The 57671-nt window shown below is 43.3% G+C and carries 47 protein-coding genes (1 of these 47 running past the window's edge); 16 read left to right on the top strand and 31 right to left on the bottom strand.

Annotated elements, in window-relative coordinates:
* A protein-coding gene (locus tag HMPREF1535_RS26310) for a contractile injection system tape measure protein (protein WP_242507825.1) crosses the window boundary here: on the bottom strand, positions 1–1516 show its 5' portion. 371 nt of this gene lie to the left of the window's left edge; 1516 of the gene's 1887 nt are visible here — the first part of the coding sequence; it begins with the start codon at positions 1514–1516; the stop codon falls past the left edge of the window.
* Complete coding sequence (locus HMPREF1535_RS26305; RefSeq protein WP_235438500.1) at positions 1509–3050, bottom strand: hypothetical protein; 1542 nt, start codon at positions 3048–3050, stop codon at positions 1509–1511. The genes HMPREF1535_RS26310 and HMPREF1535_RS26305 overlap by 8 nt, the downstream gene beginning before the upstream one ends.
* A gap of 535 nt (positions 3051–3585) precedes the next feature.
* On the opposite strand from HMPREF1535_RS26305, the gene HMPREF1535_RS26300 reads away from it, so the two are divergent.
* The 4 genes from HMPREF1535_RS26300 to HMPREF1535_RS18340 all read left to right on the top strand — a co-directional run bounded on the left by HMPREF1535_RS26300 (position 3586) and on the right by HMPREF1535_RS18340 (position 5385).
* A complete protein-coding gene (locus HMPREF1535_RS26300; protein WP_235438499.1) occupies positions 3586–4035 on the top strand; it encodes a helix-turn-helix transcriptional regulator in 450 nt (149 codons plus the stop codon).
* A gap of 196 nt (positions 4036–4231) precedes the next feature.
* Positions 4232–4636 (top strand): LytR/AlgR family response regulator transcription factor, encoded by a 405-nt coding sequence (locus HMPREF1535_RS18345; RefSeq protein ID WP_010803148.1) that lies wholly within the window; start codon positions 4232–4234, stop codon positions 4634–4636.
* 71 nt (positions 4637–4707) lie between these two features.
* A complete protein-coding gene (locus HMPREF1535_RS26005; RefSeq protein WP_007656661.1) occupies positions 4708–4845 on the top strand; it encodes a hypothetical protein in 138 nt (45 codons plus the stop codon).
* Positions 4846–4857: 12 nt separating this feature from the next.
* Positions 4858–5385 (top strand): contractile injection system tape measure protein, encoded by a 528-nt coding sequence (locus HMPREF1535_RS18340; RefSeq protein ID WP_007656660.1) that lies wholly within the window; start codon positions 4858–4860, stop codon positions 5383–5385.
* A 116-nt stretch (positions 5386–5501) separates the two neighbouring features.
* Here HMPREF1535_RS18340 and HMPREF1535_RS18335 read toward each other — a convergent pair whose 3' ends face one another.
* Positions 5502–6245, bottom strand: coding sequence for a NigD1/NigD2 family lipoprotein (locus HMPREF1535_RS18335; protein ID WP_010803150.1), 744 nt, complete (start codon positions 6243–6245; stop codon positions 5502–5504).
* Positions 6246–6859: 614 nt separating this feature from the next.
* Between HMPREF1535_RS18335 and HMPREF1535_RS18330 the strand changes: the two genes are divergently transcribed.
* The 7 genes from HMPREF1535_RS18330 (at position 6860) to HMPREF1535_RS18300 (ending at position 14286) form a co-directional block, all read left to right on the top strand.
* The gene (locus HMPREF1535_RS18330) at positions 6860–9283 is read left to right on the top strand and encodes a DUF4906 domain-containing protein (RefSeq protein WP_222861288.1); all 2424 of its coding nucleotides are present in this window, start codon (positions 6860–6862) and stop codon (positions 9281–9283) included.
* Between the two features lie 67 nt (positions 9284–9350).
* Positions 9351–10121, top strand: a complete 771-nt coding sequence (locus tag HMPREF1535_RS18325) for a DNA-binding domain-containing protein (protein WP_046147089.1) — start codon at positions 9351–9353, stop codon at positions 10119–10121.
* A 291-nt stretch (positions 10122–10412) separates the two neighbouring features.
* Entirely contained in the window at positions 10413–11987 is a 1575-nt protein-coding gene (locus tag HMPREF1535_RS18320; RefSeq protein WP_046147088.1) for an ATP-binding protein, read from the top strand.
* Positions 11988–12083: 96 nt separating this feature from the next.
* Entirely contained in the window at positions 12084–12869 is a 786-nt protein-coding gene (locus HMPREF1535_RS18315; protein ID WP_046147087.1) for a fimbrillin family protein, read from the top strand.
* An 18-nt stretch (positions 12870–12887) separates the two neighbouring features.
* Positions 12888–13718 carry a hypothetical protein gene (locus HMPREF1535_RS26000; protein ID WP_046147086.1) on the top strand — a complete coding sequence of 277 codons (831 nt, stop codon included), beginning with the start codon at positions 12888–12890 and terminating at the stop codon, positions 13716–13718.
* On the top strand, positions 13651–13989 hold the full coding sequence (locus HMPREF1535_RS18305) for a DUF4906 domain-containing protein (RefSeq protein ID WP_052716747.1): 339 nt from the start codon (positions 13651–13653) through the stop codon (positions 13987–13989). The genes HMPREF1535_RS26000 and HMPREF1535_RS18305 overlap by 68 nt, the downstream gene beginning before the upstream one ends.
* A 3-nt stretch (positions 13990–13992) precedes the next feature.
* A complete protein-coding gene (locus tag HMPREF1535_RS18300; RefSeq protein WP_046147085.1) occupies positions 13993–14286 on the top strand; it encodes an HU family DNA-binding protein in 294 nt (97 codons plus the stop codon).
* Positions 14287–14408: 122 nt separating this feature from the next.
* On the opposite strand, the gene HMPREF1535_RS18295 is transcribed toward HMPREF1535_RS18300, so the two are convergent.
* The gene (locus tag HMPREF1535_RS18295) at positions 14409–15533 is read right to left on the bottom strand and encodes a tyrosine-type recombinase/integrase (protein WP_235438507.1); all 1125 of its coding nucleotides are present in this window, start codon (positions 15531–15533) and stop codon (positions 14409–14411) included.
* A 143-nt stretch (positions 15534–15676) separates the two neighbouring features.
* Complete coding sequence (locus tag HMPREF1535_RS18290; RefSeq protein WP_007656636.1) at positions 15677–16273, bottom strand: MarC family protein; 597 nt, start codon at positions 16271–16273, stop codon at positions 15677–15679.
* 90 nt (positions 16274–16363) lie between these two features.
* Here HMPREF1535_RS18290 and coaW point away from each other — a divergent pair, with 90 nt between their 5' ends.
* Entirely contained in the window at positions 16364–17206 is an 843-nt protein-coding gene (gene coaW / locus HMPREF1535_RS18285) for a type II pantothenate kinase (RefSeq protein ID WP_010803157.1), read from the top strand.
* A 59-nt stretch (positions 17207–17265) separates the two neighbouring features.
* Here coaW and HMPREF1535_RS18280 read toward each other — a convergent pair whose 3' ends face one another.
* Entirely contained in the window at positions 17266–17490 is a 225-nt protein-coding gene (locus tag HMPREF1535_RS18280) for a winged helix-turn-helix domain-containing protein (protein WP_007656634.1), read from the bottom strand.
* Positions 17491–17676: 186 nt separating this feature from the next.
* Here HMPREF1535_RS18280 and HMPREF1535_RS18275 point away from each other — a divergent pair, with 186 nt between their 5' ends.
* Positions 17677–18555, top strand: a complete 879-nt coding sequence (locus HMPREF1535_RS18275; protein WP_007656633.1) for a helix-turn-helix domain-containing protein — start codon at positions 17677–17679, stop codon at positions 18553–18555.
* Between the two features lie 13 nt (positions 18556–18568).
* Here the strand turns inward: HMPREF1535_RS18275 and HMPREF1535_RS18270 are convergent, their stop codons facing one another.
* From HMPREF1535_RS18270 to HMPREF1535_RS18260, 3 genes are all read right to left on the bottom strand, one after another.
* On the bottom strand, positions 18569–19330 hold the full coding sequence (locus HMPREF1535_RS18270) for a LytR/AlgR family response regulator transcription factor (RefSeq protein ID WP_007656631.1): 762 nt from the start codon (positions 19328–19330) through the stop codon (positions 18569–18571).
* Between the two features lie 124 nt (positions 19331–19454).
* Complete coding sequence (locus tag HMPREF1535_RS18265; RefSeq protein WP_046147084.1) at positions 19455–23315, bottom strand: TIM-barrel domain-containing protein; 3861 nt, start codon at positions 23313–23315, stop codon at positions 19455–19457.
* Between the two features lie 107 nt (positions 23316–23422).
* A complete protein-coding gene (locus HMPREF1535_RS18260; RefSeq protein ID WP_046147083.1) occupies positions 23423–25120 on the bottom strand; it encodes a tetratricopeptide repeat-containing sensor histidine kinase in 1698 nt (565 codons plus the stop codon).
* A 153-nt stretch (positions 25121–25273) separates the two neighbouring features.
* Between HMPREF1535_RS18260 and HMPREF1535_RS18255 the strand changes: the two genes are divergently transcribed.
* The gene (locus HMPREF1535_RS18255; RefSeq protein ID WP_046147082.1) at positions 25274–26455 is read left to right on the top strand and encodes a vWA domain-containing protein; all 1182 of its coding nucleotides are present in this window, start codon (positions 25274–25276) and stop codon (positions 26453–26455) included.
* 573 nt (positions 26456–27028) lie between these two features.
* Here HMPREF1535_RS18255 and htpG read toward each other — a convergent pair.
* Together htpG and HMPREF1535_RS18245 are read right to left on the bottom strand one after the other, a co-directional pair.
* Positions 27029–29080, bottom strand: coding sequence for a molecular chaperone HtpG (gene htpG / locus HMPREF1535_RS18250; RefSeq protein WP_046147081.1), 2052 nt, complete (start codon positions 29078–29080; stop codon positions 27029–27031).
* Between the two features lie 111 nt (positions 29081–29191).
* Positions 29192–31753, bottom strand: a complete 2562-nt coding sequence (locus HMPREF1535_RS18245; RefSeq protein WP_046147080.1) for an ATP-dependent Clp protease ATP-binding subunit — start codon at positions 31751–31753, stop codon at positions 29192–29194.
* A gap of 221 nt (positions 31754–31974) precedes the next feature.
* Here HMPREF1535_RS18245 and gyrA point away from each other — a divergent pair, with 221 nt between their 5' ends.
* Positions 31975–34551 carry a DNA gyrase subunit A gene (gene gyrA, locus HMPREF1535_RS18240; protein ID WP_007656618.1) on the top strand — a complete coding sequence of 859 codons (2577 nt, stop codon included), beginning with the start codon at positions 31975–31977 and terminating at the stop codon, positions 34549–34551.
* Between the two features lie 40 nt (positions 34552–34591).
* Entirely contained in the window at positions 34592–35812 is a 1221-nt protein-coding gene (locus HMPREF1535_RS18235) for a tetratricopeptide repeat protein (RefSeq protein WP_007656617.1), read from the top strand.
* Positions 35813–35914: 102 nt separating this feature from the next.
* On the opposite strand, the gene HMPREF1535_RS18230 is transcribed toward HMPREF1535_RS18235, so the two are convergent.
* From HMPREF1535_RS18230 to HMPREF1535_RS18140, 20 genes are all read right to left on the bottom strand, one after another.
* Entirely contained in the window at positions 35915–37129 is a 1215-nt protein-coding gene (locus HMPREF1535_RS18230; protein WP_007656615.1) for a sodium ion-translocating decarboxylase subunit beta, read from the bottom strand.
* Between the two features lie 8 nt (positions 37130–37137).
* Positions 37138–37581 (bottom strand): hypothetical protein, encoded by a 444-nt coding sequence (locus HMPREF1535_RS18225; protein WP_007656613.1) that lies wholly within the window; start codon positions 37579–37581, stop codon positions 37138–37140.
* 1029 nt (positions 37582–38610) lie between these two features.
* A complete protein-coding gene (locus HMPREF1535_RS25995) occupies positions 38611–38766 on the bottom strand; it encodes a hypothetical protein (RefSeq protein ID WP_007656609.1) in 156 nt (51 codons plus the stop codon).
* A gap of 100 nt (positions 38767–38866) precedes the next feature.
* Positions 38867–39028 (bottom strand): hypothetical protein, encoded by a 162-nt coding sequence (locus HMPREF1535_RS25990; RefSeq protein WP_007656601.1) that lies wholly within the window; start codon positions 39026–39028, stop codon positions 38867–38869.
* 150 nt (positions 39029–39178) lie between these two features.
* Positions 39179–39352: a hypothetical protein gene (locus HMPREF1535_RS18215; RefSeq protein WP_007656600.1), complete on the bottom strand. Its 174-nt coding sequence runs from the start codon at positions 39350–39352 to the stop codon at positions 39179–39181.
* 135 nt (positions 39353–39487) lie between these two features.
* Complete coding sequence (locus HMPREF1535_RS18210; protein ID WP_007656599.1) at positions 39488–39763, bottom strand: HU family DNA-binding protein; 276 nt, start codon at positions 39761–39763, stop codon at positions 39488–39490.
* Between the two features lie 23 nt (positions 39764–39786).
* A complete protein-coding gene (locus HMPREF1535_RS18205) occupies positions 39787–40977 on the bottom strand; it encodes a DUF4906 domain-containing protein (protein WP_010803163.1) in 1191 nt (396 codons plus the stop codon).
* A 15-nt stretch (positions 40978–40992) separates the two neighbouring features.
* The gene (locus HMPREF1535_RS18200) at positions 40993–42000 is read right to left on the bottom strand and encodes a fimbrillin family protein (protein WP_046147079.1); all 1008 of its coding nucleotides are present in this window, start codon (positions 41998–42000) and stop codon (positions 40993–40995) included.
* A gap of 17 nt (positions 42001–42017) precedes the next feature.
* Complete coding sequence (locus tag HMPREF1535_RS18195; RefSeq protein ID WP_046147078.1) at positions 42018–42989, bottom strand: fimbrillin family protein; 972 nt, start codon at positions 42987–42989, stop codon at positions 42018–42020.
* A 13-nt stretch (positions 42990–43002) separates the two neighbouring features.
* Positions 43003–43851: a hypothetical protein gene (locus HMPREF1535_RS18190; RefSeq protein WP_046147077.1), complete on the bottom strand. Its 849-nt coding sequence runs from the start codon at positions 43849–43851 to the stop codon at positions 43003–43005.
* A gap of 13 nt (positions 43852–43864) precedes the next feature.
* The gene (locus HMPREF1535_RS18185; protein ID WP_244275656.1) at positions 43865–44731 is read right to left on the bottom strand and encodes a fimbrillin family protein; all 867 of its coding nucleotides are present in this window, start codon (positions 44729–44731) and stop codon (positions 43865–43867) included.
* Positions 44732–44747: 16 nt separating this feature from the next.
* Entirely contained in the window at positions 44748–45914 is a 1167-nt protein-coding gene (locus HMPREF1535_RS18180) for a fimbrillin family protein (protein WP_046147075.1), read from the bottom strand.
* A 39-nt stretch (positions 45915–45953) separates the two neighbouring features.
* Positions 45954–47027: a fimbrillin family protein gene (locus tag HMPREF1535_RS18175; protein ID WP_046147074.1), complete on the bottom strand. Its 1074-nt coding sequence runs from the start codon at positions 47025–47027 to the stop codon at positions 45954–45956.
* A 168-nt stretch (positions 47028–47195) separates the two neighbouring features.
* Positions 47196–48341 (bottom strand): fimbrillin family protein, encoded by a 1146-nt coding sequence (locus HMPREF1535_RS18170; protein ID WP_046147073.1) that lies wholly within the window; start codon positions 48339–48341, stop codon positions 47196–47198.
* A gap of 35 nt (positions 48342–48376) precedes the next feature.
* Positions 48377–49333, bottom strand: coding sequence for a fimbrillin family protein (locus HMPREF1535_RS18165; protein WP_046147072.1), 957 nt, complete (start codon positions 49331–49333; stop codon positions 48377–48379).
* 26 nt (positions 49334–49359) lie between these two features.
* Positions 49360–50382 (bottom strand): fimbrillin family protein, encoded by a 1023-nt coding sequence (locus HMPREF1535_RS18160; protein WP_046147071.1) that lies wholly within the window; start codon positions 50380–50382, stop codon positions 49360–49362.
* Between the two features lie 48 nt (positions 50383–50430).
* A complete protein-coding gene (locus tag HMPREF1535_RS18155; protein WP_046147070.1) occupies positions 50431–52197 on the bottom strand; it encodes a fimbrillin family protein in 1767 nt (588 codons plus the stop codon).
* 549 nt (positions 52198–52746) lie between these two features.
* Positions 52747–54321: an ATP-binding protein gene (locus HMPREF1535_RS18150; RefSeq protein WP_046147069.1), complete on the bottom strand. Its 1575-nt coding sequence runs from the start codon at positions 54319–54321 to the stop codon at positions 52747–52749.
* A gap of 290 nt (positions 54322–54611) precedes the next feature.
* On the bottom strand, positions 54612–55382 hold the full coding sequence (locus HMPREF1535_RS18145) for a DUF4469 domain-containing protein (RefSeq protein WP_046147068.1): 771 nt from the start codon (positions 55380–55382) through the stop codon (positions 54612–54614).
* Positions 55383–55472: 90 nt separating this feature from the next.
* Positions 55473–57671: DUF4906 domain-containing protein (locus HMPREF1535_RS18140; RefSeq protein WP_087880824.1), on the bottom strand; the 2199-nt coding region annotated here is incomplete at its 5' end.

Raw genomic sequence — 57671 nt, 5'->3', positions numbered from 1 at the left:
CGTAGACGATATATTGAAGTAGGAATACGGCGCGGATTTTCAAAGCCGTATTCCTGAGCGATTTCCGTTCATCATCCAGATAGTCGAGTATAGCGAACAGTCGGCTAAGCCAGGGGGCGAGCAGGCAAAGGCCTGCATTTTCCACCAGAAGGAATTCCGGAGTTTCTGTCGCTTCGTCCGTTCCGACTCTCCCGTCCTTTGACAGCTGCAACATCTCACAGAGTTGCAGCAATAATTCCTCCTTCACGACTTCCTTCTTTTCCGGCAGTGACTGCACCCATGAACGGACCGTTTCTTCGGGACTTCCATATATCCATTCATCCGTACGGCTCTTTATGATGTAGGTAGCCAATGCCTGTCGCAATTCGCTCTTCTGAAATGTATTCCTTTTTGACAAGTGTTCCAGAATCTGCCGGAAAAGCTCTGCGTCGGAAAGAGAAAGGCTTGCCGCCAGACGCAGCCAGTCTTCGATATCCAGCCATGCTATCCATTTGTCCGGCGGCAACATATTTTGCGATACCGTTTTTTGTATATATTTCAGCAATTCTTCCGGTTGGAAACGCATGTAATTGCGCAGCCATCTTTTTCGGGTATCTTCCGGTAGGCCGTTGTCCGCGATCTTCTCCAAAGGTAACGAGATATTGGATTTACCGAACAGACGGGAAAAGAAAAACGCTTCCATTTCATCCGGTGTCTGCCTTTTCCAGTCCGTTTCTTTAACCCATGACAGCAACGCCCGGATAAATCCGGTGACAGATATCCTGTCGGAAGGACCATCAAGAAACCAGGAAGTCAATCGTTGGAACACACCGGCTTGTTCGAATCCGGCTGTAGTGGACAAACAGACTGTCCATCTCTTTGCCATTATCCGGTCCGAAACGAAAGCAATCCGTTCTATTTCAGACAGGTTGGCATCCTTCTCTAACCAAGTCAGCAACTTTTCCGGTTGTTGGTCTATCAAGAAGTTGACAGATTGCTGGAATGTCGCATCACTGTTGCTTGCATTCGACAATATTTTGTTTATATCGTCTGAAGCCATGTTGTTTTCACTACTACTCATATTTGAAATAATTTTATTGGTAAATGATATCCATAATATATTATTGTGATAATCTGTTTTGCCGGTTTGTATGAAATAAAAGAAGGCAAGGAACTTTCCTGCAATCTCGTTAGCCGTCAGTGTTCTGCCTGATGTATCGCGGTCCTGCAAGTAAAGCAGCAGAGCTTTCGAGAGTGCAAGTGGCAGGGAAAGACTGCTTCCGACAATCCGTGACAATTCCTCCTCCTGATGTTGCAGCTGCTCCATCAACTGCGATAATACGGAGGTCTGGTAGAAATCCGTCTTCGCCATGCCCTGTAGCATAAGCGGGGCAGGTACATATCCGGCGATTGCCGTTATGTATTGACTCTCATGCGGCAAATCGCGGAGCAGGTGTATCCACTTCGCCGGTTGTTCCGTTATGGTGTGTCGTAACAAACCGGATTTATTCTCATAGGGTATGGAAGTGTCATCCATCCTTGTAATCGGTTTTCATAAGCCGGATTTGCCGGGATTCATTATCCACCAGCAGATGCAGGATTTCTTCTGTGGCAGGAGAGTCCGTATGTCCCATCTCTCGCCAAAGAGCAAGAATGACCTCCGATATTTCTTCTCTGCCAACAAGGTCTGCGAATAAAGAACGGATATATTCCACTACCGGTTTCTTATGTGTCTCTTGTAACCGTATCGTTTCGACCAACCATACAAGTAGGCGAGCTTTCAAAGGTTTTGAACCTCCTTTCCAATAAGAAGACAAAGCACGTTCGTGTGCCATCAATCCATCGAAGAGGGACAATAACAGGGCGGTATTTTCGAGTCCTACCAGCCGGACGGTGGACTGTCGAAGTACTTCTTCCCATATCGGTTGGCTTATCAGGCGGCAGAGGGAGTTCGATAATCCACATGCATGGAGCAGTCGTACCGCTTCAGCGTAATCCTTTGACGATTGTTCCAGAAAACAGACAAGTAATTTGCGTTTTATATCATCTGTCACGACAGACACTGATAATATTTCTTGTAGTCTCTGAATACTCCATCTTCCGCTCTGTTCGAGACCTAGTCCTTCTTTTATTTCCTTCAAAGGCTGGGAGGCGGATAATCGGGTAACGATTGCTTCATCCTCCTTGCCTGTCAATTCCTGATAAAACAGATTCAACAATTGGTCGAATCTGTTTGGTAGCCGGTAGTATCCTTTCCGAATCCACATCAGTACCGATTGTCGGAGCAGAAGCTCCAACTGAGTTTCGGTTATGCCTTTTAACCAATCACTTTCTTCTGAATATTGTTGCCGCAGGTAATTCCTCATCACTTCTACCGCTTGCAGGGTGTTAAAAGAAAGAGCGGCAAGCATACAGTTCATTGTATCAACCTCGATCAGAGCAGCTACAATAGCTATTCCTGTCATATTTGGGGTTATTCCCAATCGGAGCCATTGGATGAGTATCTCCGGTTGTTCTTTGACGATTGTGCGGATGAACATTCGTTTGTCCGCATCGCTACATTTAGCATCTTGTAGTATATCCATAATGTCTGTCGGATCTTTCAAACCGGACGATGCTTTATCTTCAACGGACAAAGTGTTTTCCTTTGTTACGGCTGGTTGGTGTAGTAGGGACAACTGCAAGAAGATGCGGTACAGTTCCTGACTGAAATACCCATCATGCGTAGGCGAACCATCCGCACGGTAGGGTTGGAGATAGTAGATAGTATTCAGTACATCAATATAATAAGTCGGACCAAACACTTCCAGAAGAAAGCTAACGGTCAACTCCGCCTTTGAAAGGTAGAAAGAGTAGTTACGTTTCCGTATAAATATCAGCAGCCGATGATGCAGGTGGTTAGTAAACTCCGCCTTGCCACCGAACATAGCAATGCCGTTATAGGGATAATAGCGTATCAGCCACTCAGTTATTTGTACCTCCTTACTCGCCTGGGCTGTTTTAATCATTGCCGGGATTTGTTTGCTGCAATATAGCAGATATAACAAAAAGGTCATACTTTTAACTTCCATAGCATGGGTTCTTTGTTTAGTTTCTTTTTATAATAGCTGGTATGAAGGACTCTTTCTTTTCAAAAAGATCGCTCTTATTCCCAGCGTGAACAGTTGGGCTTTCACATTACTTACTCCTTTGTTTTACCTGTATTTTCGTTTCAGGATAACTAACCTGTTACCGGATGCACGGCAATGGAGACGGCATCTGCTTCTCCCTGGAGTCTTGATCGGCGTTTATATCGGGATGACTTTGTTCAATCCGGTTCCCGATAAGCTAATTTATAGCTGGTCTGAATTCGGACTCAATAGTTCTGTCTGGTGGCCCTATTTCCGTATTGGTTGCTATTTATCTTTAGCTGTACAATTATTAGTTTATCTTCCACGTATTTTGAATGGAGTAAATGATGATAATACTCCACAAATGCAACTTATTAGAAAGGACTTATTCTATCTTTTATGTTTCTATCTTATTTCTATAATAAGTATGTTTACTTCCTGTTATATATGTAATATTCTATATAATATATCAACTATTTTTATAGGTGGATATCTGTTGAATCAATCTGTATTTTACCGGACTGTAAAACGTAAAATAGGTTTTTATCTATTACCCCATTTTTTCACCAAAACCAGACAGAAGAACGAGATCCCCATTCCACTTACTCCGGAAAAAGAAGAAGAGGAGGTGATCCGTTTATTAAAATCACCCAAATACTTGCATAATCCTAATTTGACACTTAAAATATTAGCAAGTGGACTAGGAATGAATGCGACTTCGTTAAGTTTATATTTCAGTCAGCAGTTGGGAATGCGTTTCCCTGAATATGTAACCGCTCTTCGTTTGGATGAAGCGGAGATATTACTTTTGAATTCAGATATAAAGGTGATCGATGTTTCTGAATTAGTCGGTTTTCAAACGTCATCATCATTCTATCTGGCTTTCAATACCCGACATCATATGCCTCCTTTGCAGTGGAGAAAGAAAATGAAGGCGAAGTCCTGACAAAGGTATTCTCAAATTATATATTTCTTTCTTAAATCGTAAACTTATACCATTTGATATATAATCATAGTCTCTTGTTAATCAATCAAATATACGTAAAATTAAATAAGAAATCCATTGGAACTATCCGACACCCTTTCCTAGTACCTTTGTATACATAACCGGGGCCCATAAAGCCTCTTTAATATGATACAAAATGAATACACTCAACTTTGACGAACGAACATTACAGGAGGCTACTGCCAATGCTGTAGGAGGTGTGGATAAAAACGTAGTGGATAGTATATTTATCAGAATACAGGATCACTTCCGAAAAATATTGTTCAGTGATATCCTCTATATAGAAGCATCAGGCAGTTATTGCACTTTCTATTTACAGGCAGGTGCTAAAGCGACAGTTGCATACACACTGACGGATACAATGCAACATCTGTCGAAAGATTTGTTTATCCGGGTACATCGTTCTTATATTGTCAACAAGAATCATGTCGTTGGTTATATCGGTAATATATTTTATATTGGCGATCAAACGGTCCCTATCGGCAGACAATATAAAAAAGATGCGTTATCTCGTTTCAATATGTTGGGAACAATTAGTTGAATAACAGATCTAAAAAACAATTGAATAAAACGAAGATTGTAACCTAAATTGTTAATATAAGAACGATAATTATGGTAGAACAAAAACAAGATACTACAGATGCTTATGCGATAAAACTTGATGCGCCTGCTTTTTTGGAAAACAACAAGGATGAAGTCGAATTTGAAACTATAGAATTCACATATGATAAGTTAGAACGTAAACAATAAAAAATTATTACAATGGAAAATTCAAATGCACAGATTTTTAAAGTGAAAAATGCCGGGATCGTTTTAACAACTCCCTTTTTACCAATGTTTTTTTATCGGTTAGGATATTTAGCGGATTCCCGTAGAGAGTTTATTGATAAAGAAAAGCAGATTCGGGGAATTTTTTTGTTACAGTATCTGGCTACATATTCATTAGAGGTAAAAGATTCTGAATTAATGTTATTTAAGATAATGTTAAATTATCCGCTATCCGATCCCTTGCCTTGCAATATTGAACTGACAAGTAAAGAAACTTCTTTAATTGATGAACTGTTGAACAGCCTAAAGATAAATTGGAGTAAAATGAAAAATGTTTCTAATAGAGGCTTTCAGGAAACATTCCTGAGACGGGAGGGAGTATTGGAGGATATGTCAGATTATTGGAACCTGAAAATGGAAGAAAAACCTTACGATGTTTTGTTGGATTCAGTTCCCTGGTCATATTCAATGGTGAAATATCCTTTTCAGGAAAAACTTATACGGGTTAATTGGAGAAATTGATATTCTTTCTAATATAGAAAAAAGACATTATTATATGTAAACAAAAATGCTATGTATTAAATGAGACATAGCATTTTTGTTTTAGCAGATTTAATCTGCTTCGTCTGTTACACTATTCATTTTAAATTCAGCACACTCTTATCGCCTGTAATTTCTACTTTTGCAGGAGTAGATTTACGAGTGCAGTAGTCAAACTCTGCCGATTTATCGCCGCTGAACGATTTCCATTTCAGTTTCAGCTTAACAGTCTTACCTTCTGTGTCCGGCAGTTCATCCAGTTTGAAAGCGACCAATCCGTCACCTTCTGTTCCGTAGACATCTCCGTAAGCATTATGACGAAACTCTACTTCATAAGGATTAGCCGGATCTTTACTTACCAGTAAGTTTACGAAATGAGCCTTGCTACGATCTCCCCACAATGTTCTGAAACGGAGTGTCAGGTAGCCATCTTCTGCAATTGTTACCCAGTCCTTAATCATTTCTACCGGGTCTGTTCCATATACAGAATCGTTATCCACTCCCAGATCCGGAGCGATTTGTTTTGTCAGAATACTGTCTATCCAATTAACATGGACAGCTTTAGTATAGCCTTCACTAGGTTCGTTTACTACACTGAAATTGACCAGTGCTCTAACTTCTTTATCTCCGTAAGGCGAAGAGGTCAGATTTGCCGGTAATAATGTTGTTGAGTCATCCAATTGCAGGAAGAATGAGTTATCACTAACCGGTTTTACTGTCACAAGGGCGTTTGGCGTTAGATACCCATAATAATAGTTATCATCATCATCCAAACAAGATTGAAAGGTTAAAGAAGTAAATAAAACTCCCGTGGCCATTAAAAATAATTTCAACGTCTTCATAGCTTAATATCACTAAATTATTAAATGTTTATACCAATGAAGATGGATGAGAGTCTGAAAATGCTGCAAGAGAAGTTGATAAAATATATTAATAGAAATTTATACACCTATTGTATCTCCTGATCAAAGAGAAAAGGTATGCCTTGTAGTCCTGCGAAAGATTGTGCCACTTTTTCATGTGCCTGAACGTGATTGTTAATGTGCGTAAAAAAAGGAAAGAGAGTATATGAAAAATACGGTAAAAATAAAAAACGTAGAGTTTGAACGACAGTTTGAATCTCAACGGGAAGCGAAAAAAGTGAAAATACCTTTCTTTTATAAGAAAGAGAGACTGTATCAAAATGATTGATAATCTAGCGTTATCAGCGGCTAAAGTAGCAACTTTTAACGACCGGAGCAAGGTTTTCAAGTAGTATTTTACTACAATTTGATAATATTGAAATAACGCCATCCTTTTGGGCGTAGAAGTTTTTTGATTTACTGCAGAGTGTAATGTGTTGAAAAACAACGATTACACGGATAGCGTCAGTCCCAACTCTCTTTCTTATAAAAGAAAGAGATTCTGACGAAATGTTAAAACGGCGCTTTTGATGTAGTAAATTAATGATAAAAGGATGGCAAGTATAGGACACAAATTAGAAACGAAAGGAGTTATTATGACACTCTTATCACTGGTATTAATAAGCACAGGTTGCGAAGACAAAATCGACTCTCCGACGGTAAATCCGTCGGAAGGAAAGACGGTGGAAGTAACGCTCAATCTCGGTATTGCCGACGAAGAAGACGGGGCAGGAGCAACCGCTTCGCCGACCAGTAAGGCAGGTAGCAACAGCCGTTCGGCTTTGGAGGCCGTTCCTGTTTATGGTATGCAGACCAAATCAGGAACAGATATTCCTGACAAACTCTACAATCTGGAAATCTGGCAATATGATGGAAGTGGAAAGCAGATTGGCGGTAAAGCACTAGGTAACGTCACTGTCGGTTCAACTTTTACAGCTAGCCTGAAGCAGGCAACCGGATGCAAACTTTTGCTTGTCACCCGGGGGGCTTCCGCCGATTTCGAATCACTATCCGGTAAAACATTATCTGAAGTGCAGAACATGACAGTGAAAGCGAAGGAAAGCAATATCAATGCCATTGCGCCCAATGCTATCGGTAACAGTCTGGCCAATATGACTTATTACCTCTATTTGGAAAACGTCAATATCACCTCCGCCGGTAAAATCGAAAGTCCGGCAGGCCAAGACGTCCGCCTGTTGCTCAAACGGCTGGCCACAAAAGTAGAATTAAACTGGACTTTTGCCTCGGACATGACTCAAAAAGGCTATACCCTGAAAGAAGTCAAACTCTGTCAGGTTCCTGCCCATTACCGCTTGATCCCTCGAACAGAAGAGACCAAATGGGGCAACGTCTATCCGAGCTCCGTTGCCGAGTTTGTCGATGTTTACCGCTTGACAGGAACAGAACTGGATAATGCCAACAGCGCGAAGACCGTTTGGATTCCCGCCAATGCCCGCGGCATATCTTCCTATTCCAATTCCCCTTATTACCGTAATAAGACGAACGCCAACCCAGCAGCCACTTATGCCGAGTTTGTGGTAGACAACAGCGAAAAGAAAGAACGCCTCTACTACCGTGTCTATTTAGGCGGCAACGAAACCGACGATTTCAACCTACTGGAAAATACCAACTATCATTGGACAGTCAATATTAATAAGGCCGACTATGTCAACGACCCACGCATCCAGTTGCTCGACCAGACACCGGTAAAAAGCACCAACGAACAACCGACTTCCAACTGCTTCATGATGCTTCCGGGTACGAACATCTGCTTTAATCCCTATAAACATGAAGCGGGAGTGAATGGGTGGAATACCGAACTGACAACCGATGGTTCGATCAAGGATGGAAAAGAAATTAAAAAGGTGAAAATACTCTGGCAAAACAAAGATGCCGGAACCAGTGGTGAACTGGTAATGGGTTATCCGATAAGTGAGAGTGACCACAGTAATCTGGTGAAACTCACGAATGGAGATATTGCGAAAGATGCACGTATCCATCTGAAAGTACCCGTTACCAACGGAGGAAACGCTTTGATAGCCGCATATGGTACGGATGACAAAATCGCTCTCTGGAGCTGGCATATATGGGTTTCAGATTACGTGCCGGCATTACTTGGGAGTTTTACTGCTGGTGATGCTACTAGCCGGACCAAGGCTATCGAAGCAGCTCAGAATACCACCCGGGGCGGAATAGTACATACTTATCAAGGTGCCAGCTGGACACAAGAGTCGGGTGCTTTCTATAAAAAAGTCATCATGGACCGTAACCTGGGTGCTATCCGTGCTGTCCCGGCATTGGAAAGTGATCTGGAGTCGGCCCGTACGTATGGCGTTCTTTACCAATGGGGGCGTAAAGATCCGATGCCAGGTTCGGCCGATGGCTCTTATGAAGAAGCCAATACGATCTTCAATGCTGACGGATATACGATACCGTTAGGCAAGGAAGATGGAGGAAGTCTGGCGAATTCTATTGCCAACCCATCTACTTTTTATCGTAAGATGTATTTAGAGAATGGATTATGGGGACCGTCAACGAAGACGATCTATGATCCTTGTCCGAAAGGGTGGAAAGTGCCGGATTTCTACAACGCTACAAATTACACAATGTTTGATGGCTTTGCTTTTGGCAGTAATCTGGCGTTGGTGAACAATAAAAAATGGCTTACATCTCCGATAGCTGAGTCAGCTGCGGTGATAAAGGCAACCAACGGGCTTTTATACTTATATCCAGGAGAAACGTATGCGGACTATTCTTGTAAATCTGTCTGGTTTCCGATGTATTGGATGAGAGAGGCTGGAACAGGCCTGTTGAGAACAAGTGCCGCTTGTTTTGTGATGTATTCTGCGCATGAATCATCGAAAACAACATACGTTTACTATACGGAAATCAAAGCGCCATGCGCTTTGATTCTGACAAATGATGATAAAGCAGTTAAAGCTTACGGCATGTCTGTTCGCTGCATTCAAGAGAAATAAATTAGACTCCGGCTCTATGCCGGACTAAATAAACAACATTATTATTAACAATTAAACATGAAACATCATGGAAGATTACAACAAAGAGTATTACTGGGAATTTTATCTGCGTGATAACCCATTGACAAAAGACAATACAAAAGACTGTATTGCCGAAGTGAAAACCGGTCCGAAAACCCTGACCAAAGAAGATACGGCCCGGGAAATCAAACGCACCGGCTCTGAGCTGAAGTTGCCGACCATTCTTTCGGTAACGTCGCAGGACAGTGATATCATTCTCGAAGCCCTGTTGAACGGCGATAGCGTGACAACGGACCTTTGCCAGTTCTCCCCGCGTATCCTGGGTGCTTTCGAGAACTCGGATGCCCAGTTCGACCCGGCTATCCACAAACTGACATTCGAGATCGTTCCGACGAAGAAACTTCGCGATGCCTTGAAAAACGTAAAAGTGATCAACATGGGCACAAAAGCCGATGTGGCCCGTATCAGGCTTGTTACCGATACCCTGACCGGCCTGTTCGACGGATCGATTACGGCAAGCGAAGATATTATGATTACGGGCAATAACATCAAAATAACAGGCGACGAGGCTGTGGTAGGCGTTTTCTTCGTTGCTGGCGACGGCACAACGACCAAAGTGACCCGCCGTCTCACCCAGAACGACCCCAGCAAGGTGATCGCCCGTGTTCCGGCGTTGGCCGACGGCAGCTATACATTGCGTATCGTCACACAGTTCAGCCAAAGCAGTACGACTTTGAAAGAAGCACGTACCCTGGAATATCCAACGAAACTGGTGGTAGGCGACTCCGGCGGCGGAGATCGTCCTGAAATCGAATGATTTGCAGGGAGGGTCAATGTAGCGTTGCATCGACACCAAGTGCAGCGTTGCATCGACATCGAGTGTAACGTTGCACTTACACCCAGTGCAACACGGCATCGACTGTCGATGCAAAAACAAGCGTTCTTTGACATGATGAGATTGATAAAGAGAAAAGAAATAATGAGCCAATGGGTAATATGCCAATGTGGCAATTTAGACAAATCTCAAACTATTTACTATATCCATTGGTATATGCAACATTAGCATATTATTCTTATCTTTGTGTTCGTGCTTAAAAACAACAGAGACATGGAAACAACACCGATCAGAAAACTCCCGGTAGGGATACAGGATTTTACCTCTTTGAGGGAAGACGGATTTCTATATGTAGATAAGACTGCATTGGTTTACAAAATGGTAACGACCGGCAAACCTTATTTTCTGAGCCGCCCGCGCCGTTTCGGTAAAAGCCTGCTGCTTTCCACGCTCGAAGCTTATTTCCTCGGACGGAAAGACCTGTTCAAGGGACTGGCTATCGAACAACTGGAGAAAGAATGGAAAGTGTATCCGGTGCTTCATCTGAGTCTCAATGCGAAATTCTACGAAACGAAAGAGAGCCTGGAACAAATACTGGATGATCACCTGGTTGCTTGGGAAGATAAATATGAAATCACAAAAAAGAAGGAATCAACTAATTACGAAGGTCGTTTCATGCAAATTATCCAACAAGCCTGTGAGAAAACAGGGGAGAAGGTTGTCGTTCTGATTGACGAATACGACAAACCTCTGTTACGTACATTATTTAATGATGACCTGCACAACGTTTACCGCGAAATGCTGACCGGCTTTTACACCGTCCTGAAAGATGCTGACCGCTACTTGCGTTTTGTATTTATCACCGGAGTGACAAAGTTCTCGCAACTAGGTATTTTCAGTAACCTGAACCAACTGATAGATATCAGTATGGCTCCCGATTATGCAACGGTTTGCGGTATGACAAAGGTAGAAATCGAACGCGACTTCCAACCCGAACTGGCTGCCCTTGCCGCCATGAACAAGCTGACATACGAACAAACAGTAAATGAACTGACGAAACGTTACGACGGCTATCATTTCTCGGAGTTCCGGACAGAGGGTATCTTTAACCCTTTCAGTGTATTGAATGCATTGCTACAGAAACGTTTCAGCAGCTATTGGTTTGCTACGGGAACCCCTACGATGCTGGTCGATATGCTGAAAAAGACAGACTACGATCTGCGCCAGCTGGACGGCATAGAAGTGCCGGCAGCTGCACTGACCGACTACCGGGCGGATTTTCAGAACCCAGTGCCGATCATTTATCAGAGTGGGTATCTGACGATCAAAGATTATGATTCAGAATTCAACTTTTTCCGTCTTGGCTATCCGAATGCCGAAGTGGAATATGGATGGTTAAACTTTATCACACCGTATTATACGTCTTTATCGGAAGCGAATGCTCCGTTTTATATCGGTAAGTTCAGCCAGGAGTTGCGTGCCGGTGATGTCGATGCATTTATGGAACGGCTGCGTGCTTTCTTTGCAGACATTCCCTATGAACTGAACGACCGGACCGAACAGCATTACCAGATAATCTTCTATCTGGTCTTCAAACTGTTGGGGCAATATGTAGAAGCCGAAGTTCGCAGTGCCCGTGGTCGTGCGGATGCAGTAGTAAAAACAACCGACTACATCTACGTATTCGAATTCAAACTGGACGGTTCGGTAGACAAAGCCCTCCAACAAATTGACGACAAAGGCTATCTGATCCCATACACAGTCGATGGCCGCCAGTTAGTCAAAGTCGGCGCCGACTTCAACAAAGAAGACCGCAATATCGGCGAATGGAAAGCCGTTTTCTGTTGATAGGCGGGGTTCGCGGCAGGTGAAAATATAGAAATAAATGAGCTATCCCGTTCCCGTGCCCGACACGGGATCGCAAAGGCACAAACCGTATCCTATATGTATGGTTCACCGATAGGATCGGGTGACTATGTAGTCAATGAGGCCGGTACTGCTGTGGCTGCCGATGATATAGGCTTGACTCTTTACCGCGGAGAATATGATATTTACCTGGTATCCTATAATAGTCAGGATTTTTATCCAACAGCTAATGGGGCAAAGAATCTGATCGAAGTATCCAACGGCAAAGATTTTATGTATTCAAACCTCAAAGGCATCTCTGTCCAACCGACATCGGCTGGCGAAAACATGATGTCGGTTACCTTGCCTGAACCGTTTACACGGCTTTGCTCGAATGTGGTCATAAAGGTACAAGCGAATCGTACCCAACCGGTTTCCGTATCAACATTAGCTGTTTCATCAGTAAATATTACTAAGCTCTCCTGTAATTTATCCTATCAGATGGGGGAAACGGTCTGGTACAATGGTGAAACTGTTCCACAAACAGGTACTGCCGGATTGGGTGAGACAGACTTCTCTAATGGCAACAATGATAATGTACAAGCCGGTCGTGAAAATACAACACCTTTAGTGATACTGCCATTGATAGGAACCGATCCGTTGAAGTTCGAACTCAATCTGAATATAGGTTATATGAAAAATGGTAAACTGACACATAAAATATTCCCCTACAGGCCAAAGGTATATAAATCATTCCTTCCGGGAATGACATACGAGTTCGAATTCACGTTGACATTCTTCGGAGACCAGGAACCGACAGACCTTTCACTGGCTATTCTGGAATATACGACTGTAAAATTTTCGACAGACGAAGTCGGCAAATAATAAAAAGGAGGAAAAGAAATGAAAAAGATAGAAAGAAAAGGGATATTATCCCTGTTATTCTTTTGCATATGTTTCTGCGGCTGCGAAAAAGATGGCTTGCAGGAAAAAACAAGGCAGTTATATATTCAGTTAAGCATGCCGGAGTCTATCCATGTGGAAACAAAAGGAACAGGTGACACGAAGCCTGTTTTAGACGGTGTAGAAGTACAGAATGTATGGATCGTTCAGTTTAAGGTAAACGACGATGATAATAAAAGTACCGGTAGTTGTCTAAAAGCGCTTTATGTTCCTCAGTCCGGCATCTCTAAATCCACAGACGAGAATCAGGATGGCCTGATTGTCAATCTAAAAACGGGAGGAGATACGGATATAAGCAAATTTACAGCAGACAATAGCCTCTTTTATGTGATTGCGAACGGAAGCAGGGCTATGTTGACAAATGAAGGAAGTGATGATGCTATGTATTCGCTGACAGCAGAAGAGTTGGCAAAGATAACTGAAAGCGACCTAAAAGCAAAGACTGTGCCTATAGGAACTTCGGGAAAGCCATTTGTGACAACATCTCCCAAACTACTAACATCCGAACCATTTTATTATACCCCGACGAACGAAGGTGTGATAAAAGTGAGGGCGCAGATGTTCAGGGCTTTTGTTAAAATAAAAGTGAATATCACATCTGTCTCTCCCGGCCTTTTTGCGTTGGATGAAACAAGTGGCGATGCAACCGTTAAAATATATAACCTTCCTCAAAATATGGCAACCTATAGGGCAGCAGGGACAAATGAAAAAACTTATCCTACTGCCACCCCAGCAGGGAAAGAATCAGAAAGAAAATGGTCCGGGAAGTGAGTCCGACAAGTTAGCCGGATGTACTTATATTGAACTGGCCGGTATTTACAAATATGATCCATCACATACCGACGGTGTAAAAGTGAAATATACTTTTTACCTGGGAGGAAACTTCACGAACGACTATAACATAGCCCGCGATTATTCTTATGATATTACATTCAGGATTGCCGGTCCCAACAGTGCCGACGTGCGTGTAGAGATCACCGATGGGAATGTGGCTATTTTTAATGAAGTAGATGTAATAAAAAATATCATTGTTGATTTTTAAGTTATGAATAAGATTGAATTTGCTAAAAGAATTGCTACCCGTTTATCTATCTCACAGAGAGAAGCTCTAACGTTTATCGGTACTTACGAAAATATACTTGCGGATGCCCTTATTGATGAAGGGATGATGGTCAGTCAGGGGTTCGGAACCTTCACATTATGGTCGCAAAGCGAACGGCCGGGACGGAATCCCAAAACAGGCATACCGGTAACCATTCCATCGCGTAACAGTGTAAAATTCAAACCGGGCAAAGGCTTGCTCGAATATCTGAATAGTAAAGGAAAACGTAAAGATTGAAGTCTACATTAGAGAGGCTGCAAAAGTAGAGGAGGTATACCAAAGTTCACTGCCCTGTCATCCCGGATCAAGTCCGCCATGACAAAACAAGGTTATGGCATACCTCCTTTGACACTTTTATATTATGAACTTGTTGCAAACATCAGCAACCGCGTTGCCAGCGACGTCAGTACATTCTTCCATCTGCTACCAGAAGAAGGCTGGGGTTGCCGGACTACAACAGGAGGGGTTGATACTGGGGCAGAGGGCGCGGGTACGGGTTCGGAAGGTTCCTGAAGTTGTTTTTTCCGGCTACCACGAACCAGATGATCCAGCATATCTTCGGAGGCCTTATCCATCTTTGATTTGGATAACTGCCCCAGATATATTTGTGTCGTTTGCAGAGACATATGACCGAGCGACTGGCTGATAACCCCTATCTCCGAACCCGACTCCAGCATCAGCGACGCCCAACTATGGCGCATCACATAAGTGGTCAGGGGATAAGGAAGGTTCAGTCTGTCACCGATCTCTTTCAGATACTCGTTCACACGATGTAAAGACGATTGAGCCGTCAATACACCTTTCCCAACCAGCTTTTCGTGCAGGAACGGGAATACCCAGCGAGAATCTTTCCGTTTGTACAACTGCATGATATGGTGCATTTCCGAAGTGATCTTTACCTGTAGGACAGCCTGTGTCTTGCTACGGTTATATTGGATATATCCGTAATGCACATTGTCCTGTTCCAGTTTATAGGCATCTACGAAACACATGCCGCGGGCATAGAAAAGAAAAAGGGAAAGATGAAGAGCCTCCAGTTGCTCCGGTCTGTCAGACAGATCGAGACGGGCCAGCCTCTTGATGTCACGCTCGGGAAGAGCCCGTTTACGGGTGGAAGGGACTGTGATATGCAGTCCCGCAAAAGGATTTCCGGCAGGATCATGATAATGCAGATCTTTTTTTATATTATTATAGATCGCTTTCAGATTGCGCAGGTAAAAGTCCTGGCTGCCGGGACTAAGTTCATCATTTCTTGATTTCTTATCCTGCAACAGCCACATGACAAATTCCTGTACCAACCCTGCCGTCAGATCTGCAATAGTCAGTTCCCTTACTTTACGACCTTTGTAGGCCACAAACTTATTCCATGCACTTCGGTAATTGGCAGCGGTCCTGTCCCTGCCTGCTTGTATCTTCCGCTCGATCAGGCGATTTACGCAATCGCGTAACGGAGGATAAATCTGCTTAAATTCTATATCCATCATAATTGTTGATTTAGTTCGGCAAAAATGCAAGTAAATTCAATAAAATATCCGGTATATAGAAACAAAAAGAAAACAAGATAGTTTGACTATCAAGCTGAATTGAATGAAAAAGGATCTGAAAATATCCTTATTATAGTAACTTTTTACTCGTGCAGCGCTTCAATCAACAGAGTGATATTGGCTGTAAACAACCTGACGGATATAGCCAACAGGATAATGCCGAAAAACTTACGGATGATATAGATACCGCCTTTTCCCAGCAGATGTTCCACCTGCTTAGTCATACGCACCACAAAATATACCCATAGCATATTCAGTATCAAAGCGACTACAATATTGATACTGGCATACTCGGCCCTCAATGAAAGCAGGGTTGTAAACGAACCGGCACCGGCCAGCAAGGGGAAGACCAGAGGCACCAGCGTGGCTTCCTTGATCGGTCCGTTATTCTTGAAGATCTCGATATCCAGTATCATTTCCAACGACAGCAGGAAAATAACGAATGCACCCGCCACAGCAAACGATTCGATATCCACATGGAATAGTTTCAAGAGAAAATCGCCAGCATAAAAGAAGCCGATCATCAGGATAAAAGATATAACCGTTGCTTTTAAAGCATTCACGTCTTTTCCTTTTTCCTTCAGATTGATGATAATGGGGATGGAACCAATGATGTCGATTACGGCAAACAGTACGATGAAAGCACTTATCATCTGTTGAAAATTAAAATCTGCGAACATATCCGGTCCTCCATTTAAAGTTATTATCTGTGAAGGTACTAATTTTCAGTAAGAACACGTATCTTTGAATCCGATATTAACAAAAAAATTATGGGCATAGTAATTGGTATAGACGTAGGAGGGAGCACTACCAAAATAGTGGGGATCGACGATAAGGAGATCCGGAATCCCATGTTTGTCAAGGCAACCGACCCGGTAACATCGCTGTTTGGTGCTTTCGGTAAGTATTTATATGAGAATGATATTCCCCTTTCCGACATAGAGAAAGTGATGCTCACCGGTGTGGGCAGTGCATACATCAATCAGCCGCTTTATGGTTTGCCTACAGCCAAAACAGATGAATTTCTGACTAACGGACTCGGGGCGCAGTATCTGACGCAGCTGGATAAGTTGATCGTTGTCAGTATGGGAACGGGGACTTCGTTTGTAAAAGTGGACGGTCCACTGATCGAACATATCGGCGGTATAGGGATCGGTGGGGGTACCATACTGGGGTTATCCCGCCTGCTACTTAAAACGCAGGATTTTCACCAGATTGTCAAGCTGGCCCTGAAAGGAGATATAACGACTATAAACCTGCAAATCCAGGATATCTGTAATATACCTTTGCCCGGACTGCCTCTGGATGCGACAGCCTCTACTTTCGGAAAGGCGGGAGCCAATTCATCGCAGGAAGACGTAGCGTTGGGTATTATTTACATGGTACTTCAATGCATCGGGCAATCAGTGATCCTTGCTGCACTGAACAGCGACATACATGATTACGTCCTGATCGGGAATCTGACGAAATTGCCGCAATGTGAAAGTATTTTTCCCCGGCTGGAAGAAATGTACGGAGGGCATTTCCTGATACCGGAATATGCAGAATACCGGACGGCGATCGGTGCGGCACTGACCTATATTAATAACCGGCAACATCAGGAGATAAAATAGCCGGATAATAAAAAAGCGTCAGCAGGCATATGAACCTTACTGACGCTTTTGATGATATATTATCCAAAGTATAGTCCTTGTTGTATTCCGTTGCTTACCAATATCTGCCCGTTTTTACGTTGTATGTAAATTTTGTTTTCTCTGGCCAGCCATCCGATTGCTAAGGTGGTATCTTCGTGGCTCAGGTCAATCCGTCTGCTCAGTTCTGGTATTGTCAACTCTCTTCCTTCATTCAGCACATGCCAGACTTTGCCGGCATTTTCTCCGATCTTCTCTAGTTCCATAATTATAATTTTATTAGATAATACATGTCCTCTTTCTAGAATAAAACAAAAGAGAACTCTTTCGGTTCATTTTTTCTTTCTTTGTTTAAACTTTTGCAAAGTACATAGATTTGAACGGAACGATCAATACCTATTATTGGGTTTCTATGTCCTGTTTTTGCGATTATTGGTGTAGAAAACTCAAATATGCTATCTTTGAAAATCATTTATCAGGACAATATGGAGGCAAACATACAAATATTTGACATTCCCACGGATTTTATTGCAGGCGACAATATCACCGGAGACATGCTGAATCGCTACGTGCGCTTTTCATGTAAAATGAAAGCAGTGCTTTTTGCATTTTGTGTAGAAGGTTCTGTCCATGCTACAATCAACCTGTCTGAATACACAATCAAAAAAGATGATTTTATCACATTAACGCCGGACAGTTTCGTCCAGCTCAATGACGTTTCTCCGGATGCTCATTTCTTCTACGCCTGCTTTTCGCAGGATTTCATGGAGAATAATAACCTGGTCTTAACAACCGTACGGTTACTTCCTATACTGGCTGAGAATCCGGTCATCTGTTTATCGGAAGATCTTTCACAGTTATATCAGGATATCTTCAAACCGTTGATCCATGCTTATTCATTGCCTTGTACGCTGGAGAATAAGGAGATCATTAAATCCGTTTTCACTATTTTTATGCAAGGTACGGCCGAATTGTATAAGAATCACGGCAAGTGGAAAAGCGCATTGCATTCACGCAGTAAAGTGATGTGCCGTGAGTTTATCAAACTGGTCATGTCGAATTATACGAAACAACGGAGCGTTGCTTTTTATGCGGAACATCTGGGTGTTACCGTTTCCCATTTTTGTTCGACCATAAAAAAGGAAACAGGAAAGACGGCGCTCGAAATAATAACCGCCATTGTTATGATGGACATTAAAGCACAGCTGAAATCAACGGAACTTCCGATCAAGGAGATTGCCTTTTCGCTGGGATTCAACAATATGTCGTTCTTCAACAGATATTTCAAAAGGCATACCGGCATGACACCACAGGAGTACCGCAACAGTTAAACTGTAACTTTTTTCACTGCGATTTCAGTAACCGGAGAAAATCATCTTTATAGCTGGAGGATATTTCTATCTCCGTATTATCTTCCAGGACGATGTAACCGCCGGAGTTTTTGTGGTATGACCTGACACAATGAAGATTGATTATATGTGATTTGTGTACACGGACAAACGGGAACGGCAATATCTCGCTGAAATATTTCAGAAAACGGCAGACCATCTTCTTGCTTTTATCTTTCAAATAGATGTCGGTGAAATTTCCGTTTCCCTGCAACCGGATGATATCTTCCATCTTTATCACTTCAAATCCTTCGAGAGTAGGGAGGATCACCTGGCGCTTTTCCGGTTTCGGCTCGCGCATATTTTCAATCAGAATCTGATTGCGATTGAATATCTCCCGGTTGACGATGTGTTGCTGTACCTTATTTACGGCAAGGATCAGTTCTTCGATGCTGACCGGTTTCAGCAGATAGTAAGCTGCACTCTGGTTCAACGCCCGGAGTGAATATTCAGAAAAGGCGGTGACAAATATGGTTTCGAAATACAGGTCTTTACATCCTTCCAATACGTCGAATGCATTGCCGTAGGGCATTTCCACATCCAGAAACACCAATTGCGGTTCCAGTTCATGGAGTAAAGGGACGGCCGATTTACAGTCGTGGGCTTCTCCGACCACTTCGATGACCGGACAGTATTTTGCCAGATAATTCTTCAATGCCTCACGGGCAGCCGATTCATCTTCAACGATGACGCTTCTTATTTTCTGTAGCATTTCCATATTCAGAGTCTTCCGTTTTATATATCGTTCAGACAAAGATACTATTTTAAGCCATAAAAAAAATCCCCTGTTCCGGACAATTATACCGAAACAGGGGATTCTGAATTTTATCTATGGCAAGTTCTTAGAACTTAGACATATTCAGGTCTTTATCAACCAGTATGCCATCGATGGCCTTCAGGTTGAATTTGACTTTGCGTTTTGCTTTCAGCTTCAGGATGAACAGGTCGATTGTACCTGCCAAGACTTCCTTGTCACCGAGATTAACGAAAGTAGGATACAAGGCCTTCTGACCATTTGTATGCAGACGGTCGTAAGTAAGGTTCTCCATGACTTTCAGGTTTAACGGTTCTATGCCGACAAATTCGTAATCCTGCTGGTCGTACGGCAAAGCGAAACTCAATGCGTTAACCGCTTTGAGGTCTGTACCTGTTACCTTGACTTCCACGATCTCGTCTTTGTTGTAAGACTGTTTAGGAGCGCTGATCCCGATCGTTCCGGCTACTTTTGCAGTATCCTGTTCTTCGATGCCGCCATCCAGTTGAGTGGCAACGACGGATATATCGTAAGCATCGATCAGGCCGTTCTGATTGATGTCGCCGGCACTTACATAATCGAAGTCGCTGTCACCTTTACGCAGACCTGTGTAGTTCATGTAAGAAGTCAGGTCATTGCTGTCGATCTTCTTGTCGTTGTTGATATCGCCCGGCAGGTAGCTTTCTGTTCCCGGTACCTTGAAGACGTACAATTCGCGGCCTGAACCGTAATTGCCGACACCTTCCGTTACATTCAGTTTGATGTAGCGTGCTTTCGGTTTATCCTTAAATTCGAATATCTTCACATCACCGTTGCGTTCGAACTTGAAGGAATCGACCGGTATCCAGTTTTCTTTATCCATACTGTAAGAGACGAAACCTCTCAGCATTGTTCCGTTACCGCCGTCCTGACGTGACAGATAATGGAATTTATCCAGCTGGTTAACCGTGCGCAGGTCAATGATCATATCGAACGGTATAGCATTCTTGCGGTATTTCGTATGGAACATGTCTCCCAGTTCAGCAAAGTCGAACAAACGGAAGATTTCGAAACCACCCTGCTCTTCGGCAGTTACTTCACCCCGGATTCCCTTGATGGCAAATTCGAGCGGGTTCGATTTCGTCTTCACATTGAAGGAAGACCAATCGGAATAACCGTCTTTGTTTACAGAACGGATCTTGAAGGCATAATCAGTTTCGGCTTCCAGCCCGTCGAACAACAATTCTGTATTTCTGATAGTCGTGTACAGCATATTGTTGAATTCAATTTCGTAGAAGTCGGCACCTGCCACTTTATTCCAGGTCGGTTTCAATGAATAGGCTTCCAGGTTTTCATCTGTGACCTGTGCAACAGGAGCGGCCAATGTACCGGTCGAAATACGATGGCTGTTACCCATATCGAATTTGTAACCTTCAAAGCTGATGCTTGTTTCGTTCGCTGTGATATCCGCAGAAGCGAGCTTTACCAATAACTGCGGGTTCTTAGTGATCGTTACCTTTTCAAACTCGCTTCCTTTCGTTGCAAACTTGTTCAGGTTGGGCGTTGCATCATAGAAATAAACGTTTTCACCTTTCAGGAATTCGTCCATCGAACGGGCTTCCGTCAGCTTTACCTTGTTTTTACCAACTTTGGCAGCCACTTTTTTCGGCATTTCGGAAACATTGATACGGAGTTCGGTTACTTTATCTTTGACGAAACCGTCAAAGCTGCCTACTGCCGGCCGGATTGTAATCGTTACATTATTCTTACTGCCTACTTCCGATTCGATCCGGGTCGTTACACCTTCACCTTTCAAATAGGCTTGTGTCGTGCCATCGTCGTCATATTCAGTAAACGAACTGTTACCGTCCGGATAAATTTCATAAACGCGCAGGTTCTTATTGATCTCGGTAACATTATTATTAGGGTTAGTCATCGGAATGATGGCGCCGCTCTTTACAAATACCGGCAACTTCCATAACGGAGAAGCAAAATTGTTGACAACACAGTTGCCTTCATATTTTTCTCCGGTAAAATAGTCTACCCAGGTTCCTTCCGGTAGATAAATGCCGTCGCGTATATCGTTACCTTTTTCATCTGCCTGTGTTTCCTGATAGATAGGGGCAACCAGGAAATACGGTCCGTACATGAACTGATATTCGGTTGCTTTACCATAAGTATACTGATTCGGGTATTCCAGGAACATGGCACGGATCATCGGCTTACCGTCTACTGCTTCCTTTGCAATGCTGTAGGCATAAGGCATCAACTCCGATTTCATTTTCAGATACCAGCGGTTGATAGATGTTGCCGGTTCGCCAAGGGCATGCGGATATTTCTCATTGGCACCCCAACCGTCCATATTCAACTGCATCGGCGTCCAGGTCTTCCACTGAAAATCGCGTGTGTTCATTGCCAGGTTCTTTCCGCCGAAGATACCATCCATGTCGGAAGTGATATTCGGTTGTCCGGATAATCCCGAACCGATATAAGTCGGGATATGGAAACGGATATATTCCCACTGGCCGCCTGTCTGGTCGCCCGACCAGATACCGGCATAACGTTGCGTACCGGCCCAACCGTCAAGGGAGATAATGAAAGGACGCGCATCGTTACCATAATAAGGCATGATATGACCTACGTCAGCCACACCGTTCAGTCCGAATGAATAACCGGCACCTACCCAAGCCACGTCGGTCTTCAAAACACGAACACCGGCATCGCGTACTTCTTTTACGATATCACGCTGTAACAAGGCACTGATTTCGGGTTTCGGATGCAAATCCGACTGTGTCCAAAGTCCGATTTCGACACCATTTTTATGAGCATAATCAGCCAGACTTTTCAGGTTCTGGATATTTCCGTCCAATGTTTCGGTCTGTCCGTATCCGGCACCGTAACCGTCGTTTGGCAATAACCAGCCGAACGGCATATCGTGGTTCTTGTAGCGGTCGATCACGGCACGGGCGGAGAACTGGTAATTGTTCTTTTCGCCGTTCAGGGATTCTTTTACACCGCCATTGTCTTTCTGGCTTTCCTTGTAACGTTTGCCGTCTTCAAAAAGGATACCTTTCTCGTCTTCCACCCAGTAGTCGCGGTTATAAGCATTCAGGTGTCCCTGATAGAAACCGAACTTCGGTAATAAAACCGGATTACCTGTCAGCTGATAGAAATCGTTCAACAGGGATACGGCACCGTCATTGACCATATAGAACGCATCCAGGTAATCGGTATCATGTGACAATATTACTGTCCCTTTTTCGGCTGCACCGAAATCATATTTACCTTGTTTGAAGGTGTACCACATAAAGCCGTAGCCATTGGTAGACCAATAATAGGGGGCAGGCGAGGCAACGCCGCCATCGGTCCAGCTGTTCTGGTTTTCGATAGCGATCGCTTTTCCTTTATGCGAGAAGCGCCCGTTCTGTACACCACCGCCATAGAAGTATTCGCCGGGATTTTCCTTTAAGGTAAGGATTGTTTTTCCCTTATCATAAAGAACAGGTTTTACCTCCTCCAGGACAACTTTGTCTGTTGCCAGATTGGTCACCTTCAACAGGGAAGTGCTTTTATCCAGTTCCAGTCTGATCTCTTTGGTGCTGATAGAAATAGTCTTATTATCTTCTTTCAGCGTTAACGGAGATACCGGTTTTCTCGGGTTATCGACCAGGATCTGTGCTTCCGGTTTGGCCTCCGGGTCACGGATGATCCCTCCGTTGACGTCCTGAAATACTCTGAAGATGTTCTCTCCATAAAAGTCAAAGGCCATTCTCTGATTATCGGAGAACAGGAGTTCAACAGTCGTAGGATTGATCTGTTTCACACCGACAATTTTCTTATCCTGCTGTATTTCCATACATACATTGTCGGCTCTTTGTATGGCTTGCATGGATAAGGGTGAAAACAAGGGGAAGGCCAAAGCGAGTATGAGCACTTTCCTTTGTTTCATTTTTCTAATAGTGTCATTCATGTTGATGTTGTTTTAACGAATAAATGATTTAAGCAACAAACTTACAGGATATAATTATCATTAGCAAAAAATAATAAATATATCCTATAACAAAATTTCATGCGCAATCAGACAATAAGGGGGAATCTGAGCAGAACGATCACGCCTGTATCTTCATCATCTCCTTCCTTCTCAGTAATTTCGATCGTGATATGCATACCGTACAAGCTGTTCAATAGGTTGATACGCTCACGGGTATTAGTCAGGCCGCGTGAATGATGCTCTTTCTGGTGCCGGGTTTTAAGCTCGTTGCTTTTTTTCAGTCCGATCCCATTGTCTTCGATTTTAACACAAAGACTATTGCCTTCCGGCTTTACGGACAGTTTCAGCAGGCCACCGGACTCTTTATACCGTAAGCCATGCCAGATCGCATTTTCCAACTGGGGTTGTATCAGCATGTTAGGCACAGATATATGGTCGGTGTCAAGCGATTCATCCACATCTGTCTCGTAAACAAACTTATCGCTGAAACGCATGTGTTCCAGATCGAGGTATTCTTTCAATTGTTCGAGCTCCGTCGAGAGCGGCGTAAAGTCTTTATTGGAGTTTTCCATTATATTTCGCATCAGGCGGGAATAGGAGGAAAGATACTTATTCGCCTCCAACTCATTATTCTGGGCAATAAACTGATTCACACTATTCAGGCTGTTGAAGATGAAATGAGGATTCATCTCACGGCGCAACGACTGGAGGGCTATCTTTTTATTCTTCCGTCTGATGGAATACCAGGCTTTGACGATAAACACGAGAAAAATAAGGATCAGGACAATCGAGCCGATCAGTACATAGTTGAAGGTGTTTTTCTTTCTGATCAGTTCGTCTTTCAGGATACGTTCTTTCTCCAACTGGGCGATACGGGCTTCATGTGCCTGAAAGAATTTCTGGTCTATCAGTGTGCTGTCCGATTTAACCAGCGGTTCCAGTTTTTCCATAAAGTCTGCATATAAGTCCAAGGCTTTCCATTGCTGGTTCCCTTTCCTGTATTGCTCGACCAGCTGTTCCAGGCTTTTCTTAGCCTCTATCGTATGGCCCTCCTTCAACGCCATATCATAGGATTGCTGAAGGGAGGCGAGAGCTTTTACCTGTTGGCTATCGGCGGCATATACTTTGGCAATTTCTCTTTGTACCTTGATGGTTTCTACCGGTTTGTCCTTCACTTCAGACAATATGCTGTTCAGGTTACCTATGGCGGCTTCCTTATTATCCATGACCAGGTTGACATTTGCCATCTGATGGAAGGCGGCGACCCGATCCTCCTGTTGTTCCGGTTTGTAGGAGGTGTTCAGTAATTCAATATTTCGCTGTATATAAGGAGATTGTGCAACTGGGTTTGAGATATTCTTTAACCGGTTCACATCATTCGTATTCAGTTCAATAAAATTAGTGTCCTGTGACAGGTGGGCGGCATTGCCATAACTTAAAATAGCCTCTTGTATCTTCCCTTGTATCTCCTGTATCCTTGCCATTTCACGGTCGACCCGTGCTATCTTTTCATTGTTTTTGATTTTGTAAAACAACTGGCGGGCACTGATAAGATAATTCATTGCTTTCTCGTATTCCCCCTGTATCATGAGTGTTTTTGCCAGTGCTTCATAATCCGTCGCAACCGAATAATCCGACTTTCCGCTTTCCAGTGACGTGGAGAGTTTCATCACTGCTTTTCTGGCACTGTTTTGATAGACAGGAGGAACGGAATCCTGTGCTGTCATTGTTATGCAAGGACCTGTTAGCAGCCATATTGTCAAATATATAATCAGTCTGTTCATATCATGTTTTATTGAGATTGTAAAGTAAATATAAGTAAAACATTTATATCCTATATTTCACCAACTCAAAACGCCGGTTCACACATTCTTCCCGGAATCTTAATTATTAACATTCTATTTTTGAGCCATAAACCTATTAAAAAAATTCCGAATATGAAAAGAATTATTCTACTATGTGTCTTATTCACAGCATTAACAACATCAATAGGCTGCATACTGGAAGCCAGAAACGTAACGGCGAATGCAGAGCCTGCCAGTACACCGGTCACAAATGCCGTAACTGCCAAAAAGACGAAAATACAGGTTGCTATCCTGCTGGATACTTCCGGCAGCATGCAGGGACTGATCGAACAGGCTAAATCCCGTCTGTGGAATATAGTCAATACACTCACGACGCTGAAATATAAGGGAGAGACACCGGAAATAGAGATTGCCTTATACGAATATGGCAGTTATATGCTGTATAAAGGTGATTATATCCGGCAAATAACCCCGTTGACAGTCGATCTCGACCTGATCTCGAAAGAATTATTCGCCCTGACAACCAGCGGAAGCGAAGAGTATTGCGGTACAGTCATCCAGCGGGCAGTAAAAGAGTTGGAGTGGGGGCAAAACGAAGCGGATATGAAACTGGTCTATATTGCCGGCAATGAAGAGTTTACGCAGGGTTCTGTCTCTTACAAAACGGCTATTGCCGATGCCTTGAAGAAAAATATATTTGTTAATACAATCCATTGCGGTGATGAAGAAATCGGTGTCCGTGACTATTGGAAGGATGCCGCTTTGAGAGGAAACGGCAAATTCTTCAATATAAATGCCGATGCGACTGTCCGTGCCATCAAAACACCTTTTGACCCGCAGATCATCCTATGCAACAATAAGTTGAACGATACTTATATCAGTTATGGCTCTACCGGGAGAGAACGTAAAATGAATCAGATTGCCCAGGACAAAAATGCCGGCACAATATCGTCGGCCAATTATGCCGAACGTGCCGTAAGCAAATCCGGATCAGCTTACAAAAATACGTCATGGGATTTGGTAGATAAGATGAAAGAAGACCAAAACGTCTTGTCGAGCATCAAAAAGGATGAACTGCCCCAAGAACTGCAAAACAAGTCTACAGAAGAAATAAAGAGCATCATCACCCAAAAGGAAAAGGAGAGAACTGCTATCCAAAAAGAAATAGCCGAACTGGCAATCAAACGCCAGGCTTATATCGAAGAGCAACTTAAAAAGGAAGGAGATGACAGCGGAGACGATCTGGGTAAAGCAATCACCAGCTCCATCCTGACATTTGCCAACCTGAAAGGGTATACGGTGGAAGCAGAATGATGACTAGTCTCTACATGTTCCAATTACATAGTTTTTCTGTAAAAGACCGTTCACCCTTCACCTTTACAATAGTAACAAACTGTCATATAGATTACTATAAAGGTAAATAGTAGATGAATGAATAAAGAAAAAGGTGAACGGTTACTTTAAACCATTCACCTTTTGAAATATAAATGAATACATACCGAGGAAGTAAGTTCAGAGTTATTGGAAGATAAGGCGTGAAAAGGTAGTTGTTTGCTTATTGACGTAGGTCATTAAGCTTGCCGATATACGTCGCAATGCTTACCGAACCACGTCGACAAGCTTAACGACGTAGGTCGGTAAGTCAATAGTTTATTGTGCCAGAGATAAAAGTAAAAGACTTTTGAGTTAATACATAATAGCCAGGCTATTACAGCACAGTAATATAGAAAAAAAGGTGAAGGGTTTAAAGCAACCCTTCACCTTTTCGATCAATCATTCACCTATCATTCACCTCTATAGCAATCTGTATAATAACATATTAATGCCAAGCAGGCGAAGGGTGAACGGTTTATATGATATTTTATACATAGTGAGTAACTCACTTATTTATCCGATCAGCTGAACACTGCGTTTAATGAATTTGCTCAATGCTTCACCCTTCAGCATACCGTTGGCAAGCAGTGCCAGGTCGATTAACTGGCTGACCAGCTTATTGCTACCTGCATATTCTGCCAGGATTGCATTACGTTGCGAAGTCAGTTCGTCGATCTTATGGTTCGTGTTTGTCATATCTTCTTTTTCAGCAGAAGTAATCTCTTCTTCCTTTTTCTTGTTCTGCGCTTCACGAAGGTCTTCCTGACGTGCTTTCCAACCTTTCAGGTCCGCTAGGATCGGTTTCAGTTTTTCTTCGCAGTTCTGTTCTTCCTCAGAAAGTACCTTCTTAACCAATTCGTGATCGGTATTCAACACGAGATTGTAATTGTCAGGCATTTCTCCGTAGAATGACATTCCCGGCTGCATAGCAGACATTTCACGCATACGACGCATATATTCGCTCTGGGTCAGCATAACCGGATTAGAGTTTTCACCCAATGCTTCGAATGTAACGATGAAATCGGTCTTTTCGATCTTCGGCAGTTGGCTTTTGAACATTTCCTGCAAAGCATTCTTCTGGTCTTCATTCAGTGTAACCTGACCAACGTTATCCTTACGGATCAGATTGTCGATCGTATCGCTGTCCACACGAACAAAACGGGTTTTGTCGAATTTCTGTTCCATCTGGCTGATAGCATGGACATCCAGCTGACCGTCCATAATCAATACACTGTATGCTTTGTCTTTAGCGGCCTGGATATAGCTGTACTGGTCGTTTACATTCGTAGTGTACAGATAGATCAGGTTGCCTTCCTTATCTGTCTGGTTGGCTTCCACCAATGCTTTATATTCTTCAAATGTATAATATTTACCGTCTACGTCTTTCAGAAGGGCGAACTTGGCACCACGATCATAGAACTTTTCGTCGCTCAGCATACCGTACTGGATAAACAGTTTCAAGCTATCCCATTTTTCTTCGAACTGAGGACGGTCGTTTTTAAACATTTCTTCCAGGCGGTCGGCCACTTTCTTTGTGATATGATTGGAGATCTTTTTCACGTTCTGGTCGCTCTGTAAATAAGAACGGGAAACGTTCAATGGAATATCCGGAGAATCGAGTACGCCGTGCAACAATGTCAGGAATTCAGGAACGATACCTTCTACGGAATCGGTTACAAATACCTGGTTGCTGTATAACTGAATCTTGTTACGATGCAGGTCGAGGTTACTCTTGATGCGCGGGAAGTAGAGGATACCGGTCAGGTTGAACGGATAATCCACATTCAAGTGAATCCAGAACAATGGTTCTTCCGACATTGGATACAGGTCGCGATAGAATTTCTTATAGTCTTCATCAGTCATATCGGCCGGTTTGCGAACCCATGCCGGAGTGATATCGTTGATGATGTTATCTTCGTCGGTATCGACATATTTACCGTCTTTCCATTCCTGCTTTTTACCGAATGCGATAGGAACGGGGAGGAAACGGCAGTATTTTGTCAGCAGGCCGCTGATCTTGTCTTTATTCAGAAAGTCCTTGTTTTCGTCGTCGATATACAGGATAATATCTGTACCACGGTCGTCTTTCTGTGTTTCTTCCAACGTATATTCGGGAGTTCCGTCGCAACTCCATTTCATAGGAACAGCGCCTTCTTTATAAGATTTGGTTACAATTTCCACTTTCTTTGAAACCATGAAAGAAGAATAGAAACCAAGACCGAAATGTCCGATGATAGCAGCTGCATCGTTCTTATATTTTTCTACGAACTCTTCAGCACCGGAAAATGCGATCTGGTTAATGTATTTGTCAATTTCTTCGGCTGTCATACCGATACCACGGTCAGAAATCTTGATGGTCTTGTCGTCGAAACTAACCTGAACGGTCAGGTCGCCCAGCTCTCCTTTGAATTCACCGACAGATGCCAGGGTTTTCAATTTCTGTGTAGCATCCACTGCATTCGACACTAATTCACGAAGGAAGATTTCGTGATCACTATACAAAAACTTCTTGATGATAGGGAAGATGTTCTCACTTGTAACACCTATGTTTCCTTGTTTAGCCATTTTGTTTATATTTTTAATGTTATAATAATTCGTTTGACGTTACGATATAAACAAAAAAAATGCCAGATAGGTTCTATCTGACATTTTGACTTTATTACCGGAAGAAACGACTTATTCCTGTCCTTTCTTTTGTACGGATGTTACTATTTTCTGTTCGTCTTTATTGAAGTCTACAACGATCTTGTCGCCTTCGCCAACGGATGCACGGATTATCAACTCGGCCATTTCATCTTCCAGATATTTCTGGATGGCACGCTTCAGCGGACGGGCGCCAAACTGCACATCGTAGCCTTTCGTTGCAATGAAATCTTTTGCCTCGTCGGTAAGTACCAGTTCGTAGCCCAGACCACAAACACGTTTGTAAAGTCCTTGTAACTCAATATCAATGATCTTGTGGATCGCATCTTTATCAAGCTGGTCGAACATGATGATATCGTCGACACGGTTCAGAAATTCAGGAGCGAATGCTTTATTCAGTGCTTTCTGAATCACACCACGAGAGAAGTCCTTATCCATTTCACCGGCTGCCTGCGAACTGAATCCGACGCCACGGCCGAAGTCTTTCAACTGACGTGTTCCGATATTGGAAGTCATGATCAGAATCGTATTCTTGAAGTCGATCCGTCTGCCAAGACTGTCAGTCAGGCGACCTTCGTCCAATACCTGCAACAGCAAGTTGAATACATCCGGATGCGCTTTTTCGATCTCGTCGAGCAATACAACGGAGTAGGGTTTACGACGAACCTTTTCCGTCAGCTGGCCACCTTCCTCGTAACCTACATATCCCGGAGGTGCACCGATCAGGCGGGAAACCGCGAACTTTTCGAGATATTCACTCATATCGATACGAATCAATGAATCAGCCGAATCAAACAGATATTCAGCCAACTTTTTAGCCAAGTGAGTTTTACCTACACCAGTTGGGCCGAGGAACATAAAGGTTCCGATCGGTTTGTTCGGGTCTTTCAATCCTACACGGTTGCGCTGGATCGCTTTTACGATCTTCTGGACGGCATCGTCCTGGCCGACTACCTGCTTCTTCAAGTTGTCTGCCATTTCCAGCAGTCTCAGGTTTTCTGCTTTGGCAATACGCTGAACAGGTACGCCTGACATCATGGCTACCACTTCAGCTACTTTGTCTTCGTCTACTGTTTCACGATGTTCCTGCAATTCCTGTTCCCACTTAGCTTTCGCTGATTCCAGCTGCAACAGATACTGACGTTCTTTATCACGGAAACTTGCAGCCAGTTCGAAGTTCTGTGACTTTACGGCAGCCAGTTTTTCGGTTTTCGTATCTTCTATTTTTGCTTCCAGTTCCTCGATACTCTTCGGTACTGTAATATTAGATATATGTACGCGAGAACCGGCCTCGTCCAGAGCATCGATCGCCTTATCCGGGAAGTTACGGTCGCTGATATATCGTTCTGTCAGCTTTACACAAGCATCCAGCGCCTCGTCCGTATAGATCACATTGTGATGTTCTTCATAACGGGGCTTGATATTTTTCAGAATCTGCAATGTCTCTTCTGCTGTTGTCGGGTCGACAATCACTTTCTGGAAACGACGTTCCAAAGCACCGTCTTTCTCGATGTTTTTACGATATTCATCCAGTGTCGTAGCACCGATACATTGTATTTCACCACGTGCCAGCGCCGGTTTCAGCATATTGGCAGCGTCCATAGAACCGGAAGCCGATCCTGCTCCGACAATGGTATGGATTTCATCGATAAACAGGATGATGTTCGGATTCTTTGAAAGCTCGTTCAAAATTGCTTTGATACGTTCTTCAAACTGTCCGCGGTATTTTGTTCCGGCCACGATAGAGGCCATATCCAGACTGATCACCCGCTTGTCGAACAACACACGTGATACTTTACGCTGGATAATGCGCAAGGCAAGTCCTTCTACAATAGCAGACTTACCCACCCCCGGTTCACCGATCAGTACCGGATTATTCTTTTTACGCCGGCTTAAAATCTGTGCCAGGCGTTCAATCTCTTTCTCACGACCAACAATCGGGTCCAGGCGGTTTTCGGCAGCGGCACGTGTCATATCCGTACCGAAGTTGTCCAATACCGGAGTATCGTTCGGTGACTTGGGCTGTGCGGCACCGGTACCTGAAGAGGAGCGGGGAGATTCCTTACGTGAAGAGAAATCTTCTTCTTCATCGTCCTCGTCATCCGTATAACCGTCACTGATTTCGTCTATCTCTTCCAGTTCTTCCATACGGTTCATGTTTGTTCCGTTTGCCAGATTGTTATATACGTTACGGTAGTTTATACCGGCTTCACCCAATACTTTGGCGGCAACATTGAACTCTTCTTTCAGAATAGCAAGAAGCAGATGTTCCGTACCCGTCTCGTCTGTTTTAAACAAACGTGACTCCAGCATACTCATGCGCAATACACGTTCAGTTGTTTTACTGATGGCTATATCGTGTAATTCGGACTCTTCAGTTTCAAATGTATTTTTGATCTCCTGCTCAATCCTCTTCTTTATATCGAATACGTCGGCATGCAAATCATGCAGCAACTGCATGGCTTTGCCATCACCGTCGCGGATGATACCAAGCATTAAGTGTTCCGGCCCGATATAACTGTTCTGAAGCCTGGCGGCTTCTTCGCGGCTATACTCTATAACGTCGATCAGCCTTTTCGAATAATTATTTTTCATATTATATGAATCCTTATCTATTATAATAATGTACTGTGAATGCAAAATTAATAAACTCTCTATATATACCTAACAAATTTCATGCCATTATTCCTTAAGAAACCCCCAATATTTCTGAATAATAAAATTTCAGCGTAAAAACTTTCGTGATAATGGGAAAAGCGTTACCTTAGTGCACTTTTTAAAAGGTGAGATATTGAGTGTAATTAATATAAAACTAAATGGTTGATCAAGACAGAATTATTAAGATTAACATCGAGGAGGAAATGAAATCGGCATACATTGACTATTCAATGTCTGTTATTGTTTCACGCGCCCTTCCGGATGTTAGGGATGGTTTCAAACCGGTTCATCGTCGTATTTTGTTTGGAATGAATGAATTGGGTAATACATCCGACAAACCTTATAAAAAATCTGCGAGAATTGTTGGTGAAGTTTTAGGTAAATATCATCCACATGGCGACTCGTCCGTCTATTTCGCAATGGTTCGTATGGCACAAACATGGTCGATGCGTTATACGTTGGTCGATGGACAGGGAAACTTCGGTTCAGTGGACGGTGACAGTCCTGCCGCTATGCGTTACACCGAGGCAAGATTAAGTAAACTTGCCGAGGAAATGCTCCGGGATATCGAGAAGGATACGGTAGATTTTCAGTTGAACTTCGATGACACACTGAAAGAACCGACTGTATTGCCGACCCGTATTCCTAACCTGCTGGTAAATGGTGGTTCTGGTATCGCAGTTGGTATGGCAACCAATATGCCGACACACAATTTGAGTGAAGTACTCGACGGATGTATTGCCTATATCGACGCTCGCGGAGATATTGATGTAGAAGGATTGATGCAATACATCAAAGCGCCCGACTTCCCGACTGGTGCTACAATTTACGGATATGCCGGTGTAAAAGAAGCATTCGAAACCGGTAGAGGACGTATCATTCTTCGTGGCAAAGCAGAAATTGAAGTAGAAAATAATCACGAAAAGATTATTATCACTGAAATCCCTTACCTTGTTAATAAGGCAGAACTGATCAAGTATATAGCCGACCTGGTTAATGACAAGCGTATTGAGGGTATTTCTAATGTAAACGATGAGTCAGACCGTAACGGTATGCGTATCGTCGTTGACGTGAAACGTGATGCCAATTCAGGCGTTGTACTGAATAAATTATATAAGCTGACTGCCCTGCAATCTTCTTTCAGTGTAAACAATATCGCTTTGGTTAACGGTCGTCCGAGACAGTTAAACCTGAAGGATATGATCAAGGCTTTTATTGAACATCGCCATGAAGTTGTTATCCGTCGTACCCGTTTCGAACTGAAGAAGGCCGAAGAAAGAGCGCATATCCTGGAAGGTTTGATCATTGCTTCTGATAATATCGACGAAGTAATTGCTATCATCAAATCATCCAAGAGCCCGAACGAAGCCATCGAACGTTTAATGGAACGTTTCTCTTTATCGGATGTTCAGGCACGTGCAATCGTTGAAATGAGACTTCGTCAGTTAACCGGACTGGAACAGGACAAACTGCGTGCAGAATACGAAGAAATTGAAAAGTTGATCGCCCGTTTGAAAGAGATTCTTGAAAATGAAGATGTTCGTATGGACGTTATCAAAGGAGAATTACAAGAAGTAAAAGATAAGTTCGGCGACGAACGTAAAACAGATATCGTATATGCTTCCGAAGAACTGAATCCTGAAGATTTCTATGCCGATGATGAGATGATCATCACTATTTCCCACATGGGATACATCAAACGTACGCCGCTGAGTGAATTCCGTGCACAAGGACGCGGCGGAGTAGGAGCGAAAGGCTCGGTAACACGCGACGAAGACTTCGTGGAATATATCTATCCGGCTTCTATGCATGCCACTTTGTTGATCTTTACAGCAAAAGGCAAGTGCTACTGGCTGAAAGTATATGAAATTCCGGAAGGAGCTAAGAATGCAAAGGGTAGAGCCATCCAGAACTTATTGAACATTGAAGCGGATGATAAAGTAAACGCCTTTATCCGCGTGAAGAAGCTGACTACCGACACTGAATTTATCAATTCACATTATCTGTTGTTCTGTACCAAGAAGGGTGTTATCAAGAAAACATTGCTTGAAGCATACTCACGTCCGCGTCAGAATGGCGTAAATGCGATCACATTGCGTGAAGACGACGGCCTGATCGAAGTATGTATGACCAACGGAGACAACGAAGTACTGATTGCTAACCGTAACGGACGGGCTATTCGTTTCCACGAAAGTGCGGTTCGCGTCATGGGACGTACTGCTTCCGGCGTTAGAGGTATGACATTGGATAATGATCCTTCCGACGAAGTGGTAGGTATGGTATGTATCAAGAATAAGGAAACCGATACTGTACTGGTTGTATCTGAACAGGGTTACGGAAAACGTTCGAATGTGGAAGATTACCGAATGACTAACCGTGGCGGTAAAGGTGTCAAGACGATCAACATTACTGATAAAACAGGTAAACTGGTTGCCATCAAGAATGTGACAGAGGAAAATGACATCATGATCATTAACAAGTCAGGTATCGCTATCCGTATGAAAGTAACAGATCTGAACGTCATCGGCCGTGCAACTCAAGGTGTTCGCCTGATCAACCTGGGTAAACGTAATGATGAAATAGCCTCGGTATGTAAGGTATTGTCCGAACCGGATGAGCAGGTAGATGAAGAAAGCGCTGAACTGGATGCTCAGAATGAAAATAATGAAGAATTAACCGGTTTTGATGGATCTGAAGATATCGCAAATGATACTGAAGAGACAACAAATGAATAATTTAAACAAATAGAAATATTAATCTCAAATTACTATCACAATGAAACGATTATTATTAACAGTTGCACTATGTGTTGCAGCATCATCTGCCTCTTTCGCTCAAAAGAAAGCCGTTAAGGAGGCGCAAGGAATAGCAAAAGGAGACAAGGCAGACTTCACTGAAGCAAGAGCCTTAATCAAAGGTGCTTTGGAAAATCCTGAAACAAAGGATGACGCCCAGGCATGGTATGTTGCAGGTTTTATCGAAGACCAGCAGTTCAGTGCTGAAAGAACAAAACAGATTTTAGGACAACAGCCGAATGAACCAGTTATGTACGAAGCATTAGGTGCTATCCTTCCTTATTTCAAGAAGGCTTACGAACTGGATCAGCTTCCTAACGAAAAAGGTAAAATCAAACCTAAATATTCTAAAGACATTAAGAGTATTTTAGGTGCTGACCATGTATATTTCTTTAACGGTGGTGCTTACTATTTCGATCAGAAGGATTATAAGAAGGCTTATGACTTCTTCAACCAGTATCTGGAAATCTCTGAACTGCCTATGTTCGAAGGAACTCAGACTGCTGAAAAAGATTCTACTTTCATGACTGTTCAGTTCTATGCAGCTGTTGCAGCTACTCAATTGCAGGATTCTCCTATAGCAATCAAAGCTCTGGAACGTGCAAAAAGTTCAGATTTCAGACTGAATGATGTTTACCAGTATTTGTCTTACGAATACAAACAGGCTGGTGACAGTGTAAACTATGTTAAGACTCTTGAAGAAGGTTATGCAAAATTCCCCAATGAAGAGTTCTTCCTGATGAGTTTAATTGACGCTTACATCCAGTCAAGTCAAAACGAAAAAGCAATAAGTTATCTGAATACTGCAATTGCACAGAAACCTTCTGATAGTCAGCTGTATCATGCATTAGGAATTGTTTACGAAACAGGTATTAAAGATTATGCAAAAGCAGAAGAAACATTCAAGAAAGCTTTAGAAGTCAATCCGGAAAGTGTTGAATCGATGTCTGCTTTGGGACGTATATATTACAACCAGGCTGTAAACAAACAGGGTGAAGCTAACATGATCAATGATAGCAAGAAATATCAGGAAGAATTAACTATTGCAAAAGATCTTTTCAAACAAGCTCTTCCTTATTTCCAGAAAGCTCACGAAATGAAACCTAGCGAATCAGAATATATGGTTGCTTTAAGAGGTATCTATTATAATCTGAACATGGGTCCGGAACTGGAAGCTATCGAAGCTGAAATGAACAAATAATAATCATTTCATTATATATAAAAATAGCCGTCTCTGTTGAGATGGCTATTTTTATATTTATACTCGGGATCAGCTATTTTCTATCAGTAGTGATACAGCCCTTTACAGATAAGGGATAATCGTTATATAAATACCTGTAATAATTGCAGACGTAATAACACCTGAAATATTAGCACCTAACGCATCACCTAAAATGAAAGAGTCCGGGTTCTCTTTACTTACCAGCTTCTGTGCTACTTTAGCAGTAGTAGGAACACAACTGACAGCAGCAATACCGATTACCGGGTTATAATTTCCGCGTTTAATGAAATACATGATATATCCGCCAATGATACCTCCGATACCAGACAATAACAATGCAGTAATTCCTAATACCAATAATTTCAAGATCTTGGGATCAAGTAACAACTTAGCATCACACAATACACCCAATAACAGCCCCAGCATGAAAGTCGAACCATACAATAACGGACCACTGACAAAATCATAAATATGCTTCATGCCTGATTCGCGAACGGCAACACCCAGGAACAATGAAAAGAAAAGGGGAGAGGCCACCGGGAATAAAAAGCATAAAACAGCACACAAAATAACAGAAAAAGCCAGTTTAACTTTAGCATCGTAGTTTTTGGGTGGTTTTGTAGTGGTCATTTTTATGGCACGCAAACGCTGCGGGATCAGGAGTTTGACCAGATAAGGATATCCTCCGTAGGTCAGTCCCAGATATAAATAAGCAACAACAGTAATAGGAACAAATAAATGTTTGGCCAGGATCAGGGATGTAAACAAAACCATCGGACCATCTGCACCGCCAACCATCGCAACAGAAGCGCTCTCACTTAAAGACAAACCAAAAGCGCTGGCAATAGGTAACGTCAGAAAAGTTCCCAGTTCCGCACAAAGAGCCAGGAAAAGACTGGCAAAAGGCTTCTGAAGCAGAAAGCCCACATCCAATAATGTTCCAATTCCCATAAACACAAAACAGGCAATCAAGCCATTACTGAAAGTCAGCGTATATACGGGTTGAAGAAAATCAATCTGCATTGTATTCATCAACTCGTCTGTATCTGAAAGCATAGGATCCAGGAATAAATTACCTAATACACCTTCCGGCATGATTAAAGTACCACAATTGATTGCAACCATTCCTAATCCCATCGGGATCATAACCATCGGCTCCAGGACTCCTTTCCAACCTAAATAAACGAGTAGGCCGCCAAGTGTAATCAAAAAAACACGCGCAACAGCCAGTATCCATCCACCGGCAACCATTGTTCCAAAGCCTTGGAACAAACTAAAAAAATCAACATTTTCCATATCTGTTTTTATTTTTCGATAGAAGGATTCTCCTTTTTGTTTGTATTGTTCTTTCTCATTAGCTGTTCCTCTTTTTTGAGGTACATAATGCGAGTATCCTGTGGATAATAATAATCCATCAGATCCAAATGAGAAGCGCCATGACTTACGCCATGATAATATCCGGACGGTTTTATGTGGAGAAGATCGCTGTTTACACCACGACGGAATTCTTCGCGTTCGTCATCAGTCACATCTTCTTCATTATTTACCACATCCAGCCCTAATATTTCACCAATTTTGGCACGCAATTTATTTAGTTTGCCGAATTGCATCAGTTCATCACTGTGAGAATGGTGAAATTCCAGGGAGTCGGCCCAAACAGCAATAAGCTTGATTACACCGGCAACAACAAAACCGATAATGAAGGTCAGAGCCATCATTTCAAGGGTTGAAAGTAATAGACTTAACATAATTATTTAATTTAAAATCCAATATAATACCTTATTAGGTACATGATTAGTCATTATCTGCCAATTCACGTGCAGACAATAAAAAAGAATAAAAAGAAAGATGTTAAACTAAATAATTATTTTCCGCAGTACGTAGACCCAATGGCCTGATCGTATACGAAGAGTGGAGAATTTTACTGATTGTGATATTAAAAATGTTTCAGATACTTTATTCAGAATATTTTGTTCCTTCTGAAGAAACAACTCCAAAAGACGGGTAGTCACTTTAAACGGACGTTCGCATCGGGTTGGCAACACCTGGCTACGAGTAGTAAGACAATAGACTGAATGATAGCTTTGACTTAAATCATAATTCTTTAACTCGTCCTGGAATGGATGTTTTTCCTTACTGCAGACAAAAGTCGTTTTCGCAGGAGACAAAATATTTTCATCTTCAGTCTTTATCTGCATATTCAAAAGAAGCAGAAACAGAAACGATACTATCAACAATACTTTTTTCATCGCGGTGCGAAGTTAGAATAGTTATTTAACATACAACATAATTTTGTCAATAAAAGTTGAAAATAATTTGCGTGGGATAGTCCCAGGATAACTTCTTATAACTCTATTAAACATAATGGTAATTATAAAAAATAGTAACAGAAAGATATCAGGAGCTATTCAGGCATAAAAAATCCGTATATAACTTCACAGTTACATACGGACCAAACAAATAACAAACTCTACTTATATGAAAAAACAAATACTACTAACATAATTATTACAGAATCTTTTTTCAAGCTCTGTTTATCATTATAACAATGATATGCTTTATTTGGTTCTGACTACAGAATAATTTTCTGCTATTTTTTCTGGGGTTATTAAACGATCCCTGAAAATTATCTCTGTAGAGAACTTTATTTTATTCGATATTATAACAAAACGTCATTTATTTATGTTCCGGAATCATATACTAATAAATACTAAAAAGGCATGTATGTATCTTTTTTGATACTCTACATGCCTTAAACTCTCTCTGTATTATACTTTTCAAACGAAAGCAATATGCATCTCCATATATCTGTTATTCGGTCTGTTAACGAGATTTTCCTTTGCGATCTTTTCGCAATCCTCAATATCCATACCATTTTCAGGAATACTCCAGTACCACAACATAGGTGCTTTTTCTCTTTCAGCTGTTTCCATTTTTTCCATTTTAAATTCAACTTCATCTATGAGACAGAAAAAAAGAAAATACCCCTATCAACTCACAGACTTTTTTTGAATGACAGATGCATTATTTTGTTTAATCGTTTTTTCCAGCATCCGGAGTTAGCTCCTGTGTTAAAGAATCGGCTAGTTCTTTATTGTATTCTTTGAGTAAATCAATATCATGTATATCACTGATATCGAGTATTTCACGAATTAATTCAACTTTACCATTTTCCAATTCAGTGCTAGGTATCATACTTTTGTCGTTTTAGATTGATTAATATTGTTTTAACTTTCATCTAACAATATTAATTTCACATTGTTCACATACACAATCTCTTTTAACGAAAAAAGGTGATCATCGTTAAATAGATGACCACCTTTCTCTTATAACTGAAATAAAATTTTATTTAGCTGCCTCAATAGATGCTTTTCTAAATTCTTTCAGTAACTTTTCAAGTTCCAAAGAAGCTTTGCGAGCACGTGTACCTGCTGCTTTGTTACCATTTTCAACCTGTGCATTAGCATTTGTGCTAAATTCCCCAATCGCTACATTAATTTTGTCTACTAACTCTTTCATTTTACTTTTGATATTTCTTATTATTAAATCGAAGCACAAAAATATAAATAATTATATCATGGGCAACAAAAAATTGACAAAACATATCTGTTCAAGTGCTGAATATTAATAAAAGACCTATTAAACAGCACTCTCCTACTTATTTAAAGCCTCCAGTAACTGTTTGCCAGGTTTAAATTTAACACTTTTCCGGGCTTTTATGGTTACAGGCACACCGGTTTTTGGGTTACGACCAGGACGTTCGGTCTGTTGCCAAAGGGTGAATGTGCCGAAATTCTGGAAAATAATGCTGTTGTCTGTCAGAAGCGCTTCTTCAAAAACTTCTTCCAATGTGTGGATAAACCGTAATGCCTCCACTTGCTTAATAGACATTTTGCTGGATATTTGTTTGGATAGTTCTACTTTATTCATATCTGTATTATTTTAATTCTCTTTTAAAAACTTACTTCATTCTCTATTGTATCTACATCATCGAATACGGCAACATTGCCATCCGTAATCTTCACACGGAGATCAGCACTGTTAGCTCCTTTTATATTGATGGTCAGATCATAATGGTGATCCCGTTGGATGTTATAATTATTTGTCAGGTTATCACCCAGGTAAAAACGATATTCGACTTTTATCCCATTTGCGTGGCTACTGCTGTACTTATAGGTGCCCTTTAAAGTAAGATACGTACAACCGGTCAGTTTACCATCCGGAGTTGAAGTGGTAACAGACGTACTGCCAGGACCATTGGATTCTTTGTTTTTTCCTTCGAACGATTCGGAAAGACCCAATCCCCGGAGGTTTTCCGGCATACAGAAATAAGCAGAAGAACCTGCTGTAGAAGTTAAACCGCTAAAATCCGTCTCAGTTGTCTTCATAGTTGTGCCGTCAATTGTTGCCGGATACTTGCTGTTGCTACTGCCTCCTCCAGCCGTATATAAAGCTATTTTCGTGGGAATATTGGTAATTGTTGCAGTCATATCAGATAATGATGCACTGGCATCATTAAATTGAACTCTAACCGTTACTTTAGCATAAGCCCTAAATAACCGGGATACAAAGACTACCTTTTTGTTTTCTTCCGTGTCCCCGGAAGAAGCTGTTGGTGAATACGCGGAGGGACCCGAAGTCAATAAAGTAGGCACCGAACCGGTAGATGGTGTAAAATCGACTGTTGTCTCTTTCAACTCTGCCTCAGTACCCTCAAAGTTTCTTAAGAGAGCTTCTCCCCCATTGACAATTATATAAAAACGACTTATAATATCAGAAAACTTTTCGGCTTCTGATGTAGCATCAGTATTAATCCTGACCATATAGTCGTTTTCCTTGACAAAATCTTTATCATCGCTTGTATTGTCAACTTTATAAAGCTTTTTAATAAAATTTCCGCTAGCGTCATATTGTAATATCCAGACATTTTTAACGCTTGTTGCTTCATTTTTATCACCGATCGTTGGTGTCGTTGCTTTCGTCTCTACGCTGATCGCTTCCGGCAGTTTCAAGCAAAATTGAAAACTACAGTTTCCTCCACTGCCTGCATTGCCAGATTCTTCCGTTGATTCACACCCTGTAATTACCAGGTTAAAAACTACTACCAACGGTAATAATAAATAGTATATATGTTTGTTTTTCATACCCAACAGTTTAAATTATTCACCGACCTCGTCTGTCGACTGATCTACTTTCGTATAGTCAAGCAATGATATAGTGATATCACCCGGATTCAATATACCGAAGAAAGTCAGTGTGAACTCGAATTTATATTGCATTCCCTTCAATAATGTTTTTGAGGTCGTGGCAGTATATGTAAATATACCCTCCTGGATACCAACGACGCCTTCTTCCGTATAAAATACTTTCAATGTAATTATAAACTCAAGAGGCTGGCTGCCATCAACCGGCAGTAACACTATCGGATCATTATTCTTATGAGGTTTACTCCAGGCATTCACCGTATAAGAAAAATTCGATACTGTATATGAGTCTGTATAGCCAGCCCCCGGTCGCCAGTCTTTTTCCCCTAAATAATAAGTTAAGGGAACTGATAAGTTTTTTATCTCTATTTTCTGAACTATCAAATCACTTATTTTAACAGGTGATTCTTTCGCTTTTACCGACAGATCTACTTTTGAACCTAAACGGACAAACGGTCCTGTCATTGAAACCTCCATTTTATTATCTCCGTCATTTTGCGGTTGCACGACCAGACCTTTGATCTCGTTATACATGAAATCGTAACCATTACGTACTTCTATTTCACCCGCACTGGGATCGGGAGCCGTTTCACTGTTATACGAAATAAAGTAAAGGTCATATTCACCGCGATAAAGAGACATATTGCCGTCGGCTGTTTTATCATCTGCTATCGTACAGACACTTTTGCCAAGCGGTTCCGGTAATTTTTGTGTGGATGCATCCACAGCTGTTCCGGCTTTATAAGCCAGAACAGTGAATTTTGTACCGGGATCGAGGTCTACCAGAGTGGTAGCACCCAACGCCTTCGTTAAAGAAGCCTCATACAGTTTAAATGAGAGTTCAACCGGTTCTCCCTCTCCTTGCGGCTTCTGCCTGTTGTCATTATCCGGTAATCCCGACGTACATGCCAGCATCATCAGGGCCAGACAAACCGGTAAAAGAATGTTTATTCTTATCTTCATAATCTTTCTGCAATTCGTTAAATACCAATATTCGTATCCTGGCTGGCATCGCTTTTCCAGTCTTCCACCTTAAAGTTTTTCAATATTCCACCGATTTTGTTGACTGTGATGGAGTACATATAATGTTTGCCCGCTTGCCATTGGAGAGGAGTAGCGGAGGCCGTTTTAAAGGTGCGCAATTCAGTACTGCCCTCGCTGCCGACTGCTACAGTCAGGCTGAAAGAAAGTACCGATTCGGTCGCACTCATCGGAGCCATCAGGCAGGATACGTTCGGGGAAGACAGTGAAGTAGACAGTTCTTTCGAACCGTTCAACGTAACGACAGACGTAGAGACCAGACCGTTCAATACCCCATCCGTCAACTGCATGCTGCCTTCGCCAACCTGCAACTTATTCGTATTACTCTGGATACTGATCTGCTTCAAATAAAGGCTTTCACTAACATCGGTCTCTTTGTCTATCCTGAAACTCACTTTTGCCAACGCATGATTCATCGTCAACGAAATAGCACGATTCGTCTGGGTAATCCCTGCCTGTTTTGTGGCATAGAGATAATCTGTTTGCTGGCTTCCGGTAAAGTCGAGCTGCTGGGTCTCATCTGAATCGCTTCCTTTTCTGACGGATACCGGAATGGTCAGGTTGCTGCCGGATGTTATATCCGCATCCGGATAACAGGCATAGACGTCAGCACTCCCATTTGCCGTTGTTATCTCCACTGAGGCTGTGCTCGACCAGCTTCCGTTACTTTGGGTAAACAGCAAAGTAGGCGTCGATGCATTATAGGCGGTCAGCGCACCGGCATTGGCCACATATAATTTTACCTGATTGATGGAAGTCACGATTCCACGGGTCTGTATTGTTTCCGCCAATCCGACCGAAACCAATTGGAGAGCGGAAGAAGACGGTTCGCCGTTATCCGGCAGGCTGTCCGTGCATCCGGCACAGGTTGCCAATAACGCTGTTAATGTATATAAGTTCAATTTTCTCATATTCTTTTATGTATTAAGTTGCATTTAAGTCTCCCCCGGATTCCGCACTACCGTCAGAAGCAAACGGAGTCACATTTACACTGTTAAGTATCAACTTATTCGTAGATGTAAAATTGTATATGTAATTATTAGCGGCTTCCAGCTTGATGCTCGATTGAGCATAAGATTTATCTATCCCCCCAGCAGAGACAGTTATTTTGTAAACAGCCTCGGCGTTAGCACGGATAATACCGATATATGTATGGTTTGTTCCGGAAGCCGTTACCGGCAAAAGCTGGATGGTCTCATTGGTTCCGCCTTCAGTACGCAGAGAATTTCCTTCCAACTTAATGCCGTTTCCGGTCGTAATGCTCGCATACTCCACATTAATCGTGATCTTGGCCGCCACCGGGGCAAAGACAAAGTCGACACGGTTGCCGACAGCTACTTTTGAAGAGATAAGCTGGTTACTTTCCCAAAATGCAGTCGGGGTCGTCTGTTCCTGTTTTATCCCACTGAATGTGGTCGGAAACGAAGCCGTATAGGCCCCGTTTTCGGTAGTAATGGTGATACCATCTCCCCCAGTGTTGGGCAGCCATTTCGAAGTGCTTCCGGAGTCACTATACTTATAAACCGTAGCACTACCACTTGCGGATACCCCCGAATAGATATTGATCTGGTCGTTTGCAACGAAGGTCCGTTTGTCGTAGTCTGAGTCATGGGCATCGGTCGCCCGTGTTACCGGGGCAGCTATTTCTGCTGTTACTTCCAGCGGACGGCCTATTCCTGTCTCTTGTTCTCCGGACGTACAAGAGGACAACAGGAGCAGCAAGACGGCTATCTGTATGCCCGGTGATCGTTGTGTTGTGTTTATTCTTTTCATATCTGTTCTTTTTCTATGATAATGATCCGGTATGAGTTTGATTCGGTGTCCACGGTTTTATTTCGCTGCCGACAGGCACCAGGATATTGTTCTGGATGGTAAGCGTATACTCATACTGCGAACCGGTTGTCAGCGTGCAGCCGGACAAAGTCGTTTTATAAGTTACATTCTTGTAGGTAACGTTGACGGTAATATCCGTAGAGGTCCCTTTGGGATAAACGATGCCGTGCCAGGTATAGTTGTTGGTATCCGGACGGTAAAGCGTTACGATCTCCTGTACGCTTCCCCCTGTCAGCAATCCCGGCGCCTGCACCTGAATACTAAAATCGCCCGAAAAGGCAGGGCCACCCTCTGCCGGTTTAAATATCAGCGTCAATTTCGTATTTACATGTTTGAATGTGAAATCAATGGTTTCGCTGCTTGCCGGTAATATCTCCGTTCGCAGCAAATTGCTTTTTAAATAATTGGTCGCAACGCTTTGTGAAGATTGAATGCTGGTGTAATTTGTCGGATATACAGCCTGATAAGTAGCTCCCGCCTGCAGGGTAAGCGCCTTGCCGGACGGCGGTGTCCAGATTCCGGACGACAACGTATATTCTATTACATTGTCCGCTACTCCTCCATATTTTTTTGTGATCCGAATCTTATCGCTATTAACGAAGGTACTCCGGTCATAACTATTATCTGCGGCAATCGTTTTACTGCCGCTTTCCGTCAGTATTCCGCTGAAGCGGTCTATCGATGCCAGTACTTTCACAGGATTACTCTCCCCGGCAGGCATAAGGATTGTTTCATCCGAACAGCCGGATCCGATAGCTGCCAGCCATACAGCGGCCACCAGTGCCATGTTTTTATGTATTGTTATTCTTTTTCTCATCATATTCTCCTTTCATCATTTAAAAACCATCCGGGCGAAGTGTACCGTTCCCGGTAACCTTTTGCCATCCGTCTATTGTTATGTCTTCAACGACAATGGCCCTATCGGATAAGATCAGACTATAGGTATAGCGATAACCCCTCTCCCATTGTATCTGTTGAAAATTGGCAGACTTGACAACCAGATGGCGTTCATTCGTCGTATCGGTCGTTTTTCCGAGCACGATGGTCAATGAAACATCTGTTGGTTTGCTGGCCAGCGGAGCGACCAGGCCATAACCGACTATTGCCGGAGTTCCATTCTCACCACATTTAACGGCTGTGGTCGTTGGGGCAGGAGTGAAACTTAATACTCCTGTTCCAGCCGTTACGCCCAGGGTACCGTCTTTTAGTTTCATCGTGGTCGTTGCACTGTTTGCCGTAGCGGCAAATATGTTTGAAACAGTGTTGAGCGTGATCTTCTTAACATAGTCGTAATCGTTATCGACCAGACGTCCCGAAGCACTTTGCAGCTTAAACACGATCTGCGCCAATGCATGTTGCAGATGAATAGTGGGCGAAAAAGCCCCCTCGGCATTGCTGGCTGTGATCGATGTCTTGCTACCGATATCGCTTGAACCTGAACCGTACAGATAATCAACAGTGTTGCATTGCCAGCTATTTTCGCCGTTGAAAGTCATATCGGTCGGTATCGTTACCTCAATCGTATGCTCATCGCTGGTCGTAGAAGGATTGAACGTTGCATCTGAGGGACTGAAAGCGAAAACACGCGCCTGAAGGTTGTAAAGGTTTACGGCAGGTGCACCTGCCCAGCTCAAGGTTCCTTCACCTTTGGCTTTGAAGAGGGAAAGTCCGTCTTTCAATTTGTTATCCGGATCTTTCACACCCTGGTAAAAAGGATAACCAGCACTTTCCGTTACATAAAGCATGACAGAGGATATTTTATCTTTACCAGTTACGGCTTCCGACGATTCCAGGCCGTTCACGACAGAACGGGTCGACGGTTGACCGGTATAGAAACGGGGTTGCAGCAAAACTGTTTCTCCCCGGTTACCGAAAAGGTCATTGTCTGCCCCATCCTCTCCTGCCGTGCAAGCAGGCAACAGGAGAAACAACAGGTATCCCAGGAAGACACACTGCCGTAAAGGTGGTGCAGCCAGACAAATGGATTGTTTGTTTTGTTTCATATTGATTCTGTTTTTATTTATATCGTTATTATTGATGTATCAAATGTTTGTATCGGGAATCTGGGCGGCATCCTGCCAGCCGACGACATTAATTCCCGACAGTTCAAGGCCGGTCGGTTTAATCGTTACCGTGTAAGTGTAGATTTTGCCTCTCTCCCATTGATTGGTACAAGCCACCGACATCGGTTTTCCATCGACAATCAATGAAATGGTGCCTGATAAAGATTGACTACAGGGAATAGCATAGTTTGTGATGGTAAGCGTTGTCTTAACATCGGTTGTAGCGGTTGCTGACGTAAGTGTATAAGTATATGATTTATCGGTGGCGGTGTTATCCAGATCGAGCAGTTCGCCGTTTGTTAGTTTCATGCGGGTATTGTTGCCCGGCACAGGTATTTTGGAGGTGTATTTTACAGAGGTGACTGCGGCGGTTCCTTTGTAACTGTCTTCTTTTTTTATAATAAGGCGGAGTTTGGCAAAAACATGTTTCAGACCGATGCTGACTGACTGGCCGGGGCCTTTGGTTCCGCTCGGCATATTGTTTCCGTTGTTGGCGTAAGGTTGGTTTTCCTGATAAGTGTTGTTTTTGTATTCGACACCGTACATGTAGTCGTTTTTCGGCTGGGTAAGGTCTACTTGGTTGCTTGCGGCGGTTTTCGAACTGGTATATTCAATAGCTGCAACCGGCACGGGAACGGTTGGAACCGGATCGGTTGAACTGGCTGTCGGATAATTCTGAATGTCACTCTTCCCATTCGCCGGAGCGGGATGACAGGAGAAGATGATTGCTTTCTCATTATTCAGCCAGATGGTTTGATCGGTCGGCGCATTTTCCGGTACGAGCGAGGTGATGCCATTCGTTGTTACAGGTTTATATTTTCCGTAAATCCCTGCCGGACGGATACCGTAGGTCTGTTCGGTCTTTTCAGCGTTGACGGTGTAAATACCGACGCTGGTCAGATCGGAAGCGTCATTGACGGCGGCACGCGTCAGAGACACACCGGCTACACGCAGGGTAAGGCTTACCGGGTTGTCGATATCTTCTTCCTTCGAACAGGAAGTCAGAAGGGAGATTGTCAGGATGGGTAATAACAGGTAATTATACGGTTTCATAATCTTTTATTCGTTTAATAAATTGTTTCGTTTCTTTATTTACGGTGACTGAGAGTATCTGTTTTCCCTCTCGATAGGGGATTAAGGGGGGTGTTAGAGCTTGTTATATGGCTGGACTATAACACACCCCCTGCCCCCTCTCAAGAGGGGAAAAGTTACTTTCAGCTCCTAATTGACAGGGAGTTCTCCGGTTGCTGCACCATCCCCCCAACCTTCTACTGTTATGCTGGATAGGGTTAATTCCTTACCACTTAGTTTGGCCGTGTAAAGGGTGTTTGTGCCTTTTGCCCAATTTACAGCATCAGTATTAGCGGCCAGGTCGACTGCATAAACAGTATTGTCTATTGTAAATTCTACCTGTATCGTATTTTTTGCTCCGTTATGAGGTAAAACAAGAATGCTGAATTTAGATGAAGCATCTTTAGCTGCATCCGCACCAGCTAATCCGGATCCGCCTTGCTTTTTCAATGTGTAACCATCACCAATAAAACGCGTGAATGTGACAGTTTTTTCTGCATTGGATGTTATTGTTCCATCTTTAATTGCCATAACAAGATTGGTACCCTGGCTTAAAGCCGTATTACTTTTATTCTTCAAAACAATTTTTGTCAGTTTACCTGTATTGGCATAAGTTCCATCATTATATATACGGAAACTGACCATTGCCATAGCATGTTTCATTTTTAGTGCTACGGAAGCATCCGGAGAACCTGCCGCCTTTCCATTGCTGGCTGTTGCCGGATTTCCGTTATTGTCTGCATCTTCCGCCCACATATAATCGACTTCTCCGGGAGCAGATAAGATCGTTGTCCCGGTAGCGTTGTCTGTTGTTGGGATCGTATTATTTGTATCCTTACTATCTGATGTTCCCGGAAAGACTGTAACTGGTATTGTTGAATTTTCAGCTACAGTGGTTAATTTTAATGCAGTGCCACTAGCAGCCATCTCCCCACCGGCTCCAGGTGTATATGCCGGATGATACCCATAGATCGTGGCTGTTTCGCTAGTCAGATAAATTTTATCGGTACTACTAGCCCAAGTTCCATTTTTCGTATATAACGCGTAATTATTAGTGTTTCCGTATGACGTTGTTGGTCCTACTGCATACACTGCAATACTTTCAAAATTGGTATCATCGGTACCTTCGTTTATCGCACTCTTTGTCAGCGCCACCCCAGCAGTGATGCCCAGTTCAACGGCGTCCGGGTCGTTGGAGGGGTTGTAAGGGGTGTCGGGGGTATCCTCGTTGCTGCAACTACCGGCAGACAGGGCTGCCAGAAGTATCAGGTAAACAGGTAATTTCGTTTGTTTCATGTTGTTCGTTTTTTATACTTGTTGTTTTTATAGGGTTATTCAACCAGATTCAGATCATCGTTTTTTACTACCGGAACCCATTCGGATACGGTAACAGAAGAGATACCCAGTTCCTTATCACCTATATTCAGGGTGATTTCGTGAGAAGTTCCACCGGCAAAAGACAAGTTTCCTCCGGCTGATTGAGGAGTGATCTCAAGGTCTTTGAACGTACCGATGGAGGTTTCGACTGTCAGCTTATAAGCATCGGAAGTGCCGGTAAGCGGCGGTAAAAGCAGGGAACCCGAGAGAGGTGTTGCTGTCGTACCGCTGATCTCTGTTCCATCATCCGGGAGTTCCAAAAACAACTCACCGCTACCCGAGAAAGAAGTTTCACCATCGGTTAGAGCCAGTGTGACACTGTTCGTCGCCGTAACGGTTATCTTCTTGACTTTCACGCTTAAACCACCGGTTACTTTCTTCATTGCTTTAAATGTCAACTGCGTAAGCAAATGCTTATAAGTGAGTGGAGTTCCGCTTCCATCCGTATTGACGAAACGACTCCCGTCCCACCGGTTACCGGAGATTTGAGAGGCATACATCAGGTCGGTCTGGCCGGCGAGGATGTATGTAACCTTGCCTTCATTATCGCTATACGAAGATGCTTTGGGAGCCACGGCAATCAGGTAAAGCCAGTCTCCGTTTTCCGGGTAAGTAGGGTTTCCAGACAATGGAACCGTACCGTTAGTCTGTACCTCCGTGTCTATCTTCCATTCTTTTACATTATTAGCCGGAGAAGTGAGGCCGGTGTAATTGCCGCTGCGCATAGAGGCAAAGACGGTGGTGCCGAAAGCCTCGGTGATCGTCTGATCGGCTTTCGTTTCCACTGTCGCATTCCCCTGGGCATGCAGTTCGATCGGGACTTGTTCAGGCTCGGATTGCTCCGAGTCTGAACAGCCTGATACCAGCAATAATGCCGGGAATAAAAGCAGATATATACGTTGTCGCTTCATTCGCTTTTTGTTTGTGTTTGGCGGGATTATTGAATAGTGACTTGTCCGGCAGCGCTTGGCTTCCAGTCAGTAACCTTTGCAGATGTGGTAATTTTAGTTGCACCTGCTGCTGCTGTCGGAGGAGTAATTGTGAATGTGATTACATGAGAAGCACCTTCTTCCGTAGCTAAATTTGATCCACTACCATTTTGTACTACCAGATTATTGTATGATACAATCGTATCATCTACGGATAAAGACAAATTAACCGTTACGCTTGATGCATGAGCAATCATGATTGGAACACTTGGATCGCATACATTTGTTGTCAATGCTGTATTGCATCCTGCAACTGTGATTTCACCGACTGTCTTCCAGTTTACCTGACCATTGCTGAAAGTTAATGATTCCGGTACTTTAGCGTTTTGAACAGTAATACTTTTTACACTAACATTTTTATTTTCCCATTCAGTTCCTGTCAACTCTTTATAAAGCTTTGCAACAAAAATAAGCTGGGTTGTTTTGTGCTTAAAATCTAGAACAATCCCTCCTGATGTGGGCGTTTGTGCAGATCCGGCATCTACTTTTCCGGCATACATCACATCCAGAGAACCATCTGTTGTAGCAAATGAGACTTTGGTCGCATCTACAATACCTTGGGGAGAAACCCCTAAGATTGAAGCTTTGGCTGTTTCAGCACTTACAGGATAGTATAATGCCGGAGTCAATGTAATTTCTCCTGCTGTACCACTTGCTGTAAATTCTGCATTAGCGATATTGGCACGGTCTCCGTCACCAACAAACTTATTCTCACTATCCAAAGTATTTTCCTTTCTCGGAGTGAAAGAGGTAAAATCGGGACTCTCGCCATCAGCCATCAATATAACAGCTTGCATGCTTACTCCTGGAACAACCGCAGCTTTTGTCTCTACTCCAGCCACCTTCTGACTGATCTGGACGGGCACCGCATTTGCCACCTCGCCGTTGCCGGTTACTACATTCTCTTCGTCATTTGAGCAGCTTGCCATTATCAGGGCCAATGCTGCCATACTTAATAAACTCTTTTTCATTTGTTTTACTTGTATAAATTAATAATGTGTGAAATATAAATTCTATCGTTATTTGTAAGGATCTACCGTTACGCCTCCCTGGTCACCCGGACTCCAGTCAGTCACTTTGACCGTAACTGTTACCTTAATGCCGTTTTCTGGTCCGGGGTCATCCGGAATATCCGGATTATCCGGCTCGTCAGGTGTATCGGGGTTGTCCGGAACATCTGGATTATCGGGATTATCAGGTTCGTCCGGTATATCCGGCGTGTCGGGGACTTCCAACGAGATTTCTACTTCGTAGGCACTGCCGCCTTCGCTACCGCCTGCATCAAACTTGACGGGAAGGTCTTTGAATGTCTTGTCGTTTGCCGGATTGCCGTCTACATTCAGCACAAGGTCGAGCGTTAGCGTTGCTTCCGGCTGTACCAGGACGTAGCCGGGTAATGTCACGGTTCCGTTGGTGATCGGGAAACCACCGGTGCCGGGATCGGTATATATAACAACCGGTCCGGCATTCCCTAGGGGTTCTATCGCTTCCGAGCCGAGGTCGACAATGGCTGTCGAGGCCAGGCCGTTGATATGGACTGAGCGGATACGGTAACTGTCGGTCGCTCCTTTCAGTTTCAGTGTAAAGTTCAGTTGCGAAAGCAGGTGGCGGTATGTGAGCGGTGTCTTTACGGCATCGAACTGCTCGGTAACCGAGCCACTTTGTTCTACCGAAAGCATCAGGTCCTCCTGCCCGGTCAGGGTATATTCCACTTTGCCGTTGTTGAGTGGGGCTGCCGGGTAATAGCCACGCAGATAAACGGGCGAACCGTCGGCCGGATAATAGCGTTCGGGGGACAGGATAATTTCGTTATCGGTAGCTTCGCCCTCCCAACTGTCGGAATATTGACCGGCTGTGTTTCCGGCTGCAATGTTGACGGGGGTGCCGTCAAAAACATCGACAATGGCACGGGTGCGGATACCTGTATATAAATGTATAGGCACCGGGATAATTTCCTCCGGGATAGCGATGGTCAGATCGAGGGTGTCGGCACCTGTTTCGGTTGCCCGATAGAGCTGTGACGAGACGTCTTCACTGTAGGTTTGCTTTTTTCCGTCCGTACCCTGCCAGGATAATGTCAACAGATGGGTGTCGCTTGATGCACTGGGATCAACGTCTTCCGGCCAGGCGATACCGAGGATACCGGCTGTTGTGCTGCAAATCTTCTGTGCATCGGGAGGCGGGAGAAGCATGCCGAGAGTCGCGGAAGATGTTATTTCTTCTGTAGCCAGATTTACTCCCCTGGTAATGCCCTGCAAGGTAGCATCCAGCGAACCGGCGATCTGTCTGCCGGGGGCCGTCACCGTGAGACGCAGTATCTTACGGATATCTTCGGGTTGAAGTGTCAGTTCATTCGTCTTTCCTTCGGTAAGGGATATGCCCGAACGGCTGGCAACATAGACAGGAGCGTTCAGTGCAGGCATTGTTGTTGATCCCTCGGGGACACGAACTGTTGCGGTAGCCGTGGCAAAGCCGTCGGTACCGTCTATCGTGACCGCTTCCGGATTGTCGGTCGTGAGCAGGGCGTCATACTGTCCGGCAGGCAGCCATTTGTCGAGTTTGCCTGTCGCATTTGCTGCATCGAACCGGCTTTCGAGCGGTTCCGTCAGTCCGTCGCCAAAGATGCGGAGAGCCAGTGCCTGTACGCCGGGGTTTTCGACCGTGACGATGAGTTGTCCCTCCCCTTCATGTTCGGGTTCGGGTTTGTCGTCATCATGACAAGCGGCCAACAAGACGAAGGCGGCAGCCAGCAGGAACGGTTTAGCAACTAAGTTATTCAGTCTCATATTTTTTGTTTATAAATTATTCGTAGACACACGAAAAGCGGCACGACATCCTCCGGGGATGCCGTGTAACGATCGGTGCATCTGTTTTATTTATCGTTTACAACAGATGCGATTGATAAAGAGAAAAGGAATAATGAGCCAATTTGCTAATGTGCCAATATGCCAATGGAGATAGTAATAGATTCAGAATTTCTCAAATATGAGCTATTTGTATCTCTTTAATGGGGCAAAGCCCCATGCCGCAGGCTCTCTTTTGCCGTCAGTTTCAACTGACGGATAGATAATCTTTCCGGTTTTTCCGGATTCCTCTGTGGGTTTCAACCCCTTTCCGGATATTATATTATGAAAGGGGATAAATCCCACAGAAGAAGAGGCTTTGCCTCCTGTATTTAAAACCGTTGGTTGAAACCAACGGCAAAAGAGAGCCTGCGGCACGAGGCGAGCCTCGTTGAAAGTTGATACGGTCTGTCCCTTTGCGATCCCGTGTCAAGCACGGGAACGGGATAGTTCAATTCTTTCTATATTTTCATCTACCGCGAACCCCGCCTATTAGCAGAAAACGGCTTTCCATTCGCCGATGTTGCGGTCTTCTTTGTTGAAGTCGGCGCCGACTTTGACTAACTGGCGGCCATCGATTGTGTATGGGATCAGATAGCCTTTGTCGTCGATTTGTTGGAGGGCTTTGTCTACCGAACCGTTCAGTTTGAATTCGAATACGTAGATATAATCAGCTGTCTTTACCACTGCATCCGCACGCCCTCGGGCACTGCGAACTTCGGCTTCTACATATTGCCCCAACAGTTTGAAGACCAGATAGAAAATTATCTGGTAATGCTGTTCGGTCCGGTCGTTCAGTTCATAGGGAATGTCTGCAAAGAAAGCACGCAGCCGTTCCATAAATGCATCGACATCACCGGCACGCAACTCCTGGCTGAACTTACCGATATAAAACGGAGCATTCGCTTCCGATAAAGACGTATAATACGGTGTGATAAAGTTTAACCATCCATATTCCACTTCGGCATTCGGATAGCCAAGACGGAAAAAGTTGAATTCTGAATCATAATCTTTGATCGTCAGATACCCACTCTGATAAATGATCGGCACTGGGTTCTGAAAATCCGCCCGGTAGTCGGTCAGTGCAGCTGCCGGCACTTCTATGCCGTCCAGCTGGCGCAGATCGTAGTCTGTCTTTTTCAGCATATCGACCAGCATCGTAGGGGTTCCCGTAGCAAACCAATAGCTGCTGAAACGTTTCTGTAGCAATGCATTCAATACACTGAAAGGGTTAAAGATACCCTCTGTCCGGAACTCCGAGAAATGATAGCCGTCGTAACGTTTCGTCAGTTCATTTACTGTTTGTTCGTATGTCAGCTTGTTCATGGCGGCAAGGGCAGCCAGTTCGGGTTGGAAGTCGCGTTCGATTTCTACCTTTGTCATACCGCAAACCGTTGCATAATCGGGAGCCATACTGATATCTATCAGTTGGTTCAGGTTACTGAAAATACCTAGTTGCGAGAACTTTGTCACTCCGGTGATAAATACAAAACGCAGGTAGCGGTCAGCATCTTTCAGGACGGTGTAAAAGCCGGTCAGCATTTCGCGGTAAACGTTGTGCAGGTCATCATTAAATAATGTACGTAACAGAGGTTTGTCGTATTCGTCAATCAGAACGACAACCTTCTCCCCTGTTTTCTCACAGGCTTGTTGGATAATTTGCATGAAACGACCTTCGTAATTAGTTGATTCCTTCTTTTTTGTGATTTCATATTTATCTTCCCAAGCAACCAGGTGATCATCCAGTATTTGTTCCAGGCTCTCTTTCGTTTCGTAGAATTTCGCATTGAGACTCAGATGAAGCACCGGATACACTTTCCATTCTTTCTCCAGTTGTTCGATAGCCAGTCCCTTGAACAGGTCTTTCCGTCCGAGGAAATAAGCTTCGAGTGTGGAAAGCAGCAGGCTTTTACCGAAACGGCGCGGACGGCTCAGAAAATAAGGTTTGCCGGTAGTTACCATTTTGTAAACCAATGCAGTCTTATCTACATATAGATATCCGTCTTCCCTCAAAGAGGTAAAATCCTGTATCCCTACCGGGAGTTTTCTGATCGGTGTTGTTTCCATGTCTCTGTTGTTTTTAAGCACGAACACAAAGATAAGAATAATATGCTAATGTTGCATATACCAATGGATATAGTAAATAGTTTGAGATTTATCAAAATTGGCACATTGGCATATTAGCAAATTGGCACATTATTTCTTTTCTTTATCAATCTCATCATGTCAAAGAACGCTTGTTTTTGCATCGACAGTCGATGCCGTGTTGCACTGGGTGTAAGTGCAACGTTACACTCGATGTCGATGCAACGCTGCACTTGGTGTCGATGCAACGCTACATCGACCCTCCCTGCAAATCATTCGATTTCAGGACGATCTCCGCCGCCGGAGTCGCCTACCACCAGCTTCGTTGGATATTCCAGGGTACGTGCTTCTTTCAAAGTCGTACTGCTTTGGCTGAACTGTGTGACGATACGCAATGTATAGCTACCGTCGGCCAACGCCGGAACACGGGCGATCACCTTGCTGGGGTCGTTCTGGGTAAGGCGGCGAGTCACTTTGGTCGTTGTGCCGTCGCCAGCAACGAAGAAGACACCTACGACAGCGTCATCGCCGGCTATTTTGATGTTATTGCCCGTAATCATAATATCTTCGCTTGCCGTGATCGAGCCGTCGAACAGGCCGGTCAGAGTATCGGTGACAAGCCTGATACGGGCCACGTCGGCTTTTGTACCCATATTGATCACTTTTACGTTTTTCAAGGCGTCACGGAGCTTTTTAGTCGGAACGATGTCGAATGTCAGTTTGTGGATAGCCGGATCGAACTGAGCATCCGAGTTCTCGAAAGCACCCAGGATACGCGGGGAGAACTGGCAAAGGTCCGTTGTCACACTATCGCCGTTCAACAAGGCTTCGAGGATAATATCACTGTCCTGCGACGTTACCGAAAGGATGGTCGGCAACTTCAGTTCGGAGCCGGTGCGCTTGATTTCCCGGGCCGTATCTTCTTTGGTCAGGGTTTTCGGACCGGTTTTCACTTCGGCAATGCAGTCTTTCGTATTGTCTTTTGTCAATGGGTTATCACGCAGATAAAATTCCCAGTAATACTCTTTGTTGTAATCTTCCATGATGTTTCATGTTTAATTGTTAATACTAATGCTGTTTTATTTGTTCCGGCACGGTGTCGGACTTTTAATTTTTGCCACGCAGGGTGAATATTATTTATCTTGAATGCAACGAATGTTATTTGCATCATAATTGTCTTTATTTACAAAAGTGATTCCGTTTGTTGATTCTGCTCCACCGTTTCCTTGCGCATAGAATATTTGATGCGTCTGGTTTGTTTGGAGATATACAGCGTAACCAATATTAGCAATATGACTTACCGACACTGGATAACCGGAAAATCTCATATAAGTCCGATTGCTTGTCCCGTCATATTGGAAAAGAGCTCCTCCTTCAATTTTATAGTTAGATAGGATTGAATTTTGATTGGGCTGATTATAATCAACCAAAATTTGTAACTCATTTTTAGATGGAACGCGCCAGCCGGCAGGACACGGATCATGTATAGTTTTATCAGTGCTCCAGGTTGGTACGGGACTAAAACGTGCCCACTCATGATTCCAGCCACTACCAAGTGATTCAGGATGTTGATATGCATACAGTAAAGAAGTCATATCCAAACTTGACGGCATTATCCAAGTAATACCATCCGGCTCATACCGATTCAGACAATGTCTAGGCGGTTGTTTTCCGTCAATTGTAAAATGATATTGAGTTCCTAAATCTTCCGAAGGGTAGCTTCCGGGAAAAGGATCTTTACGACCTTTCTGATAATGGAATCCATTGGCACGCGACATATTAACAATCTGTTTAGGAACTGAAACATATCCGTCATAAGCACCCAAGCAACGGTCCATTATCGGATTATAACTAACACCATTTCTTTCCAACTTAAGGATACGCTTATTCTCTGGTGTAAGAATTGTTTCGTTGGCTGTAGCCGAAGGAGAATAATTCGTTATCCAAACATGCCATGACCAAAGTATATTTCCATCAATATCACAGGCTGCTATTACACCACTACCTCCAGTAGTATTGGGAGCCACGCGACAATAGATTCGTGCATTTCCAAAATCACCACCATTTTTAAGATCAACAATATTTGTATGATCGTCAGAAGATGTTACGACCCCTAATGCCGGGTCACCAACATCACCGTTTTCTTTTGTCTGCCATAATACTTTTACCGATTGAATCTTTTTTGTTGAACACCATCCCTGTAACAATGAGTTTTCTACCGGATTCCCCTTTACATAATAGGTATAAGGATTAAAACAGAAAGCTCCACCGGGAGCTACTATAAAACAGTTTGCGGTCGGAACCAAATTGTTATTATTCTCGGATGCCGCTATCGGATCGATAATTGTTACACGGCGGTCATTGACAGGTAGGTCAATATGACTGATCTTTACCGTATAATTATAGTCCGTATTACCATACAAATTGAAGTCTGTCGATTCTGAACCACCCAAATAGACACGGTAACTCAATTTCTTCTTGAGGTCAGAAGTATTGGCTGCAATAAAATCGACATACGAACTGCCCATCGGGGCATTCGATTTAATACGGTATGTCTGGGAGGTTGCTAATGAATTCGTTCCACGCACGTTAGCCGGAACCCAACAAGAATAATTTCCGGCACCTATTTGGGTACTCGTTAATTGTATGGTTATATATTGGTCCAGTAAAGAAGGATATGTTTTATCATCTTTATCTGGGGCGGCCACCACTTTATAATTAAGAGGGATACTTTGCAAAAGGATTTGTTTTAACTGATAACCACTGTATGAATAAGACCAGTTCAGTATCAAACGGGTTGCCAAACGACGAAGTAACAAACGGACATCCTTACCTTCAATACTTTTAATCGTATTGTTTTCTACGCATACATGTTCCAAATGCAGAACATAAGGCATCTGGTTCATATCTTCCTGATTGGACGGATTTAACTCGGATATAACGGAGGCGTCAATACTTTTAGTTTGGGCAGATGTAAGATTGCCAGTATCCAATGTGGTACTTGTATTACTTTTACCCCATGCTACGATCACCAGTTGGCAGTCGATATTTGCTGTCAGAGTCAATTTAAGGGCAGAACCGATCTCTTGTTCCGCAATTACATTCGACATACCTCCTATGCGATTGCCGGAACGATCGTATTGTTGTATTTCCAAATTATAGAGTTTGTCCGGTTTCAGAGAACTCTCCGCTCCTTTCGTTGCCATTGCAGGTTGGAGAGCATAATTGAAAGCGGTAACACTTGATTTAGTTTCCGATGGCGCGGACAGGGTATATCCGTCTGTTTCATCTGCCAAGCCAATATTAAGCGTTACTTCCACCGTCTTTCCTTC

The organism is Parabacteroides goldsteinii DSM 19448 = WAL 12034 (genome assembly GCF_000969835.1).
Classification (GTDB): domain Bacteria; phylum Bacteroidota; class Bacteroidia; order Bacteroidales; family Tannerellaceae; genus Parabacteroides; species Parabacteroides goldsteinii.
The sequence above is the reverse complement of the archived record's forward strand: the minus strand, read 5'-3'. Positions and strand labels throughout refer to the sequence as shown.

Bases quoted from the DNA above. Each gene is read 5' to 3' on its own strand.
- HMPREF1535_RS25995 (WP_007656609.1), bottom strand. From the start codon at position 38,766: ATGGAAACAGCTGAAAGAGAAAAAGCACCTATGTTGTGGTACTGGAGT.
- HMPREF1535_RS18315 (WP_046147087.1), top strand. From the start codon at position 12,084: ATGTATGGTTCACCGATAGGATCGGGTGACTATGTAGTCAATGAGGCC.
- HMPREF1535_RS18340 (WP_007656660.1), top strand. From the start codon at position 4,858: ATGGAAAATTCAAATGCACAGATTTTTAAAGTGAAAAATGCCGGGATC.
- HMPREF1535_RS18345 (WP_010803148.1), top strand. From the start codon at position 4,232: ATGAATACACTCAACTTTGACGAACGAACATTACAGGAGGCTACTGCC.
- HMPREF1535_RS18170 (WP_046147073.1), bottom strand. From the start codon at position 48,341: ATGAAACAAACGAAATTACCTGTTTACCTGATACTTCTGGCAGCCCTG.
- HMPREF1535_RS18260 (WP_046147083.1), bottom strand. From the start codon at position 25,120: ATGAACAGACTGATTATATATTTGACAATATGGCTGCTAACAGGTCCT.
- HMPREF1535_RS18295 (WP_235438507.1), bottom strand. From the start codon at position 15,533: ATGATGGATATAGAATTTAAGCAGATTTATCCTCCGTTACGCGATTGC.
- HMPREF1535_RS18320 (WP_046147088.1), top strand. From the start codon at position 10,413: ATGGAAACAACACCGATCAGAAAACTCCCGGTAGGGATACAGGATTTT.
- HMPREF1535_RS18330 (WP_222861288.1), top strand. From the start codon at position 6,860: ATGGCAAGTATAGGACACAAATTAGAAACGAAAGGAGTTATTATGACA.
- HMPREF1535_RS18175 (WP_046147074.1), bottom strand. From the start codon at position 47,027: ATGAAACCGTATAATTACCTGTTATTACCCATCCTGACAATCTCCCTT.
- HMPREF1535_RS18275 (WP_007656633.1), top strand. From the start codon at position 17,677: ATGCTATCTTTGAAAATCATTTATCAGGACAATATGGAGGCAAACATA.
- HMPREF1535_RS18200 (WP_046147079.1), bottom strand. From the start codon at position 42,000: ATGAAGATAAGAATAAACATTCTTTTACCGGTTTGTCTGGCCCTGATG.
- HMPREF1535_RS18265 (WP_046147084.1), bottom strand. From the start codon at position 23,315: ATGAATGACACTATTAGAAAAATGAAACAAAGGAAAGTGCTCATACTC.
- htpG (WP_046147081.1), bottom strand. From the start codon at position 29,080: ATGGCTAAACAAGGAAACATAGGTGTTACAAGTGAGAACATCTTCCCT.
- HMPREF1535_RS18305 (WP_052716747.1), top strand. From the start codon at position 13,651: ATGAAAAAACTTATCCTACTGCCACCCCAGCAGGGAAAGAATCAGAAA.
- HMPREF1535_RS26000 (WP_046147086.1), top strand. From the start codon at position 12,888: ATGAAAAAGATAGAAAGAAAAGGGATATTATCCCTGTTATTCTTTTGC.
- HMPREF1535_RS18280 (WP_007656634.1), bottom strand. From the start codon at position 17,490: ATGGAACTAGAGAAGATCGGAGAAAATGCCGGCAAAGTCTGGCATGTG.
- HMPREF1535_RS18205 (WP_010803163.1), bottom strand. From the start codon at position 40,977: ATGAAAAACAAACATATATACTATTTATTATTACCGTTGGTAGTAGTT.
- HMPREF1535_RS18160 (WP_046147071.1), bottom strand. From the start codon at position 50,382: ATGAAAAAGAGTTTATTAAGTATGGCAGCATTGGCCCTGATAATGGCA.
- HMPREF1535_RS18245 (WP_046147080.1), bottom strand. From the start codon at position 31,753: ATGAAAAATAATTATTCGAAAAGGCTGATCGACGTTATAGAGTATAGC.
- HMPREF1535_RS18145 (WP_046147068.1), bottom strand. From the start codon at position 55,382: ATGGAAGATTACAACAAAGAGTATTACTGGGAATTTTATCTGCGTGAT.
- HMPREF1535_RS18270 (WP_007656631.1), bottom strand. From the start codon at position 19,330: ATGGAAATGCTACAGAAAATAAGAAGCGTCATCGTTGAAGATGAATCG.
- HMPREF1535_RS18215 (WP_007656600.1), bottom strand. From the start codon at position 39,352: ATGAAAGAGTTAGTAGACAAAATTAATGTAGCGATTGGGGAATTTAGC.
- HMPREF1535_RS18225 (WP_007656613.1), bottom strand. From the start codon at position 37,581: ATGTTAAGTCTATTACTTTCAACCCTTGAAATGATGGCTCTGACCTTC.
- HMPREF1535_RS18190 (WP_046147077.1), bottom strand. From the start codon at position 43,851: ATGAAAAGAATAAACACAACACAACGATCACCGGGCATACAGATAGCC.
- coaW (WP_010803157.1), top strand. From the start codon at position 16,364: ATGGGCATAGTAATTGGTATAGACGTAGGAGGGAGCACTACCAAAATA.
- HMPREF1535_RS18230 (WP_007656615.1), bottom strand. From the start codon at position 37,129: ATGGAAAATGTTGATTTTTTTAGTTTGTTCCAAGGCTTTGGAACAATG.
- HMPREF1535_RS18290 (WP_007656636.1), bottom strand. From the start codon at position 16,273: ATGTTCGCAGATTTTAATTTTCAACAGATGATAAGTGCTTTCATCGTA.
- HMPREF1535_RS26005 (WP_007656661.1), top strand. From the start codon at position 4,708: ATGGTAGAACAAAAACAAGATACTACAGATGCTTATGCGATAAAACTT.
- HMPREF1535_RS18235 (WP_007656617.1), top strand. From the start codon at position 34,592: ATGAAACGATTATTATTAACAGTTGCACTATGTGTTGCAGCATCATCT.
- HMPREF1535_RS18180 (WP_046147075.1), bottom strand. From the start codon at position 45,914: ATGAAACAAAACAAACAATCCATTTGTCTGGCTGCACCACCTTTACGG.
- HMPREF1535_RS18185 (WP_244275656.1), bottom strand. From the start codon at position 44,731: ATGATGAGAAAAAGAATAACAATACATAAAAACATGGCACTGGTGGCC.
- HMPREF1535_RS18325 (WP_046147089.1), top strand. From the start codon at position 9,351: ATGGAAGATTACAACAAAGAGTATTACTGGGAATTTTATCTGCGTGAT.
- HMPREF1535_RS18255 (WP_046147082.1), top strand. From the start codon at position 25,274: ATGAAAAGAATTATTCTACTATGTGTCTTATTCACAGCATTAACAACA.
- HMPREF1535_RS18150 (WP_046147069.1), bottom strand. From the start codon at position 54,321: ATGGAAACAACACCGATCAGAAAACTCCCGGTAGGGATACAGGATTTT.
- HMPREF1535_RS26305 (WP_235438500.1), bottom strand. From the start codon at position 3,050: ATGGAAGTTAAAAGTATGACCTTTTTGTTATATCTGCTATATTGCAGC.
- gyrA (WP_007656618.1), top strand. From the start codon at position 31,975: ATGGTTGATCAAGACAGAATTATTAAGATTAACATCGAGGAGGAAATG.
- HMPREF1535_RS18165 (WP_046147072.1), bottom strand. From the start codon at position 49,333: ATGAAGCGACAACGTATATATCTGCTTTTATTCCCGGCATTATTGCTG.
- HMPREF1535_RS18195 (WP_046147078.1), bottom strand. From the start codon at position 42,989: ATGAGAAAATTGAACTTATATACATTAACAGCGTTATTGGCAACCTGT.
- HMPREF1535_RS25990 (WP_007656601.1), bottom strand. From the start codon at position 39,028: ATGATACCTAGCACTGAATTGGAAAATGGTAAAGTTGAATTAATTCGT.
- HMPREF1535_RS18210 (WP_007656599.1), bottom strand. From the start codon at position 39,763: ATGAATAAAGTAGAACTATCCAAACAAATATCCAGCAAAATGTCTATT.
- HMPREF1535_RS18155 (WP_046147070.1), bottom strand. From the start codon at position 52,197: ATGAGACTGAATAACTTAGTTGCTAAACCGTTCCTGCTGGCTGCCGCC.
- HMPREF1535_RS18300 (WP_046147085.1), top strand. From the start codon at position 13,993: ATGAATAAGATTGAATTTGCTAAAAGAATTGCTACCCGTTTATCTATC.
- HMPREF1535_RS18335 (WP_010803150.1), bottom strand. From the start codon at position 6,245: ATGAAGACGTTGAAATTATTTTTAATGGCCACGGGAGTTTTATTTACT.